Genomic DNA, 50,616 nt, shown 5'->3' with positions numbered 1-50,616 from the left:
TTGCCTTTTTACCATTCTTACGAATATGAGTTGATTCACACCTTGGACATTGCATAACGATCGCTTGAATTCATACTTCAATTATGCAACGCCAAATCCTCGCGTCAAATGGAGATATGAATTCCACAGGAAGAAAAATTGGTGTGTCTAAAGTGATACTCTCTTTCTCTGCTAATAATTGTTCTGCTATAACTTGCTGCAATTTTGGGAAAATATCTAAAAAAGAATATTTATCAACCATTTAATTTAATACGTTTTAAATAATTTACTTGATTAAGTCTCACGCAAAGACAAAGAAGAAATCCTTTGCGTCTTTGCGCGCCAGTCGCCTCAAACTCCTCCACCCCCGCACGGCGCTGGCTTGGCTTTGCGTGAGATTATTCTTCCTACCTTTTAACCACTAATAGCTTCAGCCTGTGCTTCTGGTAACAAACGCTTCACACCTTGCTTAACAAACCCCTGCAAAAAATTAATTTGCTGATTTTGCACAAAGACGTTTTGCAAAGTTTGCCGCAATTTATCCAAATTCAAACCACCTTCAGAATTTAAGGCTATTTCCTGCTGCTCGAAATACTCTACTAAGCTTAAACCTGCTACTCTGGTAAGATAAGCTGCACTCACACCCTGCACGACACCACCAGCAACAAAGGTGACAGCGTTACTCTTAAGGACAGTGCTAACAGCTTTTGTAGAAAGTTCCACCAAACCGAGTTTCAGCATCAAACTTCCCATTGCACCGGCTACAGTTTGCGCTTGTTCTAAAGAAAATTTCTGCTGATAAATACCACCCAAATCCATTACCATTTGGGCATTAATTGCCGCTGTTGCCAAGATATCCAGCGCTGGTACTGGGTTAGCGAATGCCGCAGCCGCAGCTATCCACTGATATTGTTCTATTATCGGAGTTGCGCGATCGCGTCTCACCTGATTCAACAACTTCTTCGCATCAGCTTTCAACAACTTCGCTTTTCTCATCGTAGTTGTCCACACCACTTGTTGTCTTTGCTGTGCGACAATCTCATTTAACTGCTGTGTTAACTGCTGAATGTCTGGCACAGGCTGTTCCATCCATTCTTGCAGGGAACCGTCTTCTTGATGCTTCCGCACCTTGATGGGCAAAGGAGACACCGCTGTTGCAACTACATTCGTCTGCATCCGCTGTTTTAACGACAGTAACACGCTTGCGCGTTCGTCTGGTAGATACTGGTCTTGTTTGTTAAAAACCAGCATTGCAGGTTGATTTGCTGCCTTTAGCTGCTGTAAACTTTGAAATTCTGAATCTGTCAAATCACCGTTTGTCAAAAACAGAACAAAATCAGATTGATTAACTTCTGAAGTAGCAGTATCTGACTTTTCACCTGCTTCTACAAACAAAGGTGCTGTCTCGTGGAATTGTACAGATGCAAAATTTGGCTGTAGAACTTTAATTAAGGTGGTTTTACCTACCGACTTTCCGCCGGTTACAGCTAGTTTAATTTCTTGTCTATCTAATTCAAAGAATAATTGATTAACTTGTTCTCGCAGCGTTTTTAAAGCTGGATGGTTTTCAGCTTCACCTGCAAGTTGGTTAATTACGACTTCAGTAAGTGCGATCGCTTCTTCTACTCTAGCTTGATTTACAGGCATTCCATCAAAGATATCGGCAGCATTTTTGCCGCGATTTGGCTTAAATAACCACAAACCACCACCAACTGCTACCAGACTTAATAAACCAAACTCTCCCACCTGCACCATTGAATGGTGCATATTTTGTAAAATCCATAGAGAAAAGGACAGTCCCAATCCTCCCACTAAAATCGGTCGCTGCAACTTCACAACTATGATTCTCCGCGCTTTTTCGATCCCTTCTCCTCCAGAATAGATCAAAAATTCCCTTGGACAAATTCCACAGGCAACTCCGGACAATTTTCTTTACCTATATATGCTGTAAGATTAACTCCCAAGCATCACGATACCGGGCTAAACGTGGTTTACCTGCCGCTTGTCAGTCTCAACAAAGTGTATTTGGTATCATAGCTTATGAACCAAATACGTAAAAAATTCAACATAATGTAGAGACGTTTCGCCGAAACGTCTCATTATTGCCAAAAATGAAAATTGAGTATCTGAATTTACCGTTGCTGTCTCCTAATTTTTATCATCAGCCGATCTAAAAAAGGTGAGAGTCATGTCAAAGACAGAGCATGAATGCTGCGCTATAGAAAAGGCAATCTTAAAAAGCTTTAATCGTCAATCTCTACTCTCCAACGACGATTCGCTTTGGAGCGGTATCCGCTTCCAGTTCACTCATAGCAACAGCGCAAGTGCATTGCCAGAGGAGATTATCTTTCCACAACATGCGATTCATATTTATACAGAAATGCCGTCTGATTATGTTATTGAAGCGCGAATTAATGGGCGATCGCAAAAAAGCTCGCTTGTCACGGGTCATAGTCTCATCATTCCACGCGGCACAGCTTATTGGCAATCAGACAACCACAAAAGCAAAGGCATTACTTTGGGTTTGAATTCCGGCTTTCTTGCCCGTACTCTCTCTGAATCGATTGACTTAAATTGTCTTGAACTGCATCCTCAATTTCCGACGTTTGACCCGCTGATTTATCAAATTGGGCTAGCGCTAAAAGCTGAATTAGAACAGAATCGGCATTCTAGCCGCTTATATGCAGAATCTGCTGCCACGTTTCTCGTCACCCATCTTTTCCACCATTACGCTTTTCGCTTTCCAAAAGAGCAAATCACAACAAGTGGCTTGCCTAAGTACAAATTACAACAAGTCATTGATTACATTCATGCCAACCTTGATTGTGATATTGGCTTGATTGAATTGGCTGACTTGGCTAAGATGAGTCTCTCTCACTTCTCTCGATTATTCAAACAATCAACGGGATACTCACCCCATCAGTTTGTCATCAAGTGCCGCGTCGATCGCGCTCTTGAACTCCTCCTCAAAAGTGACTTGTCAATCGCGGATATCACTTATAAGGTCGGCTTTGCCAATCAGGGGCATTTAACCAATCATTTTAAGCGCTTGCTGGGAGTTACGCCTAAGGTCGTTCGAGAAAAATAGCAGAAACGTGTAAAAAAAGTAAAAACTTGTAAGACCAAATAAGAGTGCGATCGTTACTTTATAAATCAGGACGCACTTTTATTGTCATCTTTTGGTTGGTGGGCACTGGACACATCCACCCTACGAATTAAATAACTGTGTTAGTTGCACCTGCGTCCTAGAAGTAACAAAACTTAGAGCTTCCAAGGAGAGATATTCTTATGGGGATAAAATTTACTGGCGGTTGTCTGTGCGGATCTGTCCGCTATGAATGTTCAGCGGAACCGCTTGCAATGGGGAATTGCCACTGTCGCGATTGTCAACGAGTGACAGGAAGTGCTTATGCTTCCGGGCTTCTCGTGCCGCAGAATACAGTCACCATCACCGGAGATGTGAAATACTATGATGTAATTGGCGATAGTGGCAGCATTGTTGGTCGAGGCTTTTGCCCAAACTGCGGTTCCCGATTATTTAGCAAACCCCCAAACCCTGAGTTTATGGGCATTATGGCAGGGAGTCTCGATGACCCAAGCTGGTTTCGACCTGTGATGGATATTTACACTAGCAAAGCCCAGCCGTGGGATTACATGAACCCGGATCTGCACAAGTTCGCCAAGATGCCACCGATGCTTGATCCCGCGTCATAATGCCTGCGAGACCAACCACGCTTCGTCCGCATGAAGAGTAACAGCATAAAACAAAACCCTGCAACTTTTGAGTGTTACAGGGTTTGTTTTTTAATTCGTTTTTTAACTTGGTGGCGGGAAGTGGATTTGAACCACTGACCTTCGGGTTATGAGCCCGACGAGCTACCAGGCTGCTCTATCCCGCGTCGTCTTTATTAACTATAACCCAAGTTTTTAAATTTGGCAACTACAAAAGTGATAATTCTCCAACAACTTCTAAACGCTTGTATTTTCCGAAGTTCATAAACTTTTCTGACAAACTTTGAGCGACGCTGGGGCTAATCCAGCCCATCTGCTGAAGCACATGAATGGCAACAGCGTATTTTGCTCGCTTTGCCCCATCTATGACTTTAATTGCCAATCCCATGCCTTCACCAAGTCGAGAAATGCACTGTACTCCTTCGGCACCGGATTTACTTACCAGTTCTCCTGGAGCCAAGCGCATTAGTTCTGTATCAAATTCTCCGTCTCCTGCGACCAAATTGGGGTGATGAGTCATGGCACGGACAATGCGCTCCATATCCAAATTGTTACCCGACGCTAGCAGAGCATATAAAGACGCTATTTGAGCAAGTTGCATGAAATAAGTAGGTACGCCACAATCATCACGAGCGCTGATAAATTCTTCTGCCGGCATTCGTAGCAATTCTGCTACTTTGCTGACAATCAACTGCTGGATGGGGTGTTTGCGTTCCAAGTAGTTATTTAAAGGAAAATGGCGCTGCTGACACACGGCTAACATCCCCGCATGTTTACCAGAGCAGTTGTATTCCAAACGACTTTTTTTACCTTCGGGAATCGGACATTGAAGTGCGCTTGGATCGAGATCGGCACGCCAAAGAATATTAAATGCTTGTCGTACCTGCTCGATTGTACCTTTGTGAGAAGATACGATAATTGCTAAGTCGCGATCGCTCAAATCATAACGTTCCAGTGTACCTGTGGTGGTAACTGCGAGTGCCTGAAATGGTTTGAGGGCTGAACGGACAAAAGTTGCTGTTTCGGCGTTTCCCGCAACGCATAGCACCCGTCCCCGTTCATCGCAGACAACAGCTTGGACTATGTGCCTCGATTCAATAATCCCTTCCCGCAGCAACCTTACTTCAAGTGCTGCCGCTTGAGTTCGTTTTCCCCTGGTCATGGGTGAGAATATATCATTTTTTGGAGTTGTGAGTTATGAGTTATGAGTTATGACTTGATTAACTAATCACTCCTAACTATTTAAAGTAAATGCCAAATTATCGTACCAGCAACTAGCAATCCCGCCAAGCAAAGACTCGTTATTTGTAAGCGACGGATAATTGGTTTGATTTCATAGCTGACGATTAAGCGATCGCGCATTAGCACTTCTTGGGGTTTTGCCCAAGTTTGTCCGTCGTACCAACCTGATTCTTCATAAAATATTACCGGACTGAACAGGCGATCGCGTATATAAGACCAGCCCAAATACAGCCTTATCAGTCCCAGAACTACCCCTACACTCGCTCCACCTGCTCCACACAGCACAAACTGGGCAATATACTTATTTGGGGTAAAACTTGCTGCCGCAACTGGTGCTGCCACCACCCAAGATAAACCCCAAATCCAAACCATTTTTGTGATATACTCGCGCCAACTTAAGGTGCAATCACGAAATAGCCAAGAAATTTTTAATTCTTCATACTCATTCAGCGGTTGCTGTTCAGCGGGAACTGGGCAATTTGAAACCGAGGAATTTATCATGTTGGTTTACCCCCACCCTCATCCGGTTTTGGATACTCTATGCGTTCCGCATGACCCCAAAACGCTTCTAAATTATAAAACTCGCGTTCTTTAGGCATCATCACATGAACGATTATGTCGCCGTAGTCTTGCAAAACCCAATTTCCCTCGGCTTTTCCTGCTGTCCGCAAGGGATTTCGTTGTAACTCTGTAAAGACTTTTTCTTCTATTGCGTCGGCGATCGCTCTTACTTGTACTCTTGAATAACCAGTCATCATCACAAAGTAATCCGCCAAGTAAGATACTTCTGCTACATGAAGCAATACAATATCACCTGCTTTGCGATCTGATGCTGCAACGACTATCGTTTCCGCTAACTTTCTACTCATCTGGTCGCTGTCAGTTGATGAGCTAAGAAGTGCTTTCTCGCTTAAAAATACAGATTGTAATGGAATTCCTTGGAAATCAGACATTAAACCTCAGGTGCTTTCTGTTTTTTGGCAACTACTTTTTACAATTCTTAATTAATAAAATTTAATAGAATTGTAAAAGTGCGAACTGGTTTTTTTGAATACTAACAAAAAATCGATTGTCGTTGAAGTTGCATTGATAATTGGTGTGATGAAGTTACCATCGACCTCAGCTGACAAAGGGACGGATTGTGGTTTGCTTGCGTGATTTTTGCAAGAACCAATTCCGGGTTAAGATTGTGCGCTGATGAATCAAGCAAGAACTTTCGATTAAGAATTTTAAAGAATAATCGCTAGTTTTCCAAACAGCATAGTCTATATTTTCTCGGCTAATAGCTCGTAGATTTTCTAATTCTGGGGTATCGCCGCGTCCTGGTTCCAGAGTATCTGCTACAAACACGATACAACTTAGGAGACTCATACCTGGTCTACCTAAAGTGTGATTGGCGATCGCTTGTAATACTTCTTCATCTTCTACGCCAAATGTATCTCTAGCGATAATAGCACTTACGTCTGCATGTAACAGATGGGGGGCGGCTTCCATCACATAATCAACTTCCAAACCTTCTTTACGTGCGATTGACAAGAGTTTTTGTGGCGGAAAGTATTTTGCCAAATCGTGCATCAACCCACAGGTAGCAGCTTTTGTTACATCTTCAAGTTGATAATGAACAGCTAGCTCGGTTGCCATCTGCTCTACTCTGAGAATATGGTTGACTCTAGAAGGAGGCACATTTTCTGCTAACCAGGCGAGGACTTGTTCGCGCATAATGGCTATAACGAATTGAAGCTTTTGGCAAAAAACCGCTTTCGAGGTGAATGAGAAATTTCTATTTTATTTTAACCGAGTTAATTATCAGGAGTGTAAATAGCTTTTTGTAGTAAGGGCTTCAGCCCTTGAAAGCCTAGCCATGAGCGGTAAACCGCTCACTACGAATGAATACATTTTATGTTTAATTATGTCCACTTACTTATAACTTTGAATTGGGTGAACCAGTGCGATCGCCTAACTTTTTGCCATATATACCTATATTTTACACATTTAAACAGCCAGAAGCAGGAGCTAGTTTAAAACTATCTCCTGCTTCTGGCGTGCGATTTTAATCTAATGGTACTATAGATTACACTTCCTGTTTTGACACTACCGTAGACTCAATAACTGGAGTCTGTGCCTTGACTGAGTAACACAACAACTCATAATTATTTAAGGCTTGGTCAAACGAATATTGCTCAATCGCAAATTGGCGACTGTTATAACCGAGAGTTTTAACTTTTTCTGGATTTTGGTACAAGTCTAAAACTGCCGCTGCTAACGCTTGCGAGTCTTCTGGAGTCACCACAACACCCCCGCCGCTTTGTCTGATGGCTCTTGCTGCTGTACCATTATCGGGTACAGATGCGACTAACGCCCGACCGCTGGCAAGTAGCACTTGAATTTTTGATGGCATATTGAAGGATATAACATTTTTCTTTTGCACCACCAAACCGACATCAGCAGCTGCTAACATTTCTGGCAGCTTTTCGCGGGGTTGAAAAGGCAGTAGCAAAACGTTATCTGCACCGATATCTTGACATTCTTGTTGCAATCGCTGCAAACCTTTTGCCTCACCCACAATCACAAAAGCAATATCTGGAACATCGCGCAACGCAGCAGCAGCTTTGACAACAGTTTCTAAGCCTTGGGTGAGGGCAATATTTCCCGAATACAGCACCACAAATTTGCCATCTAGGTTATGTGCGGCACGAAAAGCGTTATTTTCTTTCGGCAAAGGGCGGATAAAATTAACATCAACCCAGTTAGGAATTTGCACAATTTTGTTAGCAGGTACACCTTTAGAACGCAAATTGTCTACAAAACCATCGGCGATGACGCTAATTTTTGTTGCAGTGCGGTAAGCAAATTTTTCTAAAGTGGCAAAAACCTGGATGAGAAATTTATTTTTGAGTAAACCGACGTGAACAGCCGCTTCGGGTAATATATCTTGAAGATTTAACACTACCGGGCAATCATGCAGCCATCCTAAAAGGGTAGTTGGGATGCAAACCGGTAAAGATGGTGACGTGGAGAGAATTACATCTGGACGCCAGCCAAAAAGCGCGGGCAAAAAACTGGAGACAACGAAGCTAGCATCTAGCAACACTCGATCTAGCAAGTTGGGTTGAGGACGAATCCAAACATAACTGCGTTGGATTTGAACGCCATTTTTATATTCATTAAGATATAACTTGCCCCGATAGCCTTCGTATATTTGACGTTCAGGGTAGTTAGGCATAGCAGTAACTACGCGTACTTCATGCCCGCGTTTGACTAGTCCCTCTGCTAATTCAGTCATTAGAGGGGCAATACCAATTGGTTCTGGATAGTAGTTGTAGGAGTAAATTAAAATTCGCATAAAAAATTATTCAGAATGACCCCAGTTTTTTGTTCAATTAATGACAACACTTGCTAGCAAAATCGTTTCGCACTTGCGTAGCACTTATGTTTTCATTTTGGCTTTAAAATCTCTTGATGTCAGTGATTAGTCGTTGAAGATTGAGTAAAATTTGATAGCATGTGCTGAGTTAATACATGATGTTTTTTTTACTATTTGATTAATTTTTTAAGTATATATTTTTATTCTCAGTTTACGTAAAAACCGTATAATTATTAGTTTAATAGGACACGAGACACGGCAGATTTTGCTAACAATAGCGGTATTGCCACGGTTTTTAATCAATTTCTGACTTAAAAATTGAGATAGTAGAACTTAAAAAATATTGCAAATTGTGTGCCAGCAGCTTTGCTGGAGGCATTTTTAAAGAGAAAATACATTGGCAACATACAAACCATCGCTTTGCGGGTTCTGTTGCTTAATCGCTAGGGGTTTTTTCAAAAAGACTATTGGGAGTATGAAGGCGATGTCTATCGACAAGCCCTTCGGCTTGGTGCAGTCGCTCATGGGGGAAACCACGCCAGATGCTTCAAGCCGGGAGACCCGTCCAACGCACTGGCTCCCCAAGACCGCGCTGCTTCACCGCTTTGCGTCTACGCACTCGTATGGTTACAAAAATTTATGTAAATCTACTCAAATAACTTTTAAAATCTTTATTTTGGCAGATGTTTTGCGTAAGGCGGGTAAAAACGAGAATCCCGGTTTCTCAAATAAACGAGAATCCCGGTTTCTTTAAGAAACCGGGATTCTGAATTAGTCAAAAGTCAAAAGTCATATTGCTCTAGGTTAAAAGACAAGAATAGGACACTTGCGTGCTTTGGTGAAACTGTCCTTCTTTCTTGCATAGGAATAAGCGCAAAAATAATTGAAAAGTCTATTATACAGTAGTGGTAATTCATGAATTACCGCTACTTACACTTTGTCGATTGCGCTCATTCCTGTTGCACTAATTTGGGTAATTGGCTAAACAGCACCACTATTTCTATTAAAGAGGACGGCTACCGTTTTGAAAATCAGTTTTAAATCGTATACTAAGCTCCAGTTTTTTTGATACTGCAAATCTAAGCGAATTACATCCTCAAAACTACGTACAGCAGAGCGCCCATTTACTTGCCATTCTCCGGTCATACCGGGTTTAACATCCAAACGTTGCCACTCCGGTACTTCATAGCGTTCCACCTCATCGGGTGTGGGTGGTCTGGTGCCAACTAAACTCATTTCTCCTTTGAGGACGTTCCAAAATTGGGGGAGTTCATCCAAACTGGTTCGCCGCAAAAAGCGCCCTACGCGTGTAATTCTTGGGTCGTTGTCATTCTTAAAGAAAGCACCTTCGACTTGATTTTTGACTTGAGCTTTCTTCGCTTCTGCATCGACACACATCGAGCGGAATTTCCAAATCTGAAAACGTTTACCCATCCAACCACAGCGGGTTTGCTTAAAGAAAATCGGACCGGGATCGTTGATTTGAATGGCAGTGGCTATGGGAATAAATAAAACTGCCGTAATTACTAAACCTACCAATGACCCGATAACATCTATAACCCGTTTCATCCAAGAGCGCACGCTTGGATGAGTAGTCGGTAACTGCTCACCCAACTTTTGGGGTTCTCTTGGGGGTGTGTCTCCAAGAGACTCAATCGAAAAAACCTGATCCAGTCCTGTGAGGTTAAGCACTGCCATTACCTGAGGGGTAACGTTTTGCAGTGTAAGAGCGATTCCTTTTTCCTGAGCGGTTTTCAAATTACTGACGAGGGCACCTAAACCACTACTGTCCATAAAAGTAGTTTGGTGGAAGTCAATAATTATTTGCTTGGGATGGGAATTTACCTCGATTAACTCTTGGCAGGTTTGCTTAAAGGTTACAGCCTCAAGCACGCTCAACCGTGCGGGTATCTGCACTATAGCCGTGTCGTTTAGGGAAGTAACCGGAAAATCCACCTCTTTGGGTTGGCTAGTCATGAAGCTCTGCACTTTCGTTGCCTTATAAATGTAATCTGCCAAACAGTGTTTTGTCTTAGCGAATAACCGAACTATCGTGCTTAACCAATAGGAATCAAAGTTAATTGCTAGTAGCTTAGTGTGAAATTGAATATCGTCTGCGACGATTCACAATATAACAAAAAGCTAAAAAACATCCTTGTTGTTGTGTCGGCGCGACGAGTAGGCGTTGCTATCATCGAATGACTGCTAATACTGTTACACCAACCGCACGCCTGGTCGAGGTCTTTTGTGCCATTCAAGAAGAAGGACTAAATGTGGGAACACGTCAAATTTTTATTCGGTTTGCTCTTTGTGATTCGCACTGTCACTTTTGTGATAGCGCTCACACTTGGAATGCACCCTTGATTTGTCGGATAGAGCGATCGCCTGGATTACGTGATGAGTGAAATTCACAAAGAATCCTGTCTCACTACCCATTTTAATAGAATAGGTTGAGCTGCAAAATCTACCTTGTCTACACGATAACATTAGCAAGACTTGGGGCGAACCACTTCTTCATGCCTTATTTTTCAGATAATTTTTACCTCAAATCCGCTCCAGCACTGGTTTACCTATTAGTTGTTAGCCACTAACTAATAACTATCATCCACGCTCCCCCAAACAGTTTTGTAAAGCTATCATCAAGCAAAAAATAAATTTGATGAATTTTTGGCGTCAAAATCAGTACATACTTTTACGGTTAATCTGTTCTTAATACCAAAGTCAGATGCTGAGAAAGGTGATTATTTGGGTCTTAGCCATGATGAAAGCAAAACATTGGCTTTCCGTATTAAGCTGTTCGGTGATGGTCTGTGCAGCTAGTATTACGGGGTATGCAACATCAGCCTACGGTCTTTCTCTGACCAATACTCTGACAATCGGGAGTGAAAGTACGGATTTATATTCTTCTCTTGGTAATGGTGCTAACGCCAACCGTTTGGGATTTTTCTCGGATCTCTACTACGATCGCTACCAAAACGTTTATTACGGTTTAAGCGATCGCGGTCCGGGTGGCGGTGTAATTGACTACAATCCGCGAGGAGAGAAATTTTCTTTGGATGTTGACTCAAAAACGGGGGCGATCGCTAACTTTAAATTATTAGACACTATTCTTTTCACCAAGGATGGTCAAAACTTCAACGGCTTGAAGCCTGATTTATTACCTAACGGCAATAAAGCATCTCTTGGTCTTAGTTTTGACTCAGAGGGGTTTGCTGTCGCTTCTAACGGCAACTTCTACGTCTCTGATGAATATGGTCCGTCTGTTTACGAATTCAGTCCTACAGGCTCATTTCTCCGGGCATTTGCAACTCCAGAAAATATAATTCCCAAACAGAGTGATGGGACAATTAACTATGTTGATGGTCGTCCAACCATTACCACCGGTCGTCAAGATAACCGAGGATTTGAAGGATTGACTCTTAGTCCAGATGGCAGCAAACTATATACATTGCTGCAAGACCCCTTGGTAAATGAAGGTTCGCCAGATGGTCGGCGCAGTCGCAATATAAGATTAGTAGAATTTGATACGAAAACAGGTAAAAGTACTGCTCAGTACATTTATCAATTAGAAAGTTTGGCAGATATTAACGATCGCATTCCCGGAACTGATGATGATTTTGGGGCAAATTCCCAAGGTCGCAATATTGGGATCAGTGCAATTACAGCTTTGAATGACAAAGAATTTTTAGTACTAGAACGAGATAATCGCGGGTTTGGGGTAGACGCACTACTAGGTTTAACTGAAAATTCATCGACAACACCACAGCCTGTTGCTAGCAAGCGTGTATACAAGATTAACCTGACCGATGCAACCGATGTTAGCGGTATCAGTCTGGCAAATACTAATACTTTGCTAGCGGGAATCAATCCCGTGAACAAATCGCTATTTTTGGATATTGCGAAAGCTTTGAGTCCAGATAATCCGGGAGATTGGACAAAGATAGCAGAAAAAATGGAAGGACTAGCGATCGGTCCACAACTTAAAGATGGTTCCTACGCGCTGCTAATTGGCACTGATAATGATTACAGCGTGACGCAAATTGACGATCAGCCAACTCAGTATGATATTTGCAGTAACAGCAATGGCACTAGCGTTAGCCGCATACCCATCGACAAAGGCTGTCCTCCAGGTCAAAAGTTGATTCCTGGCTACCTTTATTCATTTAAAGTGACTGCCGCTGAATTAGGCAACTTTATTCCACCATCTAAGAAAGTACCAGAACCAACGGCAACTGTTGGGATAATGCTGCTAGGTTTGAGTGGCTTTTGGCTGAAACGGCGTTCTTAGGTAAGAGGGAATGGGGAGACAAGGAGACAAGGAGACAAGGAGAGGGGGGGATGGGGGGATGGAGAGACAAACTCCCCCTGCTCCCTGCCCCCTGCCCCCTGCCTCCTGCCTCCTTGTCCTCCTTGTCCTCCTTGTCCTCCTTGTCCTCCTTGTCCCCTTGTCCCCTTGTCCCCTTGTCCCCTTGTCCTACATTGCCCCATCATCAATAGTCTTAGATTTGGCTTTTGCTTTATTAGCGCTGCGTTTGAGTGCAGAGAGGCGTCCTTCGTATTTAGAGCGTTCGCGCTTGCTGGCAGTGTTGTCAATTAGGGTTTTTAAAGCGCTGCCGAGACTTTTGTAAGCGTTGGGGAGACTGTAACCGAAGCGAGTTGCTAGTGCGATCGCTTTTTCATCTGCGTCGATCAGTTCTCTTATTTGCTTTTCGCCATTATTCTTTTGATATAATCGCCAGCCAGAAACGCCACAAAGAGCCAAGGCTAACACCAGCAGCAATCCATCCTGCACCCACAATTCACCGACAGCACCTCCTAAACCAATCGCTAGAGCCGCCATTTCCCATCCATCTTTGGGGATCGTGTCATTTTGCACGCGGGCGACTTCGTGCCAAAAAAGTAGGTTACGCTGATCCATTGCGAGCGCATCCCATTTCACCAGGTCAATTTGGATTTCTACCTGGTCTTTGCCAATTTCTTCGCAGCGGACCAGGGGTGGATTAACCTCAGTTGTGCCTTCAACCGTTACCCAGCTCTGCAATTCTGGTGGTAGTAAGTTTTTCAACCGCCGAAGTTCACTCATTTCCGCTTTGGCAGAGGAGGTTGCATAGGATGTCATAAAATCCAGCCCTAGAAAAATTCAGTATATAGTGAGGGTATCACTTTGGAGTATAGCTATAAAGAGTGATAATTCGCCTCACTCGTTAGGAAAACTTCCGCGTTTTTTCCGTGCTTCCATTGCCTTCTCCAGAAGTTCTAGTAATCCTGGAGCTTCTTCTTGAATACTCAGCAATAGTCTTTCGCCGAGTTCCACATTTCCAGGATCTTGTCCTGTTACCATTACTTGTTGCAAGCGCGGGATGGCAACGCTATCGACAATTTGAATTAAACCGGAAAGACAACGGTTAAATTGTTTTTCGGTAAGAATTGAGTCTTCTAGGGGAAACTCAATAATCGCCCGGATTTCGCCATCAGATGGGTCATACTCCCATTGAAGCATTTTTGTTTCCCAGGAAATAGCAAGCATCGTTTGGAGGATAGCTCCTTTATAAGGATGGTCTTTCACTCCCTGAAGAACTTGAGGGGCAAATACCCGGAAAAATTTTCCCTCTTCATCCAACTGGACAACAATCAGAAAATCCTCTAAATTTTCTGCTTCCACACCTGTGATAATACGGTCTTCTTCGTCATCAAGACGGTAATCCCAACCAAGTTTGTCTAGGTATTTGGCAATCTGTTGCAGATTAGCTCCCATAAAAGCCTCACAACGAACGGTGGAGCGGCTGTCACCAGACCTAGTTTAACTTGGCTTTGGTAACGCCATAACATCATAAGGGGAAGGGGGAAAGGGGGAAAGGGGGAAACGCTGCTTTTTAGGGTTGCTAGGGGCGTTTGGAATCATGCGATCGCCATTATCCGTCCAATAACAGATTTAAGTAAGTTGTGGTTGTTACTTAAAATAGAACGAATTCTGTATAAATGAATATGTCTGACTATTCGACCATAACAGCAGCCATCATCCAGCAAGCTAAAAAGCTTGAGAATACTTTACCAATAAAAAACGAAGCTTGCCGTCCCAAATTCTTTTTTCACCCCGAACCTACTGCCAAAATTTGCCTTTTCTTCCACGGATTTACAGCGGGTCCTTATCAATTTGAGCCACTAGGAAAAGCATTATTTGAAGCAGGTTATAATGTTTTAGTTCCATTGCAGCCCGGTCATGGAGTCGCAGGAAAATGGGACAAGGATAATCCACCTCCTTTGCCAAGTGAAATCGAAATTTATCAACAATTTGCTTTTTCTTGGTTGGAAGTTGCTCAAAAGTTAGGAGATAAAGTAATAGTCGGCGGATTATCTACTGGGGCAAATTTAGCAGCTTGGTTAGCACTAGAACGTCCCCAAGAAATTGAGCGAAGTTTATTATTTGCGCCATCTCTTGGTAGTAATAATGCAGTAGTAGATTTTTTAGTAGAAGTGCTGCCTATTTATTACGAATGGTTAAATAAAGATAATTCCGGTAACTTTGGTTATAATGGCTTTTTGATTCCAGCATTTAGGATATTTTTGGATATGGGTAAAGAGATTTTGTCGCGCGTGGAAAAAGAGTCAACAGTGCCGATGTTTGTGATTTATAGTGAAAGCGATCGCGCTATCAACCACCATGAAATAAAGATTTTATTTGAATCTGTATTAAAACAGCAGCCATCATGGTATCACCGCTTTGATAAAACTCTAGAAATTCCCCATACTATGATGACTAAAGCTGAGGGTAATAAATATCAAGACTTGCTGATTACTTTAGTTAAAGCTTATGTGGAAAGCGATATAACTTGGAATGAATTGATAAAAGTGGGTTATTTGATACTTCAAGGAAAAACTTTTGAGGCTGCTGTGAGTGAATTAGATTTAGGTGAAAGAGTTACTCCAGATTTGTCAGTTTTGGTGGCAGTGATGGATGAGAAAATGATTATTGATGGTTATAAGTGAAGTCAAGACATAAGTTTTTCAACGCAGAGGGGAGGCAGCGCGTTGCGGGGGTTCCCCCCGTTGTAGCGACTGCCGTCGCGCAGAGGTAAACGCAGAGGAGCGCAGAGTTATAGCTTATTCTCTTATTCTCTTCCTACTCTAAGGTAGTAAGTTGTGATACAAACAGATTTACTGTGATAAAAGCAACATAACCGAGACCAGCGAAGTAATTAAGAAAGAAAAATAAACAGTAGTTTTACTGAAAAATCCTAGTAAATGCTTGATAATACTTCCATCTGCCAGTAAATATACAGTCATGCTTAATTTAAGAAAAATATTTCTGCTGGGTGCTGCTATTACAGTAGTTGGAACTCAAATATATGGCTATGTTCGTTATGGCTTTTTTCCAACTAATCCAATATCTATAATTGCCAGCATACCAAGCGGAATTTTATTACAAAAAACCCTCACAGGGCATTCTAGCGGGGTTTATTCGGTAGCCATAAGCCCAGATGGCACAACCCTTGCCAGTGGTAGTAATGACAACACTATCAAACTGTGGAATCTGGCAACAGGAGAGCAAATCCGCACCCTTACCGGGCATTCTAGCGGGGTTTATTCCATTGCCATAAGCCCAGATGGCACAACCCTTGCCAGTGGTAGTGATGACGGCACCATCAAACTGTGGGATATCGCAACAGGAGAGCAAATCTCCACCCTCACAGGGCTTTCTTTCGCGGTTATTTCTGTTGCCTTCAGCCTAGATGGCAAAACCCTTGCTAGTGCTAATTCTGACCACACCATCCTACTGTGGAATCTGGCAACAGGAGAGCAAATCCGCACCCTCACTGGGCATTCTAACGCGGTTACTTCCGTCGCCATCAGTCCAAATGGCACAACCCTTGCAAGTGGTAGTGCTGATAACACGATCAAACTGTGGAATCCGACAACCAAAGAGCAAATCCGCACCCTCACTGGGCATTCTGGCTGGGTTCATTCCGTCGCCATTAGTCCAAATGGCACAACCCTTGCAAGTGGTAGTGTTGATAACACGATCAAACTGTGGAATCCGACAACCAAAGAGCAAATCCGCACCCTTGAAGGGCATTCCGGCAGAGTTATTTCCGTCAGTTTTAGCCCAGATGCCAAAACCCTTGTTAGTGCTAGTACTGATAAGACAATCAAACTATGGAATCTAGCAACGGAAGAAGAAATAGGCACTCTTAGAGGTCATTCCCTTCCAGTTATTTCCGTCAGTTTTAGCCCAGATGGCAAAACTCTTGTTAGTGCTAGCGATGACAAGACTATCAAAATTTGGCGATTGAAATAAGAATTACACTTTTAAATATTAATAATCGTAGGTTGGGTGAAGCGAAGCGGAACCCAACATTTATACTTTGAAATCACCCGAAATATCTAAACGTTGGGTGGAGACGCAAAACATATTATTCGTTAAACTTCGATACATCTCGTGCGTCTCCACCCAACCTACATTAAATTTTGCTTTTTATCACAGCGAAATTATAGTTTCATTTAGTACGATCGCAATCCAACACCCACCATCAAGGCTGCGATCGCCATAAAACACGATAAAATTAAGTAAAGTCTATTTTAGATAGACTAATTGCCAAAGCTGAAGCCGATATTGCAACTCATGATGAGTATGACGCATTATTGAATTAATTTTGATTTATTTACGTTTGGTAACACGAACGCACCAATTTTAAAGGAGGATAAAATACTTGAGTAACCTAGATAAAGTTTTAGATGCTGCTATGAGTCTTCCTGTAGAACAGCAAGAAATGTTGATACAAATCTTAAAAAATCGACTTTCTGAAGCTCATCGCAATGAAATAGCAAAAGACGCAAAAGACTCGATCGCTGAATTTAAATCGGGAGAATATAAAACACAAACCGCAGAGGAAGCAATTCAAGAACTACGGGAATATTTAAATAGTTAAAGTTGTTTCCATGCACAAAATTGTCCTGAGTAAAAAGTTTAAAAAATCTTTCCGAAAATTTGCTCATCGAAATGCAGATTTGCAAGCCAGGATTGAAGAAACAATTGTTGCGATGGAAAATGATGTCTTTAGCGCTGGCTTAGGTACACATAAGCTAGAGGGTAAATTATCGGGACTATTATCATGTTCTTGTGGATATGATTGTCGGATTGTTTTTTGTTTGGAAACAGATGAAGAAACAGGGGAAGAGATTATTCTACTGTTGGATGTTGGTACTCATGACGATGTTTATTAGTCGTCAATGCAAATTATTGCAATGCTTCGTTTGAACGGCAAGTAAGATATTCATCCAATGACCATTCAGGGTTAACTTTAACTATTATAAAATAATTTAAATCTTTTAAAGGTTCAAAAACTCCCGTAAACTCGATTTCCTTGGTTAACATTAACAATACCTTTTTCTCCATCTTCAAACTTTAGATAGAGTTGATAATTATCTTGGGGAATAACTTCTATAATGTCTTTTAGCATAATTTACTCTAATGGTTCAATTTTTTCTAAGAGATTATAACGAACCGCCAAGTACGCCAAGTACACCAAGGAATAAGAATTTGAGAGAGTTTTTGCGTAAGTCCTATTAGTGATACTATAGGGCGCTCTTCTCTTGGCGTTCTTGGTGCCTTGGCGGTTCGTATAAAAAAAAGGCGAACACAAAGTTCGCCCTAACTTAACATAATCTCGCTCAATAAAAACCCTAAACCTTAGCGTCTTCCCTCACCAACTTATCCCAACCCAAATCTTTCAAATTGTTATTCCGACGCAACGGACGAGTCACCAACTCCAAAATATCCCGCGCATTCGTAAAGCCGTGAATTTGAGCAAAAGTGAACTCCACAGACCACTTAGTATTAATCCCGCGTGCTTCCAACGGATTAGCGTGAGCCATACCAGTAATCACCAAATCAGGCTTCAACTCATAAATCCGCTGAAGCTGATTGTAATTATCCGGCTTCTCAACAATAGAAGGCAGAGGTGAACCCATTTCCTGACAAGTTTTCTCCAAGAAAGCCAACTCAGCAGCTTGATAGCGCTTATCCATATAAGGGATGCCAATTTCCTGAACAGTCATTCCGCAGCGCACCAAAAATCGCGCTAAAGAGACTTCCAGCAAGTTATCACCCATGAAGAATACAGACTTGCCGCGAATCAATTTTACATAATCTTCCAAACCTTCCCAAATTTGCGCTTCTCGCTCATCCAAACCTTTCGGAGTAATACCAAACACCGAGCAGATTTTCTCAATCCAAGCGCGAGTGCCATCGGGTCCAATCGGGAAAGGTGCGCCAATTAACTTACATTTGCGACGCCGCATCAAAGTGGTAGCTGTACGGCTGAGAAAGGGGTTGACACCAGCGACATAATACCCTTCTTCGAGTACAGGCAGTTCAGTAAAGCGTTTCGCAGGCAACCAACCGGAAACTTTTATACCTTGTCTCTTCAGTTCTAAAGTTAACTGAGTTACAACCGGATCGGGGAGAGAACCAAATAAAACCAAAGGCGGATGGTCTACGTACTCAGATTCATCTTGAGCTACATCTTCTTTCTTTTTACCGAAGTTGAGTAATTTAGCGATCGCATTCCGCTCGTTTTTCTCTGTTTCCGCCACCGGAGACTTATCAGGACAGCGATTAGCCATCGCAGCTAATACAGTATCTTCTCCTTGAGTAAAGGCGTAATCTAGACCGTTAGCACGCGCTACGACGATGGGGATACCAATTTCCGATTCTAGCTTGGGAGCCAAACCTTCCAAGTCAGTTTTGATGATTTCCGTGGTGCAAGTGCCAATCCAGACAATTACACTCGGATTGCGATCGCGTTTAATTTGCAAGCACAACCGTTTTAACTCTTCATAATCATTCAACTGTGCGGAAATATCTCCCTCTTCCAACTCAGCCATTGCATAGCGGGGTTCAGCAAAAATCATCACCCCCATCGCGTTTTGTAAAAAGTAGCCACAAGTCTTTGTCCCAATTACCAAAAAGAAACTATCTTCAATTTTTTGGTATAGCCATGCTACGCAGCTAATCGGGCAAAACGTATGATAATTACCAGTTTCACACTCAAAATTTAAAGCTGATGGTTCTTGAGTAGCAGTCATTTTATTATTTTCTCCCCGTGGTATTTAAAGTTAGGAGTTCCTCGTAGAGACGCGATATATCGCGTCTCTACAACTCCTAACTTTGTAATTACGCGTTGGGGAAAAGGCGGGCAATTTCCGAGTCGTCAAAAACGCCAGATGGCAAATCTTCCCCTGATGCCGATCTCTCTTCACCCCAGACATCAGACAACACGTCGCTAAACACATTTTCGTCTGGTGTATCCAAATCATCCAGCATGTTTTGCCCCAAGTTAGCTGATGGTGTAGTTGCTGCGGAGATTTTGCTGTCGCTATCCTTCAAGTCATCAAAGGAAATATCGCCAAAATCATCTACAGATTCGTTGCTGGGTGTTTGGTTTGAGTTTTGCCCGTTACTGAAAGAAATATCGCCAAATCCATTTGCAGTTTGATTCGACACTGGTACTTCAGCAATTTCCCCTAGGGACATTTGGCTAAACTCATCTGGTATCAGCATTTCTTGATGAGAATCTACCATCACGAACTCGTGAATAATTGCCTCTTCCCCAAAGCCATTTTCATTGGGAATCGTCAAGGTTTCATCATGGGGCTTTCCCTCCATGACTCCTTCGGATTCCATGTCTTCTTGTGCTTCTGCTTTGGGCATGACGCGGTTGCCCAAAGCCATGTCAGGATCGAAATGCAAATCCAGCACTTCTATCAAAGTATCTGCGTCTGGATTCAATTTCGCAAACGGCAGCATTAACTGCGCTAGTTTCGGTTCCAGCGCGTTAACGACTCCCAGGATGAGGTAAGACGGTGGTCGCTTTCCACCATCGGGGGTGTAAACCGATTCCACCTCCATGTGGAGTGTAATCCAGTCACGATTCACCTGAAAAAATTGCAACCACTTTTGTCTTAAAGAATCTGTAAAGCTGTAAAAGAAAGCCATATTGTCCCTCATCCTGAGAAAATAGATGATTTATACAATCATCAAGTCTAATTCCTCTTCCGGATTAGTAACCTGGGGTTTACTCGGATTTAAGTAAAAATCAGACAACAAAGAGAACAATTCCCGGTCTGGGGCATCGTTAGGTACAACACCTTCTGGACGCGCTAAAATTTGGTCGGCGATGTTGAGGTAGTAATCGCAAACGTAGTTCAGAGAAGGATCGTTTTCTGCCATTTCAAACAAAGTCTTGCCTTTGACGCGAGAAACGCGGATGTCTTCTATCAAAGGTAATACTTCCAGTACTGGCATGGGTACTGCTTCGATGTATTTCTCGATCAAGTCGCGCTTGGAAGTACGATTACCAATTAAACCAGCTAGACGCAATGGGTGAGTGCGTGCTTTTTCGCGTACTGAAGCTGCAATGCGATTTGCCGCAAATAAAGCATCAAAACCATTGTCGGTAACAATCAAGCAGTAATCAGCATAGTTGAGAGGTGCTGCAAAACCACCACATACAACGTCACCGAGTACGTCAAATAAAATCACATCGTACTCATCAAAAGCGTTGAGTTCTTTCAGTAATTTCACGGTTTCGCCAACTACGTAACCGCCACATCCAGCACCAGCAGGCGGACCACCCGCTTCAACACAATCGACACCACCGTAGCCTTTGTAAATTACATCTTCGGGCCAGACATCTTCGTAGTGATAGTCTTTTTCTTGCAGGGTGTCGATAATTGTCGGAATCAAAAACCCGGTCAAGGTAAAAGTACTATCGTGTTTTGGGTCACATCCAATTTGCAGAACTTTCTTCCCGCGTCTGGCTAGGGCGACGGAGATGTTACAGCTGGTTGTGGATTTACCAATACCACCTTTTCCGTAAACTGCTAATTTCACTTTTGTCTGCCTCTTATAGTTTCTTATCGAACTTCTTGGCTAAAACATTTGCCTTCACCTAGCCGCACAAGGCGCGATGTGTGAGGTCTTCGTCATTATTATCTAAATCGAATGTAAAAGGAAGTGGCGGTGAATCTGTCATAGGGTTATATTAGACAGATTTTGTCTCAAGTAATCATATTTTGGTTTTAATTAGCTATAAAACTATACAAAGCCTAAAAAAAGTAAAAATTCAGGTTTTTAGTACCTAAATAAATAAAATTAGTTACAAAACACAAAAAGCTTTCATCGGCTTTTTCAATGGATTTCATAGAAGTAAGTTATGTGAAACCAGTTTATTTTGGGAAATGGCAATTTCAGTTATGAGTGCTTCATTTTTATAACTGAAGTACTTACACCAAAGGCTGTGTAAGCCAGATTGGTTGGGATAAACTCAGTTTTCCGGCTTGGAAATCCAGGTTTTTATGCGGAAAATGCAAATAAAGTTGCTTTTGTCAATCACAATAAATGGGTAATTGGCTGGTGAAGCAAGATTGGGCGATCGCTCAATCTTTTCTAATTTCTACTTTTTTGTAAAAAATTATTAATTTGCAGAATATTGATTAAATTTTATTAAATATCTTGCACCAACTCCCCGCAGGCTATAAGCCTGGGGCTAAATTTACAAAGTCCACCTGCGTGGACTAAGAGAAAATCAAAGACTTTTAAGGCTGCGGAGGCAAGCTTTATATAATTAGTCCTACTTTTATATTCATGTGATGAGTTTGTAGTTTGCACAAAACGCGAATCCAGCGCAAACTACAAAGTGTAATATGTAAAGTTAAGATACATCCTCGGATACTGCTCTTATTTCTTCTAATGTTTGCCAGCCGGCTTGCCACTGAGAATTATCTTGTAATAATTTGGCGTTGAGCCAGAAGCGAACATTGGGGTCACAAGCAGCAACCATCTCAGCATAAACCCACTTAGCCTGATTTTTGCGGTTGACTACTTGGAAGTGTCGCCAACCATCTACTTTTTGCTGCGCTGTCCATTTAGAACCAACTAAGTAAGGAAATTTTTGTTTTTTAGGCATTTGTCAATAGTCAATAGTCATTGGTCAATAGTCAATGGTCAATAGTCAAGAGTTGTTTATCCTCCTTGTCCCCCTCATCTCCCCCATCCCCCTCATCCCCCTCATCTCCCTCTCCCCCCCTCATCCCCCTCATCCCCTCATCCCCCACGGACAAAGGTATCACAAACAACTTCGCCATTTTCCTCAACGCAGAGGGAAAACGATTTAATATGAAGCCAACAGCTGTTGATCTGATTGTTAATTTTGCGGGTTTTTTTAGATAAGCGTTGCCGGACGACTTCGTTTGGACAGAGAATCTCTAAAGTACCCTTGCCATCTTCGTGGTATTCAATGCGAAATCGGCAGTCTTGCAACATTGCGCGACTGCTGCTGTCGAAAAATCGCTTAAAGCGCTGTAACAATTCGCCTTCTGTCATTTCGCTGACGCGCTTCGGGAAGATGAAATCTTCTTCGTCAAATTCAAAGTCATCATCCTCGAAGTCGTGGGGGTCAATCATAAGATTATGGTAACTTTTTGCGTGTCGGGGGGAGGGGGAGAGGGGGGGAGGGGGGGATGGGGGGAAAAGAAAGAATTTAGCAAGATTCCTCATAAATACGGGAATTGTGTGATAGCACTGTGAATATAATTGTGGAATCTACTGATTCAAGTTATGCCCATAACCTTCACTTTTGCCCTTAGTCAACAGCAAACTTTTGAATTGCGCTGTGATTATGGCTCGCGTCGCCTGGATAAAGTAGAGTTATTAGCATTAATTGACCAGTGTGAGCAAAATTACTATTCTAAGGAGAGCGATCGCCTATCCTATCTTACCGAAATTGGACGACAGCTTTATTCTTGGCTGGATGGCAAGGAAGGATGGCTGAGAAAGTCGCTGGATGAGACGGATGAACAAACGATTTATCTAGATTTGATCCAAACTAGCGAAGCGCAGGGATTGAACCCAGAAACGGAACGTATAGCTTTGGGACTAGCACATTTGCCTTGGGAATTGCTACGCGATCGCACAGGGTTTTTACTGCAACGGCAAGATATTGCCGTGTTGTTAGTGCGTTCCGTGCAGCAGCGTAACACCAAAGTTGCTGCAATGCAAAATCGTCCGTTGCGGTTGCTGTTCATGGCGACTTCTCCAGAAGGGATAAAGCCAATTTTGGATTTTGAGCAGGAAGAAGCCAACATTCTGCAAGCTACCAAGGATCAGCCCTTAGCTTTGATTGTAGAGGAAAGCGGCTCGGTGACAGAATTAGCCAATCTGGTTAAATCCTACCCGGAAGACTATTTTGATGTCTTTCACCTGACGGGACACGGGATAATTTATACCAAAGAAGACTACGGCGATTTGCTGCCAAAAAATAGAAAAATAGAGGAAAATACGCCTTGCTTCATCACTGAGGATGAAGAGGGTTATGTGCAAATTACTACCGTCAAGGACTTAGCTCAAACCTTTCGGGGACGCTTTCCCCGCGTGATATTTCTCTCTGGCTGTCACACCGGACAAATAGCCAACCGGGGAACGGTGCCTTCGATGGCGCAACAATTAGTGAAGGCTGGGGCGGGTGTAGTTTTGGGCTGGGCGCGTCCGGTGTCTGACCGCACGGGTATTATTGCGGCACAAGCGTTATATCAGGCTTTGGCGACGGGTGCAACAGTAGAAGAGGCGGTAAAAGCAGCACAAGAAAAGATGATTTCCGACAAATGCAGCGACTGGCATCTGTTGCGGATTTATCGGGATACGCGCCCAATTGAGCAACTGGTGACACCGTTGAGAACTAAGGGGCGAGAAAAGCTGAAATTTCTACCGCCAGAGAGCGAATTTCTGGATGAGAAAAATATCGTTAAAGTAGCGGGTCAATTTGAGTTTGTCGGACGCAGACGACCTTTGCAAAGGTGTTTGCGGGCATTGCGGGAAACCAGCGAGGAAATCGGCGTGTTTCTTGCCGGGATGGGCGGACTGGGCAAAAGTACGTTGGCGGCGCGGTTGTGTGGTAGAGTACAGGCGCAGCGTTTGAATTTTCAGCGGGTGGTGTTGATTGGACCGCTGGATGAGGTTGGGTTGCTGAATAAGCTTTCTAGCAAGTATGAGCGGTTTGCAGATGTGCCTGCACTGTTGAATCAACCAGGAATTTCCTTGAAAGGGCGGTTGCAAAACTTTTTTGAAGTTATTGAAACTCAACACAACCAACCGCTGCTGTTGGTGTTGGATGACTTTGAGCAGAACATCCCCCAAGCGAATATTGCTGATGGTTCGCTGCGGATGACGGCAGAAGCTTATGATATTTTCGGGGCGATTTGTGCGGCTTTGGCGGAAAATCAAGCTGAGAGTCGGTTGATTGTCACCTGTCGCTACTTGAAATCAGACACGCTGCCACCTCACCGCCTGCATTTGGAATCTTTAGCAGCAATGAATCCGGCGGATGTTGATAAAATCTGCCGGGATTTAGAAAAAGAAAAGCAACAGGTACACCAACAACGGATAATAAGAATTGCCGACGGAAATCCGCGTTTATTGAAATGGCTGTTGGATGTAGTCAAGCAACCGGGTTTAGCAGCGGATGAGTTGTTGACGAAGTTGGAAGCGACTCAGCAGGAATTTCGCGAGAATATTTTGGCGGAAACACTGCTCAAGGCGTTAAATCAGGATGAGCGAAAATTTCTGGCGCGGTTGAGCGTGTTTCGTTTGCCAGTGACAGAGGATATTGTGAAGGCTGCAACCTCAACCGATACCGCCTGGGAATCAAATTCCCAGGCTAATAGCGAAAGTCCTCTAAAGAGGACTGAGGATTTAGCAGAGAAAATTTCTAGTCCGCTTGAGCGGACTTCAGCTATGAGCCAGGAAATTAATTTCCTGGCGGTTATGACTAAACTCGTCAGCCTCAGCTTAGTGGAATCCGCCACGACTTACAAAAGCCAGACACCCAATTACCGAGTAGCGACGATTTTAGAATTGTTGCTGCAACCTGTGTTAAATGAAGAGGAATGGCAAACAACCCGACAGCAAGCGGCAAGGAAACTATATAAAGTATGGTGGGAGGAGTCTGAGAAACACACAGAAGCCGAAGCATTGGAAATTGTGCGTTTGGGACTGCTAGCAGATGAGCAAGAAATTGCCGTCAGCGTTGGGGACAATATCGCAAGAAATTGGGTGAATAGTTCCCGATTTATGGAAGCGGTGCAGCTTTGTCAGCAACTAATGCAATATGTAGACTACCGCATTTTGGGAACCATCGCCCGTGCTGAAGAAGTTTTGGGCAAAGTTGAGGATGCTTTAGCTCATTATCAGCAAGCTTTAGACCTTTGTCCGGAAGAGGACTTGAAACAAAAAGCTGATACTCTGCACAACATGGCTTATTTAATAGCCCAAAGCGGAGATATTGACGGCGCGATGAAACTTTGTCAGCAATCATTGGAAATAGAAGAGCGGATTAACAATGTTCGAGGTAAAGCTGCTACTTTGCACCAAATGGCAGGTTTAATTGCCCAAAGCGGAGATATTGATGGTGCGATCGCACTTTATCAGCAATCATTGGAAATAAAAGAGCAGATTAACGATGTTAAAGGTAAAGCTGCTACTTTGGCAAACATGGCTTATTTGGCAGGTGAAACTGGAGATAAAGCTAGGGAGTTAGACTTAAATCTACAAGCGGCTTCAGCACTTGCACAGATTCGTGCTTATGTAGATTTGGTAACAGTTCTGGGTAACTTAGGCTTAACAGATGAAAGTAACAGTTTGGTTTACCTGGCTCAAGCAACTTGGCTGACGATAAGAATTCAAGCTTCTTTAACAAATACAATTCAGCTAATTCGTGCTTTGTATAACGCAGTACCTCAAGGTGATGAAATGGAAGTTTTGCTAGGGGCAACTGCAATATTATTTTGCTACCAACGCGGTGAAAATCATCCGCAGTTAGAGGAACTCCAAGAGGGTAGTTTCAAGATGATTGCAGGGGCAGCAGATGCCCAAGGTATTGAGACACAGGAAGCTTTTGATACTTGGTTTGTTCAGCAACGGTTGAACGATCCAGAATATTTTATCCCGCGACTGCTTCAACGCCTAGAGGAGATTGTTGGCGATGAATGGCTGTTTGAGCGATTTTAGGTATTGCTGATTAAGAAGATGAATTTGTCTGAGGCAGAGTCGCTCTAATACGCGGGCGTGTTAAGGCAGCCCGATTTTAGATGGGGAGGTGGGGAAATAGGGCTGAACTCGCATCACCCTGCGTGGCTCTAAAAATGTAGCGTTTTTAAATGTATGGGGATGCATTAACATAACACCGCTCTGCATTGGCATTGCATCGCTCTGCATTGGCATTGCATCGCCCTGCATTAACATAACACCGCTCTGCATTGGCATTGCATCGCTCTGCATTGGCATTGCATCGCCCTGCATTGGCATTGCATCGCTCTGCATTGGCATTGCATCGCCCTGCATTAACATTGCGTAGCTTATAATCAATGATATTGCTTCGTTTGGTTCGCTTCGGACGGGTTCTACCATTGATTGCAACTTAGTGTCAGTAGCTTATGGAATCTATAAACATTACACTACCAGATGAGCTAAGTGATGCTCTGAATTCTTATATACGCGATCGCGAAGTTTCCTTACCTGCTAATGCGATTGTAGAAACTGCGCTCAAAGAATTTTTAACCCAACGTGGCTATTTACCCCCGCAACGACAAAGTTTACACCTGACTCCTGCACCAAAGGGAAGTGGTTTTCAAGATACCTCAGTAAATCACGATAAAATTCTAGCCGAACAAGCATCGCAGAAATTACCGTCAAATACACCTTGAGAGCCAGAAAACGCCGACACTGGACTTTTATATGCTGCTTGTGAATTACGCCGTTGTAGCAAGGCGAAAATCTGCTATAATAGGCAACTCGAATAAAGTTTTCTCTGACAGCCTTTTGGAGAAAAATAGAATTTCCAAGTTTTCAATTTCGCCAGTATCTGGGTTGAGCCGAGCAATTACACCATAGTCAATTTCTTCTGATTCTTGTTCTGCGTATGGTTGGCGTTTGTTGATATAGAGAATATCACCTTCGCGATCGTATTCAAATCCTAATTTCGCGTCCATATAGTTTCTCCTTGAGTAATTTTTTTAGAAATATAAGCTGTAACAATCCAATGGCGTTCTTGGGGAAATGTATCGGTAACTACGGCTACTACTGCAAAAGAGCCTTTGCGAAGAATTGGAAACCATCGGGAAAATAAAAGGGTATTCTCAAAACGTACATCACACCGAACTTCATCAGGATCGCTCAAGGTGTCAGCAATTAAGTCAAGGTAGGTTGTTGGTAAATCGGGATGCCTTTGAAGAATATGTCTTTCGCGTTCTTGGGTTAGTTCAACCTCACTATCAAGATAAAGGCAAAAAAATTGCTCTGCCACAGTTTCTCTAGTTTCTTTATATATTCGAGTAAGGTTAATTGGGGTCACTAGACCTTAAAAGAATATTGGTATCAAGAAGATATCTAGCCATCAATCCTCATAAATGCTGTCACGGCGTAGGGCATCATCTGGAAGTCCTGGGCTATCTTTTTCATGGCTTTCTGCCCAATCTATCCATTGTTTAACCCGTTCTGCCGTCGTCAGAGAATTTAGGGGTACGTGTTTTTCTGGGGTAGATTTGTGCAAGATAAAATCGACAAAATCTAAAACTTCTTGCTGTTTATCGGCGGTTAAATCTCGCCATTTATTAAGTAACAGTTGTTCGGTATTCATCAGCTTATTTATCCTGTGATATAAATTAGATAAAACGTTCAGTGTAAAGCTTTTTACTCTTCACCTTCAATTTTGCGCCGGAATACCTCTTCCATTTGTTGCCAACCTTCTTCAGTATCGGGAAACTTATACTGTTTAGCGTTGGGATTACGACGACTCATTAAAATACGCAATGCTTCAATATCTTCTCGATGTGCCAGTACATAAGCTCTCAGTTCGGCTCTAGGCATTTTATCAAAATCCGGCTTCATTTATAAACTCCCAGATTCCCTCACGGTTGATAATAATTTCGATAGTTTCTCCAGCCAGAATATACTAGGACTTACGCACTCGTCATCAAAAAACTAACCGCAGAGGACGCAGAGGACACAGAGAAATAAGAGTTTAGGAGAGTTTTTGCGTAAGTCCGATTATATATTTCAGTAAGAGGTATAAAAATACTCTTCACGCATATACTCTGCTGTTGACAATTGTAAAAGCAAATACCGCCTGTAGTGCTTTCGGGTTGAAGGTGAGGTTTTTCGCGGACGGTAATCCTACTTGAGAATGACGTGAAGACCGATCTTCGTAGTTGTCCGCGTCTTTTTACAATCACTTTATCAGAAAAAATTTTATTGTTTTTCTCTAGGCGCTGTTTAAACGCCTTCATTAGTTAGTTGAGTCAAAAGCCTATGCAACCCACTAACCCGAACCAATTTACCGAAAAAGCCTGGGAAGCGATCGCCCACACTCCAGATATTGCCAAACAATATCAACTACAGCAGATCGAAAGCGAACACCTGATGAAAGCGCTGCTAGAACAAGAAGGACTCGCTAGCGGTGTTTTTACCAAAGCTGGTGTAAATCTGCAAAAATTACGCGATCGCACTGAACAATTCATTCAACGTCAGCCGAAAGTATCCGGTAGCAGCAGTTCCGTCTACTTAGGACGCAGCTTGGATACTCTGTTAGATCGCGCTGATGGCTATCGCAAAGAATTTCAAGACGAATACATCTCTATTGAACATTTATTGCTTGCCTACGCCAAGGATGACCGCTTTGGCAAAAGTCTATTTCAAGAATTTGGATTAGACGAAGGCAAATTAAAGAATATCATTAAACAAATTCGTGGGAACCAGAAAGTGACCGACCAAAATCCAGAAGGCAAATATGAAGCACTGGAAAAATATGGGCGTGACCTCACCGAAGCTGCCCGTCAAGGTAAACTTGATCCAGTGATTGGACGCGATGATGAAATTCGCCGCACCATTCAAATTCTCTCGCGTCGTACTAAAAATAACCCCGTTTTGATTGGGGAACCGGGTGTTGGTAAAACTGCGATCGCTGAAGGACTAGCACAGCGCATCGTAGCAGGTGATGTGCCTCAGTCTCTGAAAGACCGCAGGCTGATAGCTTTAGATATGGGTGCTTTGATTGCCGGGGCAAAATTCCGAGGTGAATTTGAAGAACGTCTCAAAGCAGTATTAAAAGAAGTTACCGAATCTGGCGGCAATATTGTATTATTTATCGATGAAATTCACACCGTAGTCGGTGCCGGTGCGACTCAAGGTGCGATGGACGCAGGTAACTTGTTAAAACCGATGTTAGCGCGGGGTGAATTGCGCTGTATTGGGGCGACAACTTTAGACGAATACCGCAAGTATATCGAAAAAGATGCCGCTTTGGAAAGACGCTTCCAGCAGGTTTATGTCGATCAGCCAACTGTATCCGATACTATTTCGATTTTGCGGGGGTTGAGAGAACGTTATGAAAACCACCACGGGGTAAAGATTTCTGATAGTGCTTTAGTTGCAGCTGCTATATTGTCGAGTCGATATATTAGCGATCGCTTTCTTCCCGATAAAGCGATCGACTTGGTAGACGAAGCAGCAGCGAGACTGAAAATGGAGATTACCTCCAAACCTGAAGAACTCGACGAAATCGACCGCAAAATTCTCCAATTAGAAATGGAAAGGCTTTCTCTCCAAAAAGAAAGCGATGCAGGTTCTCGCGAACGTTTAGAAAGACTAGAAAAAGAACTTGCGGATTTTAAAGAAGAACAAAGAACGTTCAATACTCAATGGCAGTCTGAAAAAGATATTATCACCAAAATTCAGTCTGTTAAACAAGATATTGAACGGGTAAATCTGGAAATTCAACAAGCAGAACGCGACTACGATCTTAACCGCGCTGCTGAGTTGAAATATGGCAAATTAACAGATTTACATCGTCAATTAGAAGCGGCAGAAACTGAACTTGCCCAAACGCAACACAGTGGAAAATCACTGTTGCGAGAAGAAGTAACCGAAGCTGATATTGCGGAAGTTATTTCTAAGTGGACGGGAATTCCCATCAGCAAGCTGGTGGAATCTGAAAAAGAAAAACTGCTGCAATTAGAAGATGAACTGCACCACCGTGTCGTCGGACAAGATGAAGCAGTAACAGCTGTAGCGGATGCAATTCAGCGATCGCGTGCTGGACTTGCAGATCCCAATCGTCCGATCGCTAGCTTTATTTTCCTCGGTCCTACGGGTGTGGGTAAAACCGAATTAGCGAAAGCGCTAGCAGCATATCTCTTCGACACGGAAGAAGCGCTGGTACGAATTGATATGTCTGAATATATGGAGAAACACGCAGTTTCTCGCCTCATCGGTGCGCCTCCCGGATACGTGGGATACGACGAAGGCGGACAACTCACCGAAGCAATTCGCCGTCGTCCTTATGCGGTGCTGCTATTCGACGAAATCGAAAAAGCACACCCCGATGTATTTAATATCTTCCTGCAAATTCTTGATGATGGGCGTGTAACTGATGCTCAAGGTCATACAGTTGACTTTAAGAACACGATCATCATTATGACCAGCAACATCGGTTCGCAGTACATTCTCGATGTGGCGGGGGATGATTCACGTTATGATGAAATGCGTCATCGCGTGATGGAAGCGATGCGGAATAGCTTCCGTCCAGAGTTTCTCAACCGCATTGACGAAACGATTATCTTCCATCCATTGCACAAACAAGAATTGCGGCATATTGTGCAGTTGCAAGTAGAAAGACTGCGACAAAGATTGAGCGATCGCAAGATTTCTCTCAAACTCTCCGATTCTGCTCTTGACTTTTTGGCAGAAGTAGGATATGACCCTGTATTTGGCGCACGTCCTTTAAAGAGAGCAATTCAGCGGGAGTTAGAAACTCAAATTGCCAAAGCTATCTTGCGCGGTGAATTCAATAATGGCGATACAATTTTTGTGGATGTGCAAAATGAGCGTTTGTCTTTCAATCGCTTGCCGGCTGAGGTATTTACCAGCTAATTGAGGAATTAAATAATTTCGCACAAAAACATTGTAGAGACGTTCCGCTGGAACGTCTCTACGACCGTTACGGTATTTTTATCGGACATGAAACTAAGTAATATAGAACTGGCAGGTCCGTTTTACGGCAAAGCTGAGGTTTGTGAATCAATACTTAGAACTTTACCCGAATGGTTTGGGAAAGAGACAGCACTAATTCAATACCTGAAAGACATAGAAATGCTACCAAGTTTACTTGCTGTAGTAGATAATAACTGTGTAGGTTTTCTTACCTTAAAGCTGCATAATGAATACGCAGCGGAACTGTATGTTATGGGTGTTCGTCCCGAATATCACCGTCAAGGTATTGGTCGTGCGTTAGTGAGGCGTGTAGAGTCGATTATACGTCAGCAGAGTATAGAATATTGGCAGGTTAAGACTCTTGCTTCTTCTCACCCAGATATATTTTATGCACAAACAAGAGCTTTTTATTTCAGTATGGGATTTAGACCTTTAGAAGTATTTACACAACTTTGGGGGGAAGCTAATCCCTGTATGTTAATGGTCAAGCGCTTATAAATTGCTTATATTAAAAAATTATTCATCAAAAAATACTTCATATATGTCAGTAAGTAAGTGGGCGTAATTAAAGATAAAATGTAATTATTGCTCGTAGTGAGCGGTTTACCGCTCAATTGCATTGACTTTTAAGCACTTCAGTGCTTCCTACGTTAGATCGCGTTTATTTACACTTGAGTACTTAAGTCGATTATTCAACCCGGAATTATCTAGTTAAGTAATGTAGTTTTTAATGAATGCACAAGTAACAATCATTGGAGGATAAATTTTATGTCTTTAGAACAGGTTGATGCTTTTTATGACCTTGTGAGTTCAGATCAAGCTATTTACGAGCAATATTACAATAAGTGCTGTCGTCTGGGGTTTTTAGGCAGCTATCATTGGGATAAAAGCAAGATTGTTGATTTTGCGGCTAATCTGGGCTACAGCTTTAGTGAAAATGATTTAGATCAAGTATGGTTTGGAAATGAGCCAAGTTTTTCTGCTCAATCGCTGAATTTATCCAAATACGAGCATATGTCTTGAATTAATTGGCATTTTTATATCTTTTAACTGAATAAATTTAGAATAAACGTTTTGATATGACTACAATCAAAGACGCTTTCTCCACTAGGGAAAGCGTTTTTTTAGTAATTTTACTTAAAAATATGCTAAGGAAAGTCCTAAACTATACTGAAAAACCCCTCTCCAAACCTCTGTCGAGGATGCGCTTTGATCGGACACCGAAGCTTTGATCGGAGGAAACCTCCGCTCAAACTTCTCGGAAACCTCCGCTCAAACTTTCCGCTCCCCCACGGGGGGAGAGGCTTTGAAATTCCCCCCTTCCCTACAAGGGAAGGGGGGTAGGGGGGGTTAGGTTCCGATTTTGATGTTTACATCCTCTAAAAACCTGAAGCTGGTTGCTGTAAAAATTCTATTTCCTCTAGGGTAGAAGTGCGCCCTAAAATTGCATTGCGATGAGGAAATCGCCCAAAACGCTCAATTATTTCTAGGTGATGATATGCATATTCAATTGCTTCAGCGCTGTCAGGATCGTGGCTGAGTTGCTGAAATAGCTTTACACTCTGATGCTGATGATCTAGATTTTCGCTGTGTTCAAAGGGTAAGTAGATAAACCAGCGTTGTACAGGCAAAAAGTGGCGATCGTACAAGAGCGCGATCGCCTGCTGCGCTGCTGAAAGTGCTTCCCAATCAGTCGCGAAGGCTTCAGGAGTACCGCGAAATATACATCGGGGAAACTGATCTAACAACAAAATCAGCGCTAGACAAGTTTCCGGTAAATCGATCCAATCGTCTAGGTGTCCCGCTGCCGCTTTTTGGTAATCTGTGCCAAATCGAGTTCGCAGTTCCTCATCAAACTCTGGTGTTTTATTAAACCAAGTTTTTCGAGGTTTACCGTAACTGAGTTCATCGGGATGACCAAACCAAAATTCTAAAATAGGTTTTGCCTGTGACATTGGTATTACTGACCTAACATAAGCACTTGTCGCATTTTACGCATATTGGCGGGCAATTCTAAATTCATTGCTTGTTGAATAAACATCGATGGTATGGGAATATTAGGCGTAGCTTGCACGCTATAAGCTAGCAATGTGCCGTTACCGCAATCTTTTAGCTCTAAATTAGCTGTAAAGTCTTCAAAAGTTCCTTTTTCCATCCTAAATTGAATTCGCTGCCCAATTTCTTCGGCAACGTTCAGGTAGATTTCAACTTGTGCCGTAAAAAAGAAAAATGCTTTTTGTGCGGCTTGATACAGACGTTTTACTTCACCTCGTTGTATAATCTCGCTCTTTGTTATATCAGGAAAATATTGCACCCAACGCGGGTAATCTGTTAATTGCTGCCAGACATGCGATCGCACTAAAGGCACATACATCCAAGCGGTGACAGCACCACCCCAAGCATTGTGCGATCGCGTTTCTACCAAAATCTCACCCTGCATCAGTAACTTTTGCTTGTCTTGACTCCAAGTCATATCAGAACCTTTAGTAATATTTGGGATATAAGACGCAGACATATTGATTTTGGTTACTCCTCAAACCCATTTACGCAGTTAAAATGTGAGCCAGCGCGTTGCTGCGCCAGTGCCGTGCGGAGGTTCCCTCCGTTGAGGCACCTGGCGTTGGGGTTTCCCCCGTTGTAGCGACTGGCGAACCCGAAGGTAAAGTCTTTAACTTCATCGATGACAACCGACTAATTGTAGTTCCACTTCCATAAATAAATTTTCCGGAAAAACTCCTTCTAAGGTTATTATTCCCAAGATTTACGGAAAAGTATGTAATTTTATGATGAATTTCCCCCTTCATGGGAAAATACTGAACTAGCTTTAAAGTACAGCCTTTAACACTACTCGTCTATGACGTAAAATTATGAAGTTTTTGCCTTTTCGTTATGCTTTGATAAGCTGTTGCGTTCTGAGGGCTTTTTCCGTGAGTCAATCTTCTAATAAATTAAATCGTCTATTAACCCAAACTTGCGGCTTCCTTTTTGGAATTGCGATCGCCGTTTGGGTACTTAGAGGCTTTGGAATTCTTGGTTTTATGCCGGGGGGTGTGATTTGGCTGTTATTTTTGGCGGCATTCGCTTTTGCGATTCTCAGTTACATGCAAAAAACTTGGTGGCGGTTTTAATATCAGGGGCTGGCTTTTGGATCTTGCTTATAGGTAGACTGTAGGATTATATCTAAAGAAAGAAAGGCGATCGCACCCAACAGATCGCACTTCTTCTGCATCTTTATGTCCTCAAAAAGTGTTTGCCACTGAAGCGGATTTCCAGGTTCCGCCAAACCCAAAAGAAACTACACTGGGTAATGCCAGCCTGCAAACTGGTTCAGCATCAAGATGCTCTTGCTCAAATATCCAGACTTCGCTACTGCAAGAATTGCCGTCAAATACTACAGTTAAAACCCAACCTTTTTCAGGATTTTCAGCATCAACAGCATAGATAGCTTTCATTGGATAACGGTTGTCACCGAAGTCTGCTTCGGTGAGGGTTTTGGTTTGATGGTCGAAACGGGCGATCGCACCATACAATTCCTGACCGATATCAACCCCGAACCGATGCATTAATAAGTAAGTGAAGCGCGATTCTTGCCCCACCCGATCTGGAGGTACGCTGGGAAAAGCGCAGCTGCGATCGAGCAGTTGACGCATTTCGATCGCCTTGCCCGATTGCGGGTCTAGACGTATCGAAAAAAGCGTTCCCTTGGCAATTGTACGTGTTTGACCTGTCGCCACCTCTTTGTTGAACTGATTACTCTGAAAATCTTCATAGCGAACGAGGTGTACTACGGCACAGCCACTAGCATCGGTATAACCATTGGCAAAATGCCACTGGAACCAAGGCGACTCTGTGCTACGACTGACTACTTTGAGCGTAGTTTTATCAATCACTATAATCTGTGTTCCCTGTTCTTTCTGCCATTGCAAGGAATCACCGAAGCAAGCCATCCTTGCTAGGTATGGCACTGGATTTAGCCGCACCGGAGGAATGAAAAACACCAGATAATTACCAGCCAGCACAAAATCATGTATCAAGGGCAGACCATCAAGTTCTATTTCAGCTTGTTGTTGAATCTGACCGGCGCGATCGCACTGGTAAATATGCAACACTGCTTTTACCCCATAAGTTACCCCAAAGTTGTAAATCGCTTGTGTTTGTGGGTCAAGCTTCGGATGAGCCGCATAAGCTCCGCTATCAGCTAGCCCTCCTAAATTATCGAGTCCAAAAGTCTCTAGGTTAACCAAGTCAAGCGCATGGGGTAGACCCCCCTCCCAGAGCGCCAACAGCTTATCAGGCAATGCCATCACGGAAATGTTTGCACAATTCTTTGGTCGCGCACCCAACTGTTTCCAAATCGGTACTCGTGGCGTCATCCCATAAGTCTCGAACAAAAACTTTCCAGCTTTTTCTTCGGCTTGGTATCCCGCTGTTTGTACGTAACGATAAACCCCAGTAGCACCTGTATCGGTGAAATGAACCGCCAGAACTGCCCCATCCCCATCAAACCAATGTCCCGCTCGTCTTCCGCCGCGCTCTAGCCGTGCCGGACCGTTGTAATATAAAGAACCCCGTAACCCTGTGGGAATGGCACCAGTAATAACAGGCAGGGGTGTTAAACCAAATTCAGTCGCTGGTTGGGTAATTGCCTTTGCCCAAGTTGGAAATAATTTATTTTGCACAATTTTTCCTCGATTAAAAGCTTAGTGTTTGAGATTGGTTTTAGTTGGTAGAAGCGAGACGATCTGCCACCGTTTCTTTTACCAGCCGACCATCTTCCATATGAAGGATGCGGTCAGCAATATCCAAAATCCGATTGTCGTGAGTTACAAGCATGATGGTGCAACCTTGTTCTCTAGCCAAATGCTGCATTAGGTCTACAACTTCTCGACCAGTTTTGCTGTCTAATGCCGCAGTCGGTTCGTCTGCTAAAACCAATTGGGGACGACTCACCAAAGCACGGGCGATCGCTACTCGCTGCTTTTGTCCGCCTGAGAGATTATGAGGGTAATAGTTAACTCGCTCCCCCAAACCAACTGCCTTGAGTATTGCTTCAGCCTTGGTACGAGCTTCACGGGCAGAAATATTTTCATGCAGTTCAACTGACATTTGTACGTTCTGTCGGGCAGTCATGAACTGCAACAAATTGTGAGCTTGAAAAATATAGCCAATTCGCCGACGTACCCACACCATTTGGTCTTCATTCGCTCCCAGAAGTTCTTGCTCTAAAACTCTCAAACTTCCCTTTTGAACAGAGCGTAAAGCTCCTATTAACGATAATAAAGTCGTTTTTCCTGACCCCGATTGCCCCGTCATAATGATAATTTCACCAGCTTTAATTTCTAGGTTAATGTCAAATAAAACCTGTTTGCGTAGTGAGCCTTTGCCAAAGTAATGGTTAAGATTGCGAATAACAATGGGTGGCATAAATCTCAATATCTAAGAATACGCTAAAAAATATCAGCCGGGTCTGCCTCTTGGAGTTTCCGTACAGCAATAGCCCCAGAACTAAAACACATTAAAAACGTCAATACCAATACAAACAAGGCTCTAGTTAGTTCCATTGCAACTGGTAGAAGTGTGGCATTTCTAGCTAAGTTATACATTCCCGAAGCGATAACAAAGCCAGGAATGTAACCGAAAATTGCTAAAATTAGCGACTCTTGAAAAACCACAGACAGTAAGTAAGAATGTTTATATCCTATGGCTTTGAGAGTTGCGTACTCACCCAAATGCTCGGATAAGTTGCTGTATAGGATTTGATAGACAATAATAATCCCGACTATTATTCCCAAAACTACACCAAAACCAAAAACAAACCCAATCGGAGTACTACTATCCCAATATTTCTTTTCCTGTTCCATCAATTCTTGTTTAGATAAAACTTTGATATCTGGAGGATAATATGTTTTTAATTTATCGCAGATTTTAATAACATCATAACCGGGTTTTAATTTAATTATTCCTAGATTAATATATCCTTTGGAACGTTGGGGAAAAATCCGCAGAAAATTCAAATCGCTGGTCAGTAAATTGCCATCGGCTCCAAAGGAAGTTCCTAACTTAAATAATCCTTCTACCCTAATTCGGCGATTGCTAGGACCTCGGTCTCCGATTTCTGTAATGACTATTCCCTGGCGTTGAAATTCGGAAACAATAGGACCAAATTCGGCTCTAGAGGCTTCATCAAATAAAACAACATCTGGAATTTTCAGCTTATCTAAATTTTCCTTGACACCTGGTAAATCAAATACTTTATCGCCAAGTTCAAAACCGATCACATATATGTTGCGCCAATAATTTCTAGTCTGGGGATTTTTCCATTGTGCAAAACCTAAATAGATCCCAACAACAGATTTTACCTCCTCGAAAGCTAGAGATTGATATAAGCGGCGTTCCGAAAAGTTATCCATAGCAATCAAAGCGGTAGACCGAGGACTGACCAAAAAAATGTCACCTTGCAATCTTGAATGCAGGGCGACAGCACTATCAAATAAAGCGGCACGCAAGCCGAGTTGCATAAATATCAAAACTACTGCGAAGCTAATTCCACCTAGTGCTACTAATAACCGGAGTTTTTCATACTTAAGTTGTAACCAGGCTGTGGATATTTTCATTTAATTGTTATGTATGTAGAAAAAGTAGTGTTTTATCGAACAGAGGAAGTATCAATTATCGATTTCACCTTTAAGTTAGTTAAGCCGGCAACCAGTTTGCTGTCTGCTAGGTCAAGGCGAATTCTGACTTCCACTACTCTGGCATCTACATCAGCTACCGGGTCAGTACCGAGAACATCTTTTTTGCCAATTTCCAAACCAATCTCGTCTACAGTTCCGTGTAGCTTCGCACTAAACCCATTGCTAGTAATGATGGCTCGTTGACCTACACGGACTTTACCGATGTCCGTTTCATAGACTTCTGCTTTCACATACATCTGTTGGGTTTGACCTAATGCAACAATTCCCTTTTCGCTGGCGAGTTCTCCTGGACGAGCGTTAATTTTCAGAATTTGACCAGAAGAGGGCGATCGCACATAAGCTAGGTCTAGTTCTGCCTGAGCCTGTTGCACAGATGCTTTGGCATTTTCAAGTTCAGAAGAAGCAATTGCCACGTCTACTGGACGGACTTCCGCCGTCTGCTCTAAGGTAGCTTTAGCTTCAGCTAGCTGCTGTTGCAGAGTGTCAATTGTCCGCTGCTTCGTCGCTTTGGCTTCGGCAATCTGCTCTCGACGACTGTTTACAATCCGGTTTAGGGTAGCTGATGCCTCATTGACGCGCTCAGTCGCGGTTTTTTGTTCCAGACACTTGCGATCGCGCTCAATTTCTGTTACTGCACCTTCAAAGTATAACCGCTCATAGCGATCGCAATCTGTTTTAGCATTTTGCAATTCAGCCTCCAGACGCTCAATCGTCGCTGCTTGAGCTTGCTTTTCGCCCTGCAATTCAGCCTCCAAGCGCTGAATCGTTGCCTGTTGTGTAGCAATTTGTCCGCGCCGTTCAGCCAAGATATTTCCAATGTCCGCCTTGCGAGCATCAATCTCACCCTGTTTAGCTCCGGCTTTTACCTGTGCTAGACGAGCTTGGGAAACGAGGACTTGTTTTTGGGCTTTTTTGAGGGCAGCTGACAGGCGATCGCGACTGTCAAGAATTGCAATTACTTGCCCCGCCTTAACACTGTCTCCCCGTTCCACAAGCAGTTGGTCAACCCGCGAACCTTGTGTAGTATTGGGAGCCGACAGGGTAATAACCTCTCCTTGTGGTTCCAAATCTCCCAAGGCAGCAACGGCATTGACAGCAATTGTACTTTCTGTTGCTTCTTTGGTTTGTGACGAAGTGCGATCGCTATTCTGGATGGGCAGGAATCTGTAGAGAACAACGGTGCTAGTTATAGAAGCACAAGCCACTACTAAAAGGATGAGCCACCACCCTACTCGTTTGCCAAAAGTATTGAATTTCATCTGAAAATTGACCTCATCCCCCGAAATAGCTGTCCCCAAAAATTTGCTTGCCAAAGCAAGCAAAAGACCTTGAGCAAGGTTAATCATAGGATTCCCAAAGAATCGGTGACAAACTAACAGTCTTGATTTGAAAGCTGCAAATAATCTAGAAAACTGACCGAACGTGAGGCGCTTCTGGTAATGTCAATCAATCAGCTGCCCTCTAGACAGAGGGCAGCTGCTTCCTTAGGTTCGGCGGTTCCTACTCTTGAGGTGAAACAAGCAACCTAGGAGTTGACAGCAGATTTAGTCGTCAAGAATGGCTTTACGTCTTCATCGCTTGCATAATACGGTCGCTTGAGCGAATTGATCGTACAACGGAAGTAGCCGTTCACCACTGCATAGGGCTGCTCGTGCTTGGTGGCTTCAAAAATTTCCGGAAAATATCGGTAAGACAAATATGGATACCGATGATGTACCTGATGATAATTGGTGTTGCTCCATAGCCAAGTCATTAAGGGATTCGTCAATATAATCCAGCTATCAACATTTGGGTTTTCTGTTTGTTGTGTGCTTTTTCTTACCCGATCTGGAATGCCGTGATGCTCCGACAGGTTACGGAACATAAAAAGCAATGGCAATAACAGGAGAGTCGGAACAACTGTATACAATATGGAAATTCCCGCGATCGGGACAATATAAAAATAGAAAGCTCCTACAATACTTAAGCAAAACACATCTTTCAACGCCTGATATTGCTGCTTTCTTGACCCACTCAACAAATCGACCGCAAGTGTTTTGTAATGGATATAAAGACCGATGAAGGCTCCCCCAATCAGAGCAAACCAAACGGGGTGGTTATTTACAGGTTCCTCAGGATCTAGACGGGAGCAATGCGTATGACGGTGATGGGTGAAATGAAAATTCCGGAAGTTATAAAAAGGAAGTAGCCGTTCACCACTGCATAGGGCTGCTCGTGCTTTGTGGCTTCAAAAATTTCCGGCAGATATCGATAAGATAAGTAAGGATACCGATGATGCACCTGCTGATAGTTAATGTTGCTCCATAGCCAAGTAAGCATTGGATTCGTCAGGATTAACCAGCTGTCAATCTGTAGTTGCTCGCCTTGAAGATCCTCAGATTGATCTTCAATATTGACTACCCGACCCAAGCTTTTCTTGGCGGCTGGTGAAACCGCAGGTGCAAAGGCATAATGATCGCACATCGCACGGAAGGAATATACCGTCGGCACTAACACGAAGGTGGGAACTACTGTATACCAGAGGGAAATCCCCAGCATTGGGGGGAGATAAAAATAGAAAGCTACAGCCACACCCACAAAGCAAATATCTTTCAGACCTCGAAAGACCTTATTCCACTTCAGCGAAAACACGCCTAATAGATTGGCTGCAACTATTTTGTAGTGTTGATAAAGGGCGATAAATCCTCCCATAGCAAATGCATACCAAAACGAGTGGTTATGCAAGGGTTGCTCTGGATCTAAGTCTGGCTGATGCGTGTAACGATGGTGGGTCAAATGAAATTCACGGTTCGCATAAAAAGGGAGGAAGACAACTAAGGCAGACAATATTCCACCCCACAGGTCATTCCAAAACCTGCTTTTGAATAACACCCCATGAATGCCCTCATGTGCCATCACTCCTATACCCGTCAGCAGAATGCAGTTAAATACTGCCAAAACGCTAACAAACGCCCATTTAATTACCAGGTGTATTGGTTCGGAATTAGAAGAGAAATAAGTATCTATTTTGGTGACACCCACCAAAGCCAGAGCAAAAGAACCGACTAGCAGCCCCACAAGTAAAACTGACTTGAACAGATTTTCAGCTTGGGGAATAACCTGTTCTTTAGATTTAGGAATTTTGAAGGTTTCCATGATTCAAATATTTCCAAAATTTTCAACACGCTTATTAACATCGAGTGAATAAGTCGTCCGTCAAAGTTTTCATTTGACGGACATAGCGATCGCACTGCTTCGGCTGTTAATTGAGCATTGGTGTGAGTTTGCTTGCCTGTATTTGGATCGATGGCATAGTGTCGAGTTTTGATGCCGTTGTTTCTCAAGATTCTTGACTTGGTTCGGGAGGGCTTACCGTTGATCATCCCCAGAACATTTTCGATGTTTTCATTATCAACTGGGTTGTTGGGTAGAAAAACACCAAGACCTGTAATGTATGCAGAACCCATATTATCCTCCTTGAAAGTGACAAAACAAAAAACTAAAAAAAGAGTAAATTTGGCAATTAAGCTTCATTTATGGATATAGGTAAAACGAATTACTACGTCTTCCTATCCAGCAGCAGATGGGGATTTAAGAACGTCAACATAAGCCTCCATTTTTTTGTTCAACAAAGGATTAAACAGAACTCGAAAAACTAGGGAAAATAGAAGCACAATGGGAATGACTAAGACGAGCTGAATAGCAAATAGGTATATAATGGGTCGTCGGCGCAAGCTTCCAGGTTTACCAAAAAAACGAGCTATTTTTGCCCAAGGATTATATACAAATCGTCCGATTATTTCTGGAATGATATAGCGTCGATTGACCTCAACAGCACCAAGTCCTTTGAGCAATGGCTGATTAGAAGAATCAGTCAATGCCGCCAGATTATTTGCTATCTGCCTACCGAATCTTGATAGTGCATGAATATCCTCATCTTTCACCCCCGCAGGCGGCAATGTTCCCAAAAATTTATCCTTTTTTCCGGTTAACAGTAACCGGGGCGTAGTAATAAAGGTAGCCAAAGGTGGACCTTGATGAGTCACCACAACATTGTCAATATGAATCCCTCCGACCTCAGCAATCATTTTCTTCATAGTTTCTGAGGCTGAATGCCACATATTCCGACACACCACTAAAGTGATAACTTTCGTATCTTTTAGAACTTTTGCATACTCGGATTTGAGAAAGCCCTGAATCGGTAAAGCTGGTGCCAAAAACCAAACTTGATAAGTAACAATGACTAAATCAAATTTTTTAGATGACTCAAACTTCGGCGGATAAATTTCCGGTGGTTCTTCATTAATACATTCTGGAAAAACGTCAAAAAATTTGTACAATTTCCAGGGATAAGGGTAATCAGCTTTTGGTTTGATACATTCCCAAGTAAGTTCGACTTCTGGTGTATCCAAAAATTTGACAAAAGACTCCGCAGCGCGAAGTACATCACCCGATTGGGTGTAATAAAGTACTAATACACGTTTCATAACTTTAGTTTTGGTTATTTTTTTTGTACTAACCAGGACTCAAATGCTTCTCTGCGGCTTTGTGCTGCTTTTAGTTGTTTTTGAAATTCAAGTTCCCCTTGTGCCTTGAATAAATCTATAGTTTTTGCGGTCAAGACAAACCCAGTGTTGTGTCTAATTACAGTGGGGACTTTTGAATAATGGATTTCCCATATATTCAGAGGTCTGCAACGAAACCGTCTTAATTCGCCGTTTCCAGGTGTTTTCAACTCCAAAGGCTGCTGAATAGCTTGGTAGGACTGATTAATTTCCAGTGCAATTTCCTTAAACTGCAAAATTTCAAACTCTAGCTTGTCAGCCAAAAGATTTATGCGTTCTGCATGGGATTCAAGCTTTTGCATACCTTCAGCAACTTGGTGATATAACTCCTCCTGCTTCTGAAGCCGTTGGAGTTATTGCGAGTATTTTATGAACTCTACCAATTCAACTACATGAAGTTGCAATTCGGTTAAATATGCTAGCATTTTCTCATCATAAATCTCTCCATTTGTCACCTGAACCATAGTGTTTTTCCTGGGAAAATACGGTATGAGAAATTTGTGGCTATGCAAGTAGCCACTTTCATACATTTGAGTTATGAAAATCCTTAATAAAAACCTGTGATGTTATTGGTGAATTTTCGGATTAAATGTCATTGGTTTGGAATACATATTTAATAAATATGCACTCATAATGTTTATGTCTTTCTGCTAGTGAAAAGATATTTTTAACTCATTTTTTTAGCAACTTATCGCTGTAAGCTTTAGTTATTAATACCATAACTGCTATTTTGGCGAATGTCAGTATTGTTTTCCTATTTTTGCCTGTTTTTTTACGAGTTTTGTACCTAAATTTCCGAAAATTGGCGCGTACACTTTCTTCTATAATTCCCAAAAATCCAGACAAAGTAACAATATTAAGCTAAAACGCACAATTTCTCTAAAAGGTTGACTAGGCGTGAGGTGCAAGCAGTTTTAAGATTTCTGGAAAACGGCGTTTGGTCAAAGTCCAAAATAACCGTTTAATTAGTGTGACTTGAAGACTCTTTAATTAACTATTGTAAAAGATTGCAGTTAACCTCTGGAAATTGTCTTCCAGCAGCTTTTAATATTGAATGAAGCCAGACAATTTTCCGAGGTATAGAAAAATGCCAAAGTATATATGTACTATCTGCGGCTATGAATACGATCCAGAAGTAGGCGATCCAGATGGCGACATAGCACCTGGGACAGCTTTTGAAGACATACCAGATGATTGGGTGTGTCCGGTTTGCGGTGCAGGCAAAGAGGAATTTGAACCCGCAGAATAATAAAAAAATAGCTAGTCTAGAATTAAGACGCTGTTATTTTATTAGGGAATTTAAGTCTGTTGCAATTGAAAGTTGTTGTAATTGGAGGTGGGGCAGCCGGATTTTTTAGCGCGATCGCTACGAAAGAAGCGAATCCGCACGCCCATGTTACTTTAATTGAAGCCAGCCTGCAAGTGTTGGCGAAAGTTCGCGTTTCTGGTGGGGGACGCTGTAATGTCACTCACGCTTGTTTTGACCCAGCCGTTTTAGTGCAAAATTATCCCAGAGGCGGAAAAGCCCTCCGGGGTGCTTTTTCTCGCTTTCAAACCAAAGATACGATAACTTGGTTTGCGATGCATAAAGTACCGCTGAAAACTGAAGCTGATGGACGGATGTTTCCGATTACGAATACTTCGGAAACGGTTGTCAATTGTTTGCTGAATACTGCTTTTGAAGCTGGGGTAGAAATTCGCACTTCTGCACCTGTTGTTGGTGTCAAACGACAAAATGAAGGCTTTGAAATTATTTTCAAGTCGGGAGAAACTATAAAGTGCGATCGCTTGCTCTTAGCAACGGGAAGCAACCCTGTAGGCTATAGAATAGCTAAAGAACTCGGTCATCAAATTGAGGCACCTGTTCCTTCTTTATTTACTTTCAATATTGGTGATGAAAAATTGCGCTCATTAGCTGGTGTTAGTGTAGAATCGGCACGTTTGCGCTTATTGTGCGGTGGAAAATCTCAATTAGAACAAACAGGACCTTTGCTAATTACTCATTGGGGTTTGAGTGGACCTGCGGTGTTGAAACTTTCGGCTTGGGGTGCGAGAGTACTGCGCGAAAGTCACTATCAAGCGACTTTGATGATAAATTGGTTGCCTGATTTGCAGCAAGATGAAGTGCGGCAAAAAATCTTAGCAGTTAAAAATGAATGGGGCAAGAAGGCGATCGCTTTACATCGCGGTGTTGATTTACCGCATCGTTTGTGGCAATACATCATTGCCCGTTCAGATATTACTACAGAAGAACGTTGGGCAGAAATATCTAACAAAAAATTAAATAAACTTATTCAAGAACTGACTCAGGGAGAATATTTAATCAACGGTAAGGGAGTCTTCAAAGAAGAATTTGTTACTTGTGGTGGTGTCAACTTAAAAGAAGTCAACTTTAAGACAATGGAAAGCCGCATAATTCCCGGACTTTATTTTGCTGGAGAAATCCTCGATATTGATGGTGTTACCGGCGGTTTTAACTTCCAAAGTGCTTGGACTACAGGACATTTAGCCGGTTTAGCAATGGCAAGATAATATTAACAAAAGACTCGCATTTTAAATCGGTAAAAACTGTAGTTTAGAGACGTTCCACCGGAACGTCTCTACATCATATGTAATAAACCTGTCATGATATTAGTTGTTGATGATAATTCACTCTTCCTGAATTGCGATCAAAGATAAACGTGTCACTTTATTGCAATAGTCTAATGCTGGAGTTGCAGCTGCTGTGTAAGTGTGCGATCGTCATCGCACACTCACAATAAGTGAATATATTGCCCCTACGCTAAAACGCCGACATTACGGGACAGCCTTGTTTAATAGATCCTCGACACCCACGACTATCAAAGGATGAAGGAACCGTCTCCGTTTTGTCTGATTTTTTGGAACCCCAATTGATGCTGATGACATTTGGTATCCGCAAAATCTAGAAAAACAAGTGCAATGTATGCTATCGTCCGAACAATCACAAGGATTGACCTACGCACTTGTCAGCACACATTGATAAGGAAGGATTACTAACTGGCTGATATGATTATTAAAGATTAACTCAAATTGCTAAAAATTATTATCAAACATATTAAAACTAGACAAGCTTTTTTGGAAATAAAGTGCTATTATATACCTAGCATTTAATATAAACTAATGAAAAGTACGGGAATAATTAAAAAACTATTTCCACTGCTAAACCTGTATCCGTGGGCAATTCCAGTAATTATCATCTTAGGAATTTTAACTTCTTTATCTGAAGGTTTGGGAATTAGTTTATTTATTCCATTTCTTCAAAGTTTAGAACCCGGAAACTCTCAATCGGCAAGTGGAACATTTTTAGGAACTATTTTAAATCGATTATTTAGCGATATTCCCCCAAGTAATCGACTGCTAATTATTCCCTTATCTATTTTCGGGTGCGTTCTCCTAAAAAATTTACTTGCTTATAGCAGTTCGCTTCTTTCGGTTTGGCTTTATTGGCGTATTGGTTCTCAATTAGTATCTAAACTTTTTCAGCAGATATTAAGCGTCAGCTATAGTTTTTTAGACTCTAAGCAATCAGGTAAATTAGTCAATACACTGCATACGGAAAGTTGGCGTGCCTGCGATGCGATATTAATTTTAATTAATATAATCATCAATTTATCTACAGTTCTTGTTTTTGTTGTCTTCTTAATGCTAACTTCTTGGCAACTGACTTTTTTAGTAGCTGTTGCTTTGTTAGGAATTTCACTAATAATTCAGCAAGTAACACGTAAAACAAAGAAGCTAGGAAGACAAGCAGTACAGGCAAACGATCGCCTTGTGAATCGGATGATCGAAGGCTTTTATGGAATGAGGGTAATAAGAGCTTTTGGTCGAGAAGCTTACGAATATAAGCGTTTTGAGAAGCTAACAAATGAGGTAAGTCTTGCCGCATTCAAACTGGCGAAACTCTACACCATCTCTGGACCACTTTCGGAAGTTTTATCGGTGGCTTTGTTGGTGTGTATTATGATTATCGCTTTGCAAAATAAAGCGAATCTACCGACTTTGTTAACCTTTATCTTTATGCTTTATCGCTTACAGCCATCGGTGAGGAAATTAGATAGCGATCGCGTAAATTTAATTGGCTTATTAGCATCAGTTGAAGATGTCGTATCTCTGTTAGAAATTCCCGAACAGCAATTTATTCGTACAGGAAATGTTTATTGTCATGGTTTAAAGCGATCGCTCACATTTAAATCTGTCGGTTTCCGCTACAATCCCACAGACAAACCTGCACTAAACGGCGTTTCTTTTTCTATTAACAAAGGAAAAACTACAGCTATAGTTGGACCTTCAGGTGCAGGTAAATCGACACTTATCGGTTTAATTTGCCGTTTTTATGACGTTACAGAAGGGGAAATTTACGTTGACGATTATCCTCTACGAGAATTAGATTTAGCCTCTTGGCGAAATCACATTGCGATTGTCAGCCAAGACATTTATATTTTTAATACCACAGTGCGGGACAACATAGCTTACGGTCGTTTAGATGCTACAGAAGCGGAAATTATCAACGCAGCTAAACAAGCAAACGCTCATGAGTTTATCAATAAATTACCCGAAGGCTATGATACCATATTGGGCGATCGCGGCGTTCGTCTTTCCGGCGGACAAAGACAGCGCATAGCTTTAGCGCGTGCTATTATCCGCGATCCGCAAATATTTATTCTCGACGAAGCAACTAACGCACTCGATAGCGTTTCTGAAAACATAATTCAAGAGGCAATTAATACATTTGGTCAAAATCGCACAGTAATTATTATCGCCCATCGTTTATCCACAATTGAACAAGCAGATAAAATCCTTGTCTTACAAGAAGGACGAGTTGTAGAACAAGGAAATTTTCCGCAATTGTTACAAATGAACGGGTTATTTTCCCAGCTTTATCACTTACAATACGGTGGAGTTGAAAACTGAAAATATCAGTTTTATTTACTCTTAAAGAAAGAATAAATAACTCTTAACTAAATAGATGAAAGACACACTAAAATCAATTGCCAAACGCACATTACCAGCTTATCTTCACCGTTGGATAGGAACACAATTAAAAGGTGACAGATATATCCCGCCGGTGGGTGCAGTAGACTTTGGTAGTCTGCGAAGAGTAACCCCAATCAGCCGACAATTTGGCTATGACCGAGGTTTACCGGTTGACCGTTACTATATAGAAAAGTTTCTCGCCAAAAATGCGGCTGATGTCAAAGGACGTGTATTAGAAATTGGTGACAATTCATACACGCGCCAATTTGGAGGCGATCGCGTCACTCAGAGCGATGTGCTTCATATAGTCGAAGGTAATCCACAAGCAACCATCGTTGGAGATTTAACCAACGCCGAACACATACCTTCAGATATCTTTGACTGCTTTATTCTGACGCAAACATTGCAATGTATTTACGATACAAAGGCAGCACTGAACACAATATACCGTATTCTCAAGCCTGGTGGAGTTGTACTAGCTACATTTTCGGGTATTAGTCTGACACCTCCCGACCAATGGGGAGATTACTGGTGTTGGAATTTTACCAGCCAATCAGGAAAACGGCTGTTTGCAGAGTTCTTCCCAGAAGCAAATATTCAGCTAGAGAGTTACGGAAATGTGTTAGCAGCGATCGCCTTTTTGCAAGGTTTAGCAGCCGAAGAACTGCAATCATCAGAATTAGATCACCGCGATCGTCCATATGAACTACTAATAACTGTCCGCGCTGTCAAACCGAAGGAAATATCATGAGGATACCTGGAAGCGGCAAATTAAAGCGAATAGCAAGACGAGTGCGAAACCGCATCGCACCACCAGGATTGATTCTCATGTACCATCGCGTAACTGAAATCGAATCCGATCCTTGGAAATTGTGCGTTAGTCCAGCTTATTTTGCCGAACATTTGCAAGTATTACAAAAACTCGGTTGTGCCGTGCGCTTACAACAATTAAATCAAACTTTGAAAAATGGTAAGCGTCCCCATCGTCAAGTAGTCATCACCTTTGATGATGGTTACACCGATAATTTGTATAACGCTAAACCTTTATTAGAACAGTATGAAATTCCCGCTACCATCTTTTTGACAACAGGATACATGCAACAAAAGCGTGAATTTTGGTCGGATGAACTGGAGAGGATATTGCTACAACCAGGGACTTTACCAGAAGTCTTATCTTTAAATATTAACGGCACTAGCTACGAATGGAAGTTAGACGCAACAGCAAATGATAGCGAGAAATCAAACAACTTGGATCTTTTACATGCCAACGAACGTTATTCTCTTTACTACTCGCTTTATGAATTACTTTACCCCTTATCTGCCCAAGAGCGATCGCATCTTCTAGATCAACTACTTTTATGGGCAAACAAAAAGCCAGAATTACGTTTAACTCACCGGATGATGACAATGAAGGAATTATCTAGTTTACAACCAGGAAACATCATCGAAATTGGCGGTCATACAGTCACACATCCATTTCTTGCCACAATTTCCCCAGAACAACAGCTTCATGAAATTCAAGAAAATAAAATCCAACTAGAAGAGATTTTCGGACAGACAATCGAAAGTTTTGCCTATCCCCACGGAAACTATAACAGCGAAACTAGCGATTTAGTTCGCCAAGCCGGATTTACCTGCGCTTGTACTACCAACGCAAACATTGTCGGCAAAAATAGCGATCGCTTTCAACTACCCCGCTTTGCCGTCGAAAATTGTAACGGAGAAGAATTCGCCAAACAATTATCAAAATGGTTCCTTGACTGAGAATGAAACAGGGGGAGACAAGGGAGACAAGGGAGACAAGGGAGACAAGGGAGACAAGGGAGATGAGGAAGAAATTCCTCCTTGTCCTCCTTGTCCTCCTTGTCCTCCTTGTCCTCCTTGTCCTCCTTGTCCTCCTTGTCCTCCTTGTCCTCCTTGCCCCCCTTGCCCCTTCTTCCTAAATATTATTCAAAAAAACGCCATGAGTAGCAAGCCATTAATTTCTGGTGTAATGATTTTCTTAAACGCTGAAAAGTTCATCTCTGAAGCGATCGCCAGCGTATTTGCCCAAACTTATGATAACTGGGAACTATTGTTAGTAGATGACGGTTCCACCGATAATAGCACTGCGATCGCTCAAAAGTATGCAGAGAAATATCCAGAAAAAGTCCGCTATTTAGAACATCCAAACCACCAAAATCTGGCACAGAGTGTTTCCCGCAACCTGGGTATCAGCAAAGCTAAAGGAGAGTATATCGCCTTTTTAGACGCTGATGATATCTGGCTTGCGCCGAAGCTGGAAAAACAGCTAGCAATTTTGCAATTATACCCCGAAGCGGGGATGGTTTACGGAGCAACGCAGATGTGGTTTAGCTGGACTGGTAAGCCAGAAGATATGACACGCGATCGCTACCGCAAACTTGGCGTCAAACCCGATACATTGATTCAACCACCAAATCTGCTTCCGCTTTTTTTACGCACAAAAGCAGAAACACCCGGTACTTGTGCAGTTCTGATTAAACGCGAAGTCGTAGAAGCTGTTGGTGGACATGAAGAAAGCTTTGGCAGCATGTACGAAGACCAAGCTTTCTTCGCAAAAATTTGCTTGAAATACCCCGTATTTATCGAGAGTGGCTGTTGGGATAAATATCGACAACACCCTGATTCTACCTGTTACGTAGCCGAGCGAACAGGAGAATATCATATCACAGACATCACTCCTAGCTACGCGAATTACTTAAATTGGCTAGAAGAATATTTGGTAAAAGAAAAGCTCGTAAATACCGAAGTCTGGCAAGCTTTACAAAGAGTATTATTTTTCGTGCGCCATCCTTCAATTTATCACTATTATCGACGTATCCGGCGCATTATCTGGAAATTCAAGGCACTACTCAAGAAGTAATTTTGGGAAGAATGGGAAAAAACAGACGTTGCATAACTTTCAGCAGCCTTGCAACAACCCATCGCCTTATGGGGACAGCCTTCAACCGAGAATGTCGTGGGGTGTCGAAGATCTATTAAACAAGGCTGTCCCCATTTGTAAGC

At 42.4% G+C, this 50,616-nt stretch carries 51 protein-coding genes, 1 tRNA gene and 3 pseudogenes; 21 read left to right on the top strand and 34 right to left on the bottom strand.

Annotated elements, in window-relative coordinates; translation table 11 throughout:
- Together PI95_RS37665 and PI95_RS19150 are read right to left on the bottom strand one after the other, a co-directional pair.
- On the bottom strand, nt 1–55 hold a 55-nt coding region (locus PI95_RS37665; RefSeq protein ID WP_444881579.1), incomplete at its 3' end, for a transposase-like zinc-binding domain-containing protein.
- 338 nt (nt 56–393) lie between these two features.
- Complete coding sequence (locus PI95_RS19150; RefSeq protein WP_039754962.1) at nt 394–1,821, bottom strand: slr1306 family protein; 1,428 nt, start codon at nt 1,819–1,821, stop codon at nt 394–396.
- A 346-nt stretch (nt 1,822–2,167) separates the two neighbouring features.
- Between PI95_RS19150 and PI95_RS19145 the strand changes: the two genes are divergently transcribed.
- Both PI95_RS19145 and PI95_RS19140 read left to right on the top strand, forming a co-directional pair.
- On the top strand, nt 2,168–3,067 hold the full coding sequence (locus tag PI95_RS19145) for an AraC family transcriptional regulator (RefSeq protein ID WP_052325893.1): 900 nt from the start codon (nt 2,168–2,170) through the stop codon (nt 3,065–3,067).
- A 200-nt stretch (nt 3,068–3,267) separates the two neighbouring features.
- Entirely contained in the window at nt 3,268–3,693 is a 426-nt protein-coding gene (locus PI95_RS19140) for a GFA family protein (protein ID WP_039754582.1), read from the top strand.
- Nucleotides 3,694–3,801: 108 nt separating this feature from the next.
- Here PI95_RS19140 and PI95_RS19135 read toward each other — a convergent pair.
- The 6 genes from PI95_RS19135 to PI95_RS19110 all read right to left on the bottom strand — a co-directional run bounded on the left by PI95_RS19135 (nt 3,802) and on the right by PI95_RS19110 (nt 8,296).
- Nucleotides 3,802–3,878: transfer RNA gene (locus tag PI95_RS19135), tRNA-Met, on the bottom strand.
- A gap of 41 nt (nt 3,879–3,919) precedes the next feature.
- Nucleotides 3,920–4,873: an asparaginase gene (locus PI95_RS19130; RefSeq protein WP_039754577.1), complete on the bottom strand. Its 954-nt coding sequence runs from the start codon at nt 4,871–4,873 to the stop codon at nt 3,920–3,922.
- Between the two features lie 80 nt (nt 4,874–4,953).
- Nucleotides 4,954–5,454: a CGLD27 family protein gene (locus PI95_RS19125; RefSeq protein WP_039754576.1), complete on the bottom strand. Its 501-nt coding sequence runs from the start codon at nt 5,452–5,454 to the stop codon at nt 4,954–4,956.
- The gene (gene rsfS, locus PI95_RS19120) at nt 5,451–5,906 is read right to left on the bottom strand and encodes a ribosome silencing factor (RefSeq protein ID WP_039754575.1); all 456 of its coding nucleotides are present in this window, start codon (nt 5,904–5,906) and stop codon (nt 5,451–5,453) included. Before rsfS ends, PI95_RS19125 begins: the two co-directional genes overlap by 4 nt.
- A gap of 166 nt (nt 5,907–6,072) precedes the next feature.
- Nucleotides 6,073–6,672 (bottom strand): bis(5'-nucleosyl)-tetraphosphatase (symmetrical) YqeK, encoded by a 600-nt coding sequence (gene yqeK / locus PI95_RS19115; protein ID WP_039754573.1) that lies wholly within the window; start codon nt 6,670–6,672, stop codon nt 6,073–6,075.
- 352 nt (nt 6,673–7,024) lie between these two features.
- On the bottom strand, nt 7,025–8,296 hold the full coding sequence (locus tag PI95_RS19110; RefSeq protein WP_039754571.1) for a glycosyltransferase family 4 protein: 1,272 nt from the start codon (nt 8,294–8,296) through the stop codon (nt 7,025–7,027).
- Between the two features lie 505 nt (nt 8,297–8,801).
- Here PI95_RS19110 and PI95_RS19105 point away from each other — a divergent pair.
- Nucleotides 8,802–9,071 carry a hypothetical protein gene (locus tag PI95_RS19105; RefSeq protein WP_163519004.1) on the top strand — a complete coding sequence of 90 codons (270 nt, stop codon included), beginning with the start codon at nt 8,802–8,804 and terminating at the stop codon, nt 9,069–9,071.
- Between the two features lie 227 nt (nt 9,072–9,298).
- Here the strand turns inward: PI95_RS19105 and PI95_RS19100 are convergent, their stop codons facing one another.
- Complete coding sequence (locus PI95_RS19100) at nt 9,299–10,294, bottom strand: anti-sigma factor antagonist (protein WP_039754960.1); 996 nt, start codon at nt 10,292–10,294, stop codon at nt 9,299–9,301.
- Between the two features lie 221 nt (nt 10,295–10,515).
- Between PI95_RS19100 and PI95_RS19095 the strand changes: the two are divergent.
- Together PI95_RS19095 and PI95_RS19090 are read left to right on the top strand one after the other, a co-directional pair.
- Nucleotides 10,516–10,850 (top strand): annotated as a pseudogene (locus PI95_RS19095) (radical SAM protein); the annotation flags it as partial.
- A 225-nt stretch (nt 10,851–11,075) separates the two neighbouring features.
- Complete coding sequence (locus tag PI95_RS19090) at nt 11,076–12,605, top strand: esterase-like activity of phytase family protein (RefSeq protein ID WP_039754959.1); 1,530 nt, start codon at nt 11,076–11,078, stop codon at nt 12,603–12,605.
- On the opposite strand, the gene PI95_RS19085 is transcribed toward PI95_RS19090, so the two are convergent.
- The 3 genes from PI95_RS19085 to PI95_RS19075 all read right to left on the bottom strand — a co-directional run bounded on the left by PI95_RS19085 (nt 12,602) and on the right by PI95_RS19075 (nt 14,072).
- The gene (locus PI95_RS19085) at nt 12,602–12,808 is read right to left on the bottom strand and encodes a hypothetical protein (RefSeq protein WP_039754566.1); all 207 of its coding nucleotides are present in this window, start codon (nt 12,806–12,808) and stop codon (nt 12,602–12,604) included. The two genes, PI95_RS19090 and PI95_RS19085, sit on opposite strands and share 4 nt — an antisense overlap.
- A complete protein-coding gene (locus tag PI95_RS19080) occupies nt 12,792–13,436 on the bottom strand; it encodes a DUF3318 domain-containing protein (protein WP_039754564.1) in 645 nt (214 codons plus the stop codon). Before PI95_RS19080 ends, PI95_RS19085 begins: the two co-directional genes overlap by 17 nt.
- A 78-nt stretch (nt 13,437–13,514) precedes the next feature.
- Entirely contained in the window at nt 13,515–14,072 is a 558-nt protein-coding gene (locus tag PI95_RS19075; RefSeq protein WP_039754562.1) for a hypothetical protein, read from the bottom strand.
- 230 nt (nt 14,073–14,302) lie between these two features.
- On the opposite strand from PI95_RS19075, the gene PI95_RS19070 reads away from it, so the two are divergent.
- From PI95_RS19070 to PI95_RS19055, 4 genes and pseudogenes are all read left to right on the top strand, one after another.
- The gene (locus tag PI95_RS19070) at nt 14,303–15,304 is read left to right on the top strand and encodes an alpha/beta hydrolase (RefSeq protein WP_039754560.1); all 1,002 of its coding nucleotides are present in this window, start codon (nt 14,303–14,305) and stop codon (nt 15,302–15,304) included.
- Nucleotides 15,305–15,746: 442 nt separating this feature from the next.
- A pseudogene (locus tag PI95_RS19065) lies at nt 15,747–16,613 on the top strand (WD40 repeat domain-containing protein); the annotation flags it as partial.
- A gap of 412 nt (nt 16,614–17,025) precedes the next feature.
- Nucleotides 17,026–17,244: a hypothetical protein gene (locus PI95_RS19060; protein ID WP_029635415.1), complete on the top strand. Its 219-nt coding sequence runs from the start codon at nt 17,026–17,028 to the stop codon at nt 17,242–17,244.
- Nucleotides 17,245–17,254: 10 nt separating this feature from the next.
- The gene (locus tag PI95_RS19055; RefSeq protein WP_039754554.1) at nt 17,255–17,539 is read left to right on the top strand and encodes a type II toxin-antitoxin system RelE/ParE family toxin; all 285 of its coding nucleotides are present in this window, start codon (nt 17,255–17,257) and stop codon (nt 17,537–17,539) included.
- A gap of 113 nt (nt 17,540–17,652) precedes the next feature.
- Here the strand turns inward: PI95_RS19055 and PI95_RS36045 are convergent, their stop codons facing one another.
- The 6 genes from PI95_RS36045 to PI95_RS19020 form a co-directional block, all read right to left on the bottom strand.
- Nucleotides 17,653–17,775 (bottom strand): DUF2442 domain-containing protein, encoded by a 123-nt coding sequence (locus PI95_RS36045; protein ID WP_236117111.1) that lies wholly within the window; start codon nt 17,773–17,775, stop codon nt 17,653–17,655.
- 223 nt (nt 17,776–17,998) lie between these two features.
- Complete coding sequence (locus PI95_RS19045; protein WP_039754553.1) at nt 17,999–19,402, bottom strand: ferredoxin:protochlorophyllide reductase (ATP-dependent) subunit N; 1,404 nt, start codon at nt 19,400–19,402, stop codon at nt 17,999–18,001.
- 88 nt (nt 19,403–19,490) lie between these two features.
- Nucleotides 19,491–20,312, bottom strand: a complete 822-nt coding sequence (locus PI95_RS19040; RefSeq protein ID WP_039754552.1) for a DUF5331 domain-containing protein — start codon at nt 20,310–20,312, stop codon at nt 19,491–19,493.
- 30 nt (nt 20,313–20,342) lie between these two features.
- The gene (bchL, locus tag PI95_RS19035) at nt 20,343–21,209 is read right to left on the bottom strand and encodes a ferredoxin:protochlorophyllide reductase (ATP-dependent) iron-sulfur ATP-binding protein (protein ID WP_039754550.1); all 867 of its coding nucleotides are present in this window, start codon (nt 21,207–21,209) and stop codon (nt 20,343–20,345) included.
- A gap of 820 nt (nt 21,210–22,029) precedes the next feature.
- Complete coding sequence (locus PI95_RS19030; protein ID WP_039754549.1) at nt 22,030–22,284, bottom strand: TIGR02450 family Trp-rich protein; 255 nt, start codon at nt 22,282–22,284, stop codon at nt 22,030–22,032.
- A 137-nt stretch (nt 22,285–22,421) separates the two neighbouring features.
- Nucleotides 22,422–22,781: a hypothetical protein gene (locus tag PI95_RS19020; RefSeq protein ID WP_039754548.1), complete on the bottom strand. Its 360-nt coding sequence runs from the start codon at nt 22,779–22,781 to the stop codon at nt 22,422–22,424.
- A gap of 153 nt (nt 22,782–22,934) precedes the next feature.
- Here PI95_RS19020 and PI95_RS19015 point away from each other — a divergent pair, with 153 nt between their 5' ends.
- Entirely contained in the window at nt 22,935–26,378 is a 3,444-nt protein-coding gene (locus tag PI95_RS19015; RefSeq protein ID WP_163519003.1) for a CHAT domain-containing protein, read from the top strand.
- Between the two features lie 60 nt (nt 26,379–26,438).
- On the opposite strand, the gene PI95_RS19010 is transcribed toward PI95_RS19015, so the two are convergent.
- Nucleotides 26,439–26,777: a hypothetical protein gene (locus PI95_RS19010; RefSeq protein WP_039754542.1), complete on the bottom strand. Its 339-nt coding sequence runs from the start codon at nt 26,775–26,777 to the stop codon at nt 26,439–26,441.
- Nucleotides 26,778–26,803: 26 nt separating this feature from the next.
- Here PI95_RS19010 and PI95_RS19005 point away from each other — a divergent pair, with 26 nt between their 5' ends.
- On the top strand, nt 26,804–27,073 hold the full coding sequence (locus PI95_RS19005; protein WP_039754541.1) for a ribbon-helix-helix domain-containing protein: 270 nt from the start codon (nt 26,804–26,806) through the stop codon (nt 27,071–27,073).
- 45 nt (nt 27,074–27,118) lie between these two features.
- Here PI95_RS19005 and PI95_RS19000 read toward each other — a convergent pair whose 3' ends face one another.
- The 4 genes from PI95_RS19000 to PI95_RS18985 form a co-directional block, all read right to left on the bottom strand.
- The gene (locus tag PI95_RS19000; protein ID WP_039754540.1) at nt 27,119–27,358 is read right to left on the bottom strand and encodes a DUF2283 domain-containing protein; all 240 of its coding nucleotides are present in this window, start codon (nt 27,356–27,358) and stop codon (nt 27,119–27,121) included.
- Nucleotides 27,343–27,672 (bottom strand): hypothetical protein, encoded by a 330-nt coding sequence (locus tag PI95_RS18995; protein ID WP_039754539.1) that lies wholly within the window; start codon nt 27,670–27,672, stop codon nt 27,343–27,345. Before PI95_RS18995 ends, PI95_RS19000 begins: the two co-directional genes overlap by 16 nt.
- Before the next feature lie 90 nt (nt 27,673–27,762).
- Nucleotides 27,763–28,005 (bottom strand): hypothetical protein, encoded by a 243-nt coding sequence (locus tag PI95_RS18990; RefSeq protein ID WP_039754538.1) that lies wholly within the window; start codon nt 28,003–28,005, stop codon nt 27,763–27,765.
- A gap of 53 nt (nt 28,006–28,058) precedes the next feature.
- Entirely contained in the window at nt 28,059–28,256 is a 198-nt protein-coding gene (locus PI95_RS18985; protein ID WP_039754536.1) for a DUF6887 family protein, read from the bottom strand.
- Between the two features lie 420 nt (nt 28,257–28,676).
- On the opposite strand from PI95_RS18985, the gene clpB reads away from it, so the two are divergent.
- The 3 genes from clpB to PI95_RS18970 all read left to right on the top strand — a co-directional run bounded on the left by clpB (nt 28,677) and on the right by PI95_RS18970 (nt 32,378).
- Nucleotides 28,677–31,295 (top strand): ATP-dependent chaperone ClpB, encoded by a 2,619-nt coding sequence (gene clpB, locus PI95_RS18980; protein WP_039754535.1) that lies wholly within the window; start codon nt 28,677–28,679, stop codon nt 31,293–31,295.
- An 87-nt stretch (nt 31,296–31,382) separates the two neighbouring features.
- Complete coding sequence (locus PI95_RS18975; protein WP_039754533.1) at nt 31,383–31,853, top strand: GNAT family N-acetyltransferase; 471 nt, start codon at nt 31,383–31,385, stop codon at nt 31,851–31,853.
- Nucleotides 31,854–32,123: 270 nt separating this feature from the next.
- Complete coding sequence (locus PI95_RS18970; RefSeq protein ID WP_039754532.1) at nt 32,124–32,378, top strand: Nif11-like leader peptide family natural product precursor; 255 nt, start codon at nt 32,124–32,126, stop codon at nt 32,376–32,378.
- Between the two features lie 356 nt (nt 32,379–32,734).
- Here PI95_RS18970 and PI95_RS18965 read toward each other — a convergent pair whose 3' ends face one another.
- Nucleotides 32,735–33,310: a DUF924 family protein gene (locus PI95_RS18965; protein ID WP_039754531.1), complete on the bottom strand. Its 576-nt coding sequence runs from the start codon at nt 33,308–33,310 to the stop codon at nt 32,735–32,737.
- A 5-nt stretch (nt 33,311–33,315) separates the two neighbouring features.
- Nucleotides 33,316–33,870, bottom strand: a complete 555-nt coding sequence (locus tag PI95_RS18960) for an SRPBCC family protein (protein WP_039754530.1) — start codon at nt 33,868–33,870, stop codon at nt 33,316–33,318.
- Between the two features lie 412 nt (nt 33,871–34,282).
- On the opposite strand from PI95_RS18960, the gene PI95_RS18955 reads away from it, so the two are divergent.
- Nucleotides 34,283–34,483, top strand: coding sequence for a hypothetical protein (locus tag PI95_RS18955; protein ID WP_039754957.1), 201 nt, complete (start codon nt 34,283–34,285; stop codon nt 34,481–34,483).
- Between the two features lie 111 nt (nt 34,484–34,594).
- Here the strand turns inward: PI95_RS18955 and PI95_RS18950 are convergent, their stop codons facing one another.
- From PI95_RS18950 to PI95_RS18910, 9 genes and pseudogenes are all read right to left on the bottom strand, one after another.
- On the bottom strand, nt 34,595–36,034 hold the full coding sequence (locus tag PI95_RS18950; protein WP_336507255.1) for a carotenoid oxygenase family protein: 1,440 nt from the start codon (nt 36,032–36,034) through the stop codon (nt 34,595–34,597).
- A 40-nt stretch (nt 36,035–36,074) separates the two neighbouring features.
- Nucleotides 36,075–36,779, bottom strand: a complete 705-nt coding sequence (locus tag PI95_RS18945; RefSeq protein WP_039754527.1) for a DevA family ABC transporter ATP-binding protein — start codon at nt 36,777–36,779, stop codon at nt 36,075–36,077.
- Nucleotides 36,780–36,802: 23 nt separating this feature from the next.
- Nucleotides 36,803–37,969, bottom strand: coding sequence for an ABC transporter permease DevC (gene devC / locus PI95_RS18940; protein WP_039754526.1), 1,167 nt, complete (start codon nt 37,967–37,969; stop codon nt 36,803–36,805).
- A gap of 32 nt (nt 37,970–38,001) precedes the next feature.
- A complete protein-coding gene (locus PI95_RS18935; RefSeq protein WP_236117110.1) occupies nt 38,002–39,396 on the bottom strand; it encodes an ABC exporter membrane fusion protein in 1,395 nt (464 codons plus the stop codon).
- A 179-nt stretch (nt 39,397–39,575) separates the two neighbouring features.
- Nucleotides 39,576–40,175, bottom strand: a pseudogene (locus PI95_RS18930) (fatty acid desaturase); the annotation flags it as partial.
- On the bottom strand, nt 40,169–41,185 hold the full coding sequence (locus PI95_RS18925) for a fatty acid desaturase family protein (protein WP_052325892.1): 1,017 nt from the start codon (nt 41,183–41,185) through the stop codon (nt 40,169–40,171). The gene PI95_RS18925 and the pseudogene PI95_RS18930, both read right to left, overlap by 7 nt.
- Complete coding sequence (locus PI95_RS36040; RefSeq protein ID WP_236117109.1) at nt 41,095–41,496, bottom strand: hypothetical protein; 402 nt, start codon at nt 41,494–41,496, stop codon at nt 41,095–41,097. The genes PI95_RS18925 and PI95_RS36040 overlap by 91 nt, the downstream gene beginning before the upstream one ends.
- Nucleotides 41,497–41,598: 102 nt before the next feature.
- Nucleotides 41,599–42,516, bottom strand: a complete 918-nt coding sequence (locus PI95_RS18915) for a hypothetical protein (protein WP_039754523.1) — start codon at nt 42,514–42,516, stop codon at nt 41,599–41,601.
- A gap of 14 nt (nt 42,517–42,530) precedes the next feature.
- Nucleotides 42,531–42,896 carry a hypothetical protein gene (locus PI95_RS18910; RefSeq protein ID WP_039754521.1) on the bottom strand — a complete coding sequence of 122 codons (366 nt, stop codon included), beginning with the start codon at nt 42,894–42,896 and terminating at the stop codon, nt 42,531–42,533.
- 785 nt (nt 42,897–43,681) lie between these two features.
- On the opposite strand from PI95_RS18910, the gene rd reads away from it, so the two are divergent.
- The 6 genes from rd (at nt 43,682) to PI95_RS18880 (ending at nt 50,473) form a co-directional block, all read left to right on the top strand.
- Entirely contained in the window at nt 43,682–43,843 is a 162-nt protein-coding gene (gene rd, locus PI95_RS18905; protein WP_063842469.1) for a rubredoxin, read from the top strand.
- Nucleotides 43,844–43,899: 56 nt separating this feature from the next.
- On the top strand, nt 43,900–45,126 hold the full coding sequence (locus PI95_RS18900) for a BaiN/RdsA family NAD(P)/FAD-dependent oxidoreductase (RefSeq protein WP_039754520.1): 1,227 nt from the start codon (nt 43,900–43,902) through the stop codon (nt 45,124–45,126).
- A gap of 609 nt (nt 45,127–45,735) precedes the next feature.
- The gene (locus tag PI95_RS18895; protein WP_039754517.1) at nt 45,736–47,526 is read left to right on the top strand and encodes an ABC transporter ATP-binding protein; all 1,791 of its coding nucleotides are present in this window, start codon (nt 45,736–45,738) and stop codon (nt 47,524–47,526) included.
- A 55-nt stretch (nt 47,527–47,581) separates the two neighbouring features.
- Entirely contained in the window at nt 47,582–48,340 is a 759-nt protein-coding gene (locus PI95_RS18890) for a methyltransferase domain-containing protein (RefSeq protein WP_039754516.1), read from the top strand.
- Nucleotides 48,337–49,353 (top strand): polysaccharide deacetylase family protein, encoded by a 1,017-nt coding sequence (locus PI95_RS18885; protein WP_039754515.1) that lies wholly within the window; start codon nt 48,337–48,339, stop codon nt 49,351–49,353. The genes PI95_RS18890 and PI95_RS18885 overlap by 4 nt, the downstream gene beginning before the upstream one ends.
- Entirely contained in the window at nt 49,346–50,473 is a 1,128-nt protein-coding gene (locus tag PI95_RS18880) for a glycosyltransferase family 2 protein (protein WP_201280512.1), read from the top strand. Before PI95_RS18885 ends, PI95_RS18880 begins: the two co-directional genes overlap by 8 nt.
- The last annotated feature ends 143 nt before the right edge of the window (nt 50,474–50,616 follow it).

It is taken from the genome of Hassallia byssoidea VB512170, assembly GCF_000817785.2.
In the GTDB taxonomy this organism is placed as follows: Bacteria; Cyanobacteriota; Cyanobacteriia; order Cyanobacteriales; family Nostocaceae; genus Hassallia; species Hassallia carrinoi.
The sequence above is the reverse complement of the archived record's forward strand: the minus strand, read 5'-3'. Positions and strand labels throughout refer to the sequence as shown.

Coding starts and splice junctions, on each gene's coding strand:
- rsfS (WP_039754575.1), bottom strand. CDS start 5,906: ATGTCTGATTTCCAAGGAATTCCATTACAATCTGTATTTTTAAGCGAG.
- rd (WP_063842469.1), top strand. CDS start 43,682: ATGCCAAAGTATATATGTACTATCTGCGGCTATGAATACGATCCAGAA.
- PI95_RS19040 (WP_039754552.1), bottom strand. CDS start 20,312: ATGGCTTTCTTTTACAGCTTTACAGATTCTTTAAGACAAAAGTGGTTG.
- PI95_RS18975 (WP_039754533.1), top strand. CDS start 31,383: ATGAAACTAAGTAATATAGAACTGGCAGGTCCGTTTTACGGCAAAGCT.
- PI95_RS19085 (WP_039754566.1), bottom strand. CDS start 12,808: ATGATGGGGCAATGTAGGACAAGGGGACAAGGGGACAAGGGGACAAGG.
- PI95_RS19130 (WP_039754577.1), bottom strand. CDS start 4,873: ATGACCAGGGGAAAACGAACTCAAGCGGCAGCACTTGAAGTAAGGTTG.
- PI95_RS19045 (WP_039754553.1), bottom strand. CDS start 19,402: ATGACTGCTACTCAAGAACCATCAGCTTTAAATTTTGAGTGTGAAACT.
- PI95_RS19110 (WP_039754571.1), bottom strand. CDS start 8,296: ATGCGAATTTTAATTTACTCCTACAACTACTATCCAGAACCAATTGGT.
- PI95_RS19020 (WP_039754548.1), bottom strand. CDS start 22,781: ATGATTGACCCCCACGACTTCGAGGATGATGACTTTGAATTTGACGAA.
- PI95_RS19100 (WP_039754960.1), bottom strand. CDS start 10,294: ATGACTAGCCAACCCAAAGAGGTGGATTTTCCGGTTACTTCCCTAAAC.
- PI95_RS19075 (WP_039754562.1), bottom strand. CDS start 14,072: ATGGGAGCTAATCTGCAACAGATTGCCAAATACCTAGACAAACTTGGT.
- PI95_RS19145 (WP_052325893.1), top strand. CDS start 2,168: ATGTCAAAGACAGAGCATGAATGCTGCGCTATAGAAAAGGCAATCTTA.
- PI95_RS18915 (WP_039754523.1), bottom strand. CDS start 42,516: ATGAAACGTGTATTAGTACTTTATTACACCCAATCGGGTGATGTACTT.
- PI95_RS19125 (WP_039754576.1), bottom strand. CDS start 5,454: ATGATAAATTCCTCGGTTTCAAATTGCCCAGTTCCCGCTGAACAGCAA.
- devC (WP_039754526.1), bottom strand. CDS start 37,969: ATGAAAATATCCACAGCCTGGTTACAACTTAAGTATGAAAAACTCCGG.
- PI95_RS18935 (WP_236117110.1), bottom strand. CDS start 39,396: ATGATTAACCTTGCTCAAGGTCTTTTGCTTGCTTTGGCAAGCAAATTT.
- yqeK (WP_039754573.1), bottom strand. CDS start 6,672: ATGCGCGAACAAGTCCTCGCCTGGTTAGCAGAAAATGTGCCTCCTTCT.
- PI95_RS36045 (WP_236117111.1), bottom strand. CDS start 17,775: ATGCTAAAAGACATTATAGAAGTTATTCCCCAAGATAATTATCAACTC.
- PI95_RS19090 (WP_039754959.1), top strand. CDS start 11,076: ATGATGAAAGCAAAACATTGGCTTTCCGTATTAAGCTGTTCGGTGATG.
- PI95_RS18925 (WP_052325892.1), bottom strand. CDS start 41,185: ATGGAAACCTTCAAAATTCCTAAATCTAAAGAACAGGTTATTCCCCAA.
- PI95_RS19030 (WP_039754549.1), bottom strand. CDS start 22,284: ATGCCTAAAAAACAAAAATTTCCTTACTTAGTTGGTTCTAAATGGACA.
- PI95_RS18970 (WP_039754532.1), top strand. CDS start 32,124: ATGTCTTTAGAACAGGTTGATGCTTTTTATGACCTTGTGAGTTCAGAT.
- PI95_RS19005 (WP_039754541.1), top strand. CDS start 26,804: ATGGAATCTATAAACATTACACTACCAGATGAGCTAAGTGATGCTCTG.
- PI95_RS19070 (WP_039754560.1), top strand. CDS start 14,303: ATGTCTGACTATTCGACCATAACAGCAGCCATCATCCAGCAAGCTAAA.
- PI95_RS18965 (WP_039754531.1), bottom strand. CDS start 33,310: ATGTCACAGGCAAAACCTATTTTAGAATTTTGGTTTGGTCATCCCGAT.
- PI95_RS18985 (WP_039754536.1), bottom strand. CDS start 28,256: ATGAAGCCGGATTTTGATAAAATGCCTAGAGCCGAACTGAGAGCTTAT.
- PI95_RS36040 (WP_236117109.1), bottom strand. CDS start 41,496: ATGGGTTCTGCATACATTACAGGTCTTGGTGTTTTTCTACCCAACAAC.
- PI95_RS19000 (WP_039754540.1), bottom strand. CDS start 27,358: ATGGACGCGAAATTAGGATTTGAATACGATCGCGAAGGTGATATTCTC.
- PI95_RS18990 (WP_039754538.1), bottom strand. CDS start 28,005: ATGAATACCGAACAACTGTTACTTAATAAATGGCGAGATTTAACCGCC.
- PI95_RS19015 (WP_163519003.1), top strand. CDS start 22,935: ATGCCCATAACCTTCACTTTTGCCCTTAGTCAACAGCAAACTTTTGAA.
- PI95_RS19105 (WP_163519004.1), top strand. CDS start 8,802: ATGTCTATCGACAAGCCCTTCGGCTTGGTGCAGTCGCTCATGGGGGAA.
- PI95_RS18960 (WP_039754530.1), bottom strand. CDS start 33,870: ATGTCTGCGTCTTATATCCCAAATATTACTAAAGGTTCTGATATGACT.
- PI95_RS18945 (WP_039754527.1), bottom strand. CDS start 36,779: ATGCCACCCATTGTTATTCGCAATCTTAACCATTACTTTGGCAAAGGC.
- PI95_RS18895 (WP_039754517.1), top strand. CDS start 45,736: ATGAAAAGTACGGGAATAATTAAAAAACTATTTCCACTGCTAAACCTG.
- PI95_RS18910 (WP_039754521.1), bottom strand. CDS start 42,896: ATGCAAAAGCTTGAATCCCATGCAGAACGCATAAATCTTTTGGCTGAC.
- PI95_RS19055 (WP_039754554.1), top strand. CDS start 17,255: ATGCACAAAATTGTCCTGAGTAAAAAGTTTAAAAAATCTTTCCGAAAA.
- PI95_RS19010 (WP_039754542.1), bottom strand. CDS start 26,777: ATGGTAGAACCCGTCCGAAGCGAACCAAACGAAGCAATATCATTGATT.
- clpB (WP_039754535.1), top strand. CDS start 28,677: ATGCAACCCACTAACCCGAACCAATTTACCGAAAAAGCCTGGGAAGCG.
- PI95_RS19080 (WP_039754564.1), bottom strand. CDS start 13,436: ATGACATCCTATGCAACCTCCTCTGCCAAAGCGGAAATGAGTGAACTT.
- PI95_RS18890 (WP_039754516.1), top strand. CDS start 47,582: ATGAAAGACACACTAAAATCAATTGCCAAACGCACATTACCAGCTTAT.
- PI95_RS18885 (WP_039754515.1), top strand. CDS start 48,337: ATGAGGATACCTGGAAGCGGCAAATTAAAGCGAATAGCAAGACGAGTG.
- PI95_RS19140 (WP_039754582.1), top strand. CDS start 3,268: ATGGGGATAAAATTTACTGGCGGTTGTCTGTGCGGATCTGTCCGCTAT.